General features: G+C 70.3%; 58 protein-coding genes (1 of these 58 only partly in view). 31 read left to right on the top strand and 27 right to left on the bottom strand.

The annotated features are described in order from the left end of the window. Both FFK22_RS11815 and FFK22_RS11810 read right to left on the bottom strand, forming a co-directional pair. Positions 1-251, bottom strand: the 5' portion of a protein-coding gene (locus tag FFK22_RS11815; RefSeq protein ID WP_138887067.1) for a YkgJ family cysteine cluster protein. 49 nt of this gene lie to the left of the window's left edge; 251 of the gene's 300 nt are visible here — the first part of the coding sequence; it begins with the start codon at positions 249-251; the stop codon falls past the left edge of the window. Positions 252-262: 11 nt separating this feature from the next. After that, complete coding sequence (locus FFK22_RS11810; RefSeq protein WP_138887068.1) at positions 263-508, bottom strand: hypothetical protein; 246 nt, start codon at positions 506-508, stop codon at positions 263-265. A gap of 372 nt (positions 509-880) precedes the next feature. Between FFK22_RS11810 and FFK22_RS11805 the strand changes: the two genes are divergently transcribed. Beyond that, a complete protein-coding gene (locus FFK22_RS11805) occupies positions 881-1,093 on the top strand; it encodes a hypothetical protein (RefSeq protein WP_138887069.1) in 213 nt (70 codons plus the stop codon). 35 nt (positions 1,094-1,128) lie between these two features. Beyond that, positions 1,129-1,386 (top strand): hypothetical protein, encoded by a 258-nt coding sequence (locus tag FFK22_RS11800; protein ID WP_138887070.1) that lies wholly within the window; start codon positions 1,129-1,131, stop codon positions 1,384-1,386. A gap of 16 nt (positions 1,387-1,402) precedes the next feature. Here FFK22_RS11800 and FFK22_RS11795 read toward each other — a convergent pair whose 3' ends face one another. Together FFK22_RS11795 and FFK22_RS11790 are read right to left on the bottom strand one after the other, a co-directional pair. Continuing rightward, positions 1,403-2,359: a threonine dehydratase gene (locus FFK22_RS11795; protein WP_138887071.1), complete on the bottom strand. Its 957-nt coding sequence runs from the start codon at positions 2,357-2,359 to the stop codon at positions 1,403-1,405. 97 nt (positions 2,360-2,456) lie between these two features. After that, complete coding sequence (locus FFK22_RS11790) at positions 2,457-2,942, bottom strand: LEA type 2 family protein (RefSeq protein WP_138887072.1); 486 nt, start codon at positions 2,940-2,942, stop codon at positions 2,457-2,459. Between the two features lie 96 nt (positions 2,943-3,038). Here FFK22_RS11790 and FFK22_RS11785 point away from each other — a divergent pair, with 96 nt between their 5' ends. The 3 genes from FFK22_RS11785 to FFK22_RS11775 all read left to right on the top strand — a co-directional run bounded on the left by FFK22_RS11785 (position 3,039) and on the right by FFK22_RS11775 (position 8,184). Next, positions 3,039-3,569, top strand: coding sequence for a cupin domain-containing protein (locus FFK22_RS11785; RefSeq protein ID WP_138887073.1), 531 nt, complete (start codon positions 3,039-3,041; stop codon positions 3,567-3,569). A 359-nt stretch (positions 3,570-3,928) separates the two neighbouring features. Beyond that, a complete protein-coding gene (locus tag FFK22_RS11780) occupies positions 3,929-5,752 on the top strand; it encodes a calcium-binding protein (RefSeq protein ID WP_138887074.1) in 1,824 nt (607 codons plus the stop codon). 608 nt (positions 5,753-6,360) lie between these two features. Next, positions 6,361-8,184, top strand: coding sequence for a calcium-binding protein (locus tag FFK22_RS11775; RefSeq protein ID WP_138887075.1), 1,824 nt, complete (start codon positions 6,361-6,363; stop codon positions 8,182-8,184). A 41-nt stretch (positions 8,185-8,225) separates the two neighbouring features. Here FFK22_RS11775 and FFK22_RS11770 read toward each other — a convergent pair whose 3' ends face one another. From FFK22_RS11770 to FFK22_RS11745, 6 genes are all read right to left on the bottom strand, one after another. After that, entirely contained in the window at positions 8,226-8,576 is a 351-nt protein-coding gene (locus FFK22_RS11770; protein ID WP_138887076.1) for a YciI family protein, read from the bottom strand. 61 nt (positions 8,577-8,637) lie between these two features. Continuing rightward, on the bottom strand, positions 8,638-9,012 hold the full coding sequence (locus FFK22_RS11765; protein WP_138887077.1) for a GFA family protein: 375 nt from the start codon (positions 9,010-9,012) through the stop codon (positions 8,638-8,640). 35 nt (positions 9,013-9,047) lie between these two features. Beyond that, a complete protein-coding gene (locus FFK22_RS11760; protein ID WP_138887078.1) occupies positions 9,048-10,805 on the bottom strand; it encodes an adenylate/guanylate cyclase domain-containing protein in 1,758 nt (585 codons plus the stop codon). Positions 10,806-10,854: 49 nt separating this feature from the next. After that, positions 10,855-11,310 (bottom strand): PaaI family thioesterase, encoded by a 456-nt coding sequence (locus FFK22_RS11755; RefSeq protein ID WP_306770099.1) that lies wholly within the window; start codon positions 11,308-11,310, stop codon positions 10,855-10,857. Positions 11,311-11,313: 3 nt separating this feature from the next. Continuing rightward, positions 11,314-12,348, bottom strand: a complete 1,035-nt coding sequence (cobT, locus tag FFK22_RS11750) for a nicotinate-nucleotide--dimethylbenzimidazole phosphoribosyltransferase (RefSeq protein ID WP_138887079.1) — start codon at positions 12,346-12,348, stop codon at positions 11,314-11,316. A 75-nt stretch (positions 12,349-12,423) separates the two neighbouring features. Beyond that, positions 12,424-12,876, bottom strand: a complete 453-nt coding sequence (locus FFK22_RS11745; RefSeq protein ID WP_221938541.1) for an NUDIX hydrolase — start codon at positions 12,874-12,876, stop codon at positions 12,424-12,426. Positions 12,877-13,033: 157 nt separating this feature from the next. Here FFK22_RS11745 and FFK22_RS11740 point away from each other — a divergent pair, with 157 nt between their 5' ends. Together FFK22_RS11740 and FFK22_RS11735 are read left to right on the top strand one after the other, a co-directional pair. Beyond that, on the top strand, positions 13,034-14,698 hold the full coding sequence (locus tag FFK22_RS11740; protein ID WP_138887081.1) for a Na/Pi cotransporter family protein: 1,665 nt from the start codon (positions 13,034-13,036) through the stop codon (positions 14,696-14,698). Beyond that, positions 14,698-15,537 carry a carbon-nitrogen hydrolase family protein gene (locus FFK22_RS11735; RefSeq protein WP_138887082.1) on the top strand — a complete coding sequence of 280 codons (840 nt, stop codon included), beginning with the start codon at positions 14,698-14,700 and terminating at the stop codon, positions 15,535-15,537. The genes FFK22_RS11740 and FFK22_RS11735 overlap by 1 nt, the downstream gene beginning before the upstream one ends. A gap of 113 nt (positions 15,538-15,650) precedes the next feature. Here the strand turns inward: FFK22_RS11735 and FFK22_RS11730 are convergent, their stop codons facing one another. Next, positions 15,651-16,229, bottom strand: a complete 579-nt coding sequence (locus FFK22_RS11730) for a helix-turn-helix domain-containing protein (RefSeq protein WP_138887083.1) — start codon at positions 16,227-16,229, stop codon at positions 15,651-15,653. Positions 16,230-16,502: 273 nt separating this feature from the next. Here FFK22_RS11730 and FFK22_RS11725 point away from each other — a divergent pair, with 273 nt between their 5' ends. From FFK22_RS11725 to FFK22_RS11705, 5 genes are read left to right on the top strand one after another with little or no spacing between them, the layout of a single operon-like run. After that, positions 16,503-17,078 (top strand): DUF2239 family protein, encoded by a 576-nt coding sequence (locus FFK22_RS11725; protein ID WP_138887084.1) that lies wholly within the window; start codon positions 16,503-16,505, stop codon positions 17,076-17,078. An 11-nt stretch (positions 17,079-17,089) separates the two neighbouring features. Next, the gene (locus FFK22_RS11720) at positions 17,090-18,475 is read left to right on the top strand and encodes an MATE family efflux transporter (protein ID WP_221938540.1); all 1,386 of its coding nucleotides are present in this window, start codon (positions 17,090-17,092) and stop codon (positions 18,473-18,475) included. 40 nt (positions 18,476-18,515) lie between these two features. Then, the gene (gene cobS / locus FFK22_RS11715) at positions 18,516-19,265 is read left to right on the top strand and encodes an adenosylcobinamide-GDP ribazoletransferase (RefSeq protein WP_138887085.1); all 750 of its coding nucleotides are present in this window, start codon (positions 18,516-18,518) and stop codon (positions 19,263-19,265) included. Then, entirely contained in the window at positions 19,262-19,891 is a 630-nt protein-coding gene (locus FFK22_RS11710) for a histidine phosphatase family protein (RefSeq protein WP_138887086.1), read from the top strand. Before cobS ends, FFK22_RS11710 begins: the two co-directional genes overlap by 4 nt. A gap of 53 nt (positions 19,892-19,944) precedes the next feature. Continuing rightward, entirely contained in the window at positions 19,945-20,640 is a 696-nt protein-coding gene (locus tag FFK22_RS11705; RefSeq protein WP_138887087.1) for a lipid-binding SYLF domain-containing protein, read from the top strand. Between the two features lie 3 nt (positions 20,641-20,643). Here the strand turns inward: FFK22_RS11705 and FFK22_RS11700 are convergent, their stop codons facing one another. Then, entirely contained in the window at positions 20,644-21,300 is a 657-nt protein-coding gene (locus FFK22_RS11700) for a sulfite oxidase-like oxidoreductase (protein WP_138887088.1), read from the bottom strand. A gap of 157 nt (positions 21,301-21,457) precedes the next feature. Here FFK22_RS11700 and FFK22_RS11690 point away from each other — a divergent pair, with 157 nt between their 5' ends. Next, positions 21,458-23,695: a mechanosensitive ion channel domain-containing protein gene (locus FFK22_RS11690; protein ID WP_138887090.1), complete on the top strand. Its 2,238-nt coding sequence runs from the start codon at positions 21,458-21,460 to the stop codon at positions 23,693-23,695. On the opposite strand, the gene FFK22_RS42865 is transcribed toward FFK22_RS11690, so the two are convergent. Next, entirely contained in the window at positions 23,668-23,820 is a 153-nt protein-coding gene (locus FFK22_RS42865; protein ID WP_186002425.1) for a hypothetical protein, read from the bottom strand. The two genes, FFK22_RS11690 and FFK22_RS42865, sit on opposite strands and share 28 nt — an antisense overlap. 110 nt (positions 23,821-23,930) lie before the next feature. On the opposite strand from FFK22_RS42865, the gene FFK22_RS11685 reads away from it, so the two are divergent. From FFK22_RS11685 to FFK22_RS11675, 3 genes are all read left to right on the top strand, one after another. Next, the gene (locus FFK22_RS11685) at positions 23,931-24,332 is read left to right on the top strand and encodes a Fur family transcriptional regulator (protein ID WP_138887091.1); all 402 of its coding nucleotides are present in this window, start codon (positions 23,931-23,933) and stop codon (positions 24,330-24,332) included. Continuing rightward, the gene (locus FFK22_RS11680) at positions 24,310-24,555 is read left to right on the top strand and encodes a hypothetical protein (RefSeq protein WP_138887092.1); all 246 of its coding nucleotides are present in this window, start codon (positions 24,310-24,312) and stop codon (positions 24,553-24,555) included. The genes FFK22_RS11685 and FFK22_RS11680 overlap by 23 nt, the downstream gene beginning before the upstream one ends. 143 nt (positions 24,556-24,698) lie before the next feature. Beyond that, on the top strand, positions 24,699-26,267 hold the full coding sequence (locus FFK22_RS11675; protein WP_138887093.1) for an adenylate/guanylate cyclase domain-containing protein: 1,569 nt from the start codon (positions 24,699-24,701) through the stop codon (positions 26,265-26,267). Here FFK22_RS11675 and FFK22_RS11670 read toward each other — a convergent pair. The 5 genes from FFK22_RS11670 to FFK22_RS42860 all read right to left on the bottom strand — a co-directional run bounded on the left by FFK22_RS11670 (position 26,257) and on the right by FFK22_RS42860 (position 30,303). Next, positions 26,257-26,937: an exopolysaccharide biosynthesis protein gene (locus FFK22_RS11670; protein WP_221938539.1), complete on the bottom strand. Its 681-nt coding sequence runs from the start codon at positions 26,935-26,937 to the stop codon at positions 26,257-26,259. The two genes, FFK22_RS11675 and FFK22_RS11670, sit on opposite strands and share 11 nt — an antisense overlap. Positions 26,938-27,149: 212 nt before the next feature. Next, positions 27,150-27,800, bottom strand: a complete 651-nt coding sequence (locus FFK22_RS11665) for a ThuA domain-containing protein (protein WP_138887095.1) — start codon at positions 27,798-27,800, stop codon at positions 27,150-27,152. A 22-nt stretch (positions 27,801-27,822) separates the two neighbouring features. Continuing rightward, entirely contained in the window at positions 27,823-28,926 is a 1,104-nt protein-coding gene (locus tag FFK22_RS11660) for a Gfo/Idh/MocA family protein (RefSeq protein WP_138887096.1), read from the bottom strand. A gap of 11 nt (positions 28,927-28,937) precedes the next feature. Next, the gene (locus FFK22_RS11655; protein ID WP_138887097.1) at positions 28,938-30,161 is read right to left on the bottom strand and encodes an ROK family protein; all 1,224 of its coding nucleotides are present in this window, start codon (positions 30,159-30,161) and stop codon (positions 28,938-28,940) included. A 4-nt stretch (positions 30,162-30,165) separates the two neighbouring features. Beyond that, on the bottom strand, positions 30,166-30,303 hold the full coding sequence (locus FFK22_RS42860; RefSeq protein ID WP_186002424.1) for a hypothetical protein: 138 nt from the start codon (positions 30,301-30,303) through the stop codon (positions 30,166-30,168). Positions 30,304-30,389: 86 nt separating this feature from the next. Between FFK22_RS42860 and FFK22_RS42855 the strand changes: the two genes are divergently transcribed. From FFK22_RS42855 to FFK22_RS11635, 5 genes are all read left to right on the top strand, one after another. Then, the gene (locus FFK22_RS42855; RefSeq protein WP_186002423.1) at positions 30,390-30,530 is read left to right on the top strand and encodes a hypothetical protein; all 141 of its coding nucleotides are present in this window, start codon (positions 30,390-30,392) and stop codon (positions 30,528-30,530) included. 29 nt (positions 30,531-30,559) lie between these two features. Then, a complete protein-coding gene (locus FFK22_RS11650) occupies positions 30,560-32,548 on the top strand; it encodes an aldo/keto reductase (protein WP_138887098.1) in 1,989 nt (662 codons plus the stop codon). Positions 32,549-32,607: 59 nt separating this feature from the next. Next, positions 32,608-33,867 (top strand): ABC transporter substrate-binding protein, encoded by a 1,260-nt coding sequence (locus FFK22_RS11645; RefSeq protein WP_138887099.1) that lies wholly within the window; start codon positions 32,608-32,610, stop codon positions 33,865-33,867. 163 nt (positions 33,868-34,030) lie between these two features. Further along, entirely contained in the window at positions 34,031-34,951 is a 921-nt protein-coding gene (locus FFK22_RS11640) for a carbohydrate ABC transporter permease (RefSeq protein ID WP_138887100.1), read from the top strand. Positions 34,952-34,958: 7 nt separating this feature from the next. Continuing rightward, positions 34,959-35,792: a carbohydrate ABC transporter permease gene (locus FFK22_RS11635; protein ID WP_138887101.1), complete on the top strand. Its 834-nt coding sequence runs from the start codon at positions 34,959-34,961 to the stop codon at positions 35,790-35,792. Positions 35,793-35,805: 13 nt separating this feature from the next. Here FFK22_RS11635 and tauD read toward each other — a convergent pair whose 3' ends face one another. From tauD to tauA, 4 genes are read right to left on the bottom strand one after another with little or no spacing between them, the layout of a single operon-like run. Continuing rightward, positions 35,806-36,654, bottom strand: a complete 849-nt coding sequence (tauD, locus tag FFK22_RS11630) for a taurine dioxygenase (protein ID WP_373683746.1) — start codon at positions 36,652-36,654, stop codon at positions 35,806-35,808. A gap of 46 nt (positions 36,655-36,700) precedes the next feature. Next, positions 36,701-37,540 carry a taurine ABC transporter permease TauC gene (gene tauC, locus FFK22_RS11625; protein WP_138887102.1) on the bottom strand — a complete coding sequence of 280 codons (840 nt, stop codon included), beginning with the start codon at positions 37,538-37,540 and terminating at the stop codon, positions 36,701-36,703. 1 nt (position 37,541) lies between these two features. After that, on the bottom strand, positions 37,542-38,321 hold the full coding sequence (gene tauB / locus FFK22_RS11620; protein WP_138887103.1) for a taurine ABC transporter ATP-binding subunit: 780 nt from the start codon (positions 38,319-38,321) through the stop codon (positions 37,542-37,544). Between the two features lie 20 nt (positions 38,322-38,341). Further along, complete coding sequence (tauA, locus tag FFK22_RS11615; RefSeq protein ID WP_138887104.1) at positions 38,342-39,346, bottom strand: taurine ABC transporter substrate-binding protein; 1,005 nt, start codon at positions 39,344-39,346, stop codon at positions 38,342-38,344. A 574-nt stretch (positions 39,347-39,920) separates the two neighbouring features. On the opposite strand from tauA, the gene FFK22_RS11610 reads away from it, so the two are divergent. From FFK22_RS11610 to FFK22_RS11590, 5 genes are all read left to right on the top strand, one after another. After that, on the top strand, positions 39,921-42,119 hold the full coding sequence (locus FFK22_RS11610) for a calcium-binding protein (protein ID WP_138887105.1): 2,199 nt from the start codon (positions 39,921-39,923) through the stop codon (positions 42,117-42,119). A gap of 106 nt (positions 42,120-42,225) precedes the next feature. Beyond that, entirely contained in the window at positions 42,226-42,918 is a 693-nt protein-coding gene (locus tag FFK22_RS11605; protein WP_221938538.1) for a M48 family metallopeptidase, read from the top strand. Then, positions 42,911-44,125 carry a multidrug effflux MFS transporter gene (locus FFK22_RS11600; RefSeq protein WP_221938537.1) on the top strand — a complete coding sequence of 405 codons (1,215 nt, stop codon included), beginning with the start codon at positions 42,911-42,913 and terminating at the stop codon, positions 44,123-44,125. Before FFK22_RS11605 ends, FFK22_RS11600 begins: the two co-directional genes overlap by 8 nt. A 40-nt stretch (positions 44,126-44,165) precedes the next feature. After that, positions 44,166-44,300: a type II toxin-antitoxin system RelE/ParE family toxin gene (locus FFK22_RS44765; protein WP_373683745.1), complete on the top strand. Its 135-nt coding sequence runs from the start codon at positions 44,166-44,168 to the stop codon at positions 44,298-44,300. Next, positions 44,297-44,572 (top strand): helix-turn-helix domain-containing protein, encoded by a 276-nt coding sequence (locus FFK22_RS11590; protein WP_138887107.1) that lies wholly within the window; start codon positions 44,297-44,299, stop codon positions 44,570-44,572. The genes FFK22_RS44765 and FFK22_RS11590 overlap by 4 nt, the downstream gene beginning before the upstream one ends. A gap of 30 nt (positions 44,573-44,602) precedes the next feature. Here FFK22_RS11590 and FFK22_RS11585 read toward each other — a convergent pair whose 3' ends face one another. Continuing rightward, a complete protein-coding gene (locus FFK22_RS11585) occupies positions 44,603-44,899 on the bottom strand; it encodes a YciI family protein (RefSeq protein WP_138887108.1) in 297 nt (98 codons plus the stop codon). A 105-nt stretch (positions 44,900-45,004) separates the two neighbouring features. On the opposite strand from FFK22_RS11585, the gene FFK22_RS11580 reads away from it, so the two are divergent. Together FFK22_RS11580 and FFK22_RS11575 are read left to right on the top strand one after the other, a co-directional pair. Next, positions 45,005-45,781, top strand: a complete 777-nt coding sequence (locus tag FFK22_RS11580; protein ID WP_138887109.1) for an SDR family NAD(P)-dependent oxidoreductase — start codon at positions 45,005-45,007, stop codon at positions 45,779-45,781. After that, the gene (locus FFK22_RS11575; protein WP_138887110.1) at positions 45,778-46,197 is read left to right on the top strand and encodes a metallopeptidase family protein; all 420 of its coding nucleotides are present in this window, start codon (positions 45,778-45,780) and stop codon (positions 46,195-46,197) included. Before FFK22_RS11580 ends, FFK22_RS11575 begins: the two co-directional genes overlap by 4 nt. 19 nt (positions 46,198-46,216) lie before the next feature. Here the strand turns inward: FFK22_RS11575 and FFK22_RS11570 are convergent, their stop codons facing one another. The 4 genes from FFK22_RS11570 to FFK22_RS11555 all read right to left on the bottom strand — a co-directional run bounded on the left by FFK22_RS11570 (position 46,217) and on the right by FFK22_RS11555 (position 50,839). Then, positions 46,217-47,302 (bottom strand): AI-2E family transporter, encoded by a 1,086-nt coding sequence (locus FFK22_RS11570; protein WP_186002422.1) that lies wholly within the window; start codon positions 47,300-47,302, stop codon positions 46,217-46,219. Between the two features lie 35 nt (positions 47,303-47,337). Beyond that, positions 47,338-47,940 (bottom strand): uracil-DNA glycosylase family protein, encoded by a 603-nt coding sequence (locus FFK22_RS11565; protein ID WP_138887112.1) that lies wholly within the window; start codon positions 47,938-47,940, stop codon positions 47,338-47,340. Positions 47,941-48,040: 100 nt separating this feature from the next. Continuing rightward, positions 48,041-50,008, bottom strand: a complete 1,968-nt coding sequence (locus tag FFK22_RS11560; RefSeq protein WP_138887113.1) for a PhoX family phosphatase — start codon at positions 50,006-50,008, stop codon at positions 48,041-48,043. Positions 50,009-50,104: 96 nt separating this feature from the next. After that, positions 50,105-50,839, bottom strand: coding sequence for an NAD-dependent deacylase (locus FFK22_RS11555; protein WP_138887114.1), 735 nt, complete (start codon positions 50,837-50,839; stop codon positions 50,105-50,107). 69 nt (positions 50,840-50,908) lie between these two features. On the opposite strand from FFK22_RS11555, the gene FFK22_RS11550 reads away from it, so the two are divergent. The 3 genes from FFK22_RS11550 to FFK22_RS11540 all read left to right on the top strand — a co-directional run bounded on the left by FFK22_RS11550 (position 50,909) and on the right by FFK22_RS11540 (position 53,825). After that, entirely contained in the window at positions 50,909-51,742 is an 834-nt protein-coding gene (locus FFK22_RS11550) for an EcsC family protein (protein WP_186002421.1), read from the top strand. Between the two features lie 204 nt (positions 51,743-51,946). Beyond that, positions 51,947-52,972, top strand: a complete 1,026-nt coding sequence (locus FFK22_RS11545) for an isopenicillin N synthase family oxygenase (protein WP_138887115.1) — start codon at positions 51,947-51,949, stop codon at positions 52,970-52,972. A gap of 34 nt (positions 52,973-53,006) precedes the next feature. Next, complete coding sequence (locus tag FFK22_RS11540; RefSeq protein ID WP_138887116.1) at positions 53,007-53,825, top strand: MetQ/NlpA family ABC transporter substrate-binding protein; 819 nt, start codon at positions 53,007-53,009, stop codon at positions 53,823-53,825. Positions 53,826-53,865 lie beyond the last annotated feature (40 nt).

Here is a 53,865-nt window from a genome sequence, read left to right as displayed (position 1 = left end):
CCGGGCATGCAATCGCGGCAGACCACTGGCCGGTCGGCATAGACCGCGCAGCGGGTGGATCGGCCGATCTCGCCCTCCAGGGCGGAGCAGCGGTCGCCGTCGCAGCGCATCGCCGCCGAGGCCTCGTCGCGGTAGCGGCGGGGCACGCGCTCGATCTCGGCCTCGCTCTCGGTCCAGAACCGCGGCCAGTCGCGGTTGAAGGCGCAGCAGGCGCCGCAGGCCTGGCAATCGAACGCCGCGGTGTCGGCCATCTCGGCCAGGGTCAGGCGCTGCGCCGCTTGCGCGGCGCGCGCTCCACGGTGTCGGAGCCGCGCGGCACGTCGGAGAGATCGGATTCCGGCACCATGCGCTCCTCCGTCGCGAGCACGCTGCGCACCCGGTAGAGCCGGCCGGAGGAATCGCTCGGGTAATGCGCCACCACCGTGTACGGGCCGGAGATCGCGTTGCTGAGGCTGGGCCGCCGCCAGATGTAGACCGTGCTGCCCACGGCATATCGGTGATCGCTCATTCCTGCATTTCTGCGCCCGGCGAAGAGCGCGGTGAGGGTCCCGGCCCGTCATCGCGTCGCGGCCATCGCCGGTGGGACACGTTTGATCGCAGGTGCACTCCGTCGCCACGGGCACTCTGCGCATCGGGCTCTCAATAAATCCTGAGAACAGATAGCTTAAGGCAAATCCAGGATCGTGTCTGCAAAAATCGCCTGCCGCGGCTTCTTCAGCTATATTCGAAGATGCCGGCGACCCTTGCGGCGGTTTGTTTTTTTGTGGGGCCCTGGAAATTTGTAGCTGGCGTGACCATGGCCCGTCATTTCGAAATATTATCTAGTCAAGATGAGGCGGTCGGCCCATTCTGGCCGGCGAACCGACAAGGACATCTCGACATGACGGCAGGTGAAATCCGCCTTTCGATGCAGGGCAAGGACCCGGGGACCTTGAAGGCCGCGGAGCGCCAGGCCCGCGAGGCGCGCCAGGATGCCGAACGCTATGCCCGGCGCGGCAACATGACCATGCATGCGATCTCGCTGCAGGCCGCCAAGGAGCTCGAGGCGGCGGCCGCCGCCCATCGCACCCCGGAGCCGAAGGAACGCCGTTGACGGACAGCAAGGGGTTGCCGGGCCGGAAGAGACCGATGGCGTTCTACAAGCTCTACCCACGCGACTGGAATGACGAGAGCTGGCGCGGCGAGACCCGGTCGGTGCTGATCGTCCGGGCCGGGAGCGAGATGGAGGCGCGGGCCACGGCCAGCGCCTGGGACATGCCCTCCGACCACGCCGAGCAGGCGCGGTGGTCGCAGCGCTGGACCTCGCCCGAGGTGACCCGCTGCAGGGAGCTGGCCGGGGACGGCGAGCCCGAGGTTCTCCTGGCTGGGCGGCGGCGCCGGCCGTGACCTCCCGGACGCGTCACTAGCCCTCCGCCAGCACCTTTCTGGCCACCGCCAGATCGATGTTGCCGCCGGTCAGAATCAGGCCGACGCGCTTGCCCTGCATCCGCCCGCGCTCCTGCAGCAGCGCCGCCAGGGCCGCCGCGCCGGCGCCTTCGGCCAGGTTGTGGGTGTCGGTCCAATAGGCGCGCAAAGCCGCGGCGACCTCGTCGTCGGAGACCTGGACGATCCGCTCGGCGCCGGCCCGCACGATGGCCAGGGCCTCCGGGTCCGGCACCCGGCAGGCCATGCCGTCGGCGAAGGTGCGGGCGGTCTCGGTCGTCACCACCCGCCCGGCCTCGACCGACAGCGCCATCGCCGGCGCCTCGGTCGAGACCACGCCGACGATCCGGGTCTTCAGGCCCAGGAGGTCGCGGGTGCGGATCAGGCCGGAGATGCCCGACCCCATGCCGATCGGCACATAGACGGTGTCGAGCCCGGCCACCGCCCGGAACAGCTCCAGCGCATAGGTGGCGGCGCCGCGCATCAGGTCGGGATGGAAGGCCGGCGCCATCTCCAGCCCGCGCTCCCCGGCCAGGTGCCGGGCATGGCCATAGGCCTCGTCGAAGTCGCGGCCGTGCTCCACCAGCTCGGCCCCGAAGGCGCGCATGGCGGCGTTCTTCTCGACCGAATTGCCCTGTGGCACCACCACGGTGACGGCCAGGCCGGTGCCGCGCGCGGCGAAGGGCAGGCTCTGGCCGTGATTGCCGCGCGTCGCGGTGACGATGCCGCGGACCTCCGGCCGGCGGCGGCGCAGCGCGTCGATGAAGACGATGCCGTTGCGCGCCTTGTAGGCGCCGATCGGGGTGTGGTTCTCATGCTTGACCCAGACCTCGCAGCCGGTGCGCGCGGCCAAGAGCGGCCAGGCGAATTGCGGTGTCGGCGGCATGGCCGCATGCACCAGCCGGGCGGCATCCTCGAGGGCGGTCAGGTCGAACATGGGTCGGCGCTCCGGATCGGGGCGGCCAGCATCGGCGGCGCCGATTGTCCCGGTCAACCGGGACATTGTCTGGAGACAAGCGACGCGCTCTGGGCGTTCAGAACGGCAGCAGCGAGTCCCGCAGCGTGTCGCGCAGCGAGAACACCGTGCCCTCGTCCTGATAGGGGATCTGCCGGCCGGCGCTGAGGAACACGCCCTCGACCCGCCATTTCAGCTCGCCGCGACGGCCGATCGTGGCCAGCTGGTCGACCAGGCCGAGGCCGGAGCCGTGCATCGGCACCGTCACCTCGCGCCCGCCATGGGCCGGCAGCAGGAAGGGCCGGTCGGTCCGGCCGCTGCCGAACTCCCGCCCGTTGATCTCGATCGCCGCGGTCATGGCGTCGACCTGCAACCCGGTGCCGGCCTGCTCCTCGACCCGCAGCAGCGCCTCCCAGCGCTGCTCGAACAGGGTAGCGTCCACCGGCCGCAGGTCGACGATGCCGACCCGGGGCGGCGGCGGTCCGGCGAAGGGCGCGGTGCAAGCGGCGAGGGCCCCAGCGGGCAAGAGGGCGAGGAGGCGGCGGCGGTCGATCGGTCGGCTCATGGTCCCCGAGGCTCGGTGGCGAATACGTCAGCGACATGGCGTCGGGGAGGAGGCTCGTCTAGCCTCGGCCCCATCTCACGCCCAGGGGAGCCCATCATGGCACCGACCGACCGTCCGCCCTGCATCGCCCATTGGACCGAGATCGAGGGGCCGGACGACAGCCACTACAAGGGCGATGACGAGCTGATGAGCATCGGCGCGCCCCTGGCTCGGCATTTCAGCCTGACCCGGATCGGCATCCATCACGAGCGGCTGCCGCCCGGCCGCCGCACCTCCTACCCGCATGCCGAAAGCCATGAGGAGGAGTTCGTTTATGTGATCGAGGGCGCGCCCGACGCCTGGCTCGACGGCGTGCTGCACCGGTTGAAACCCGGCGATTCGGTCGGCTTCCCGGCCGGCACCGGCCAGTGCCACAGCTTCATCAACAACACCGACTCCGAGGTCCGCCTGCTGGTCGTCGGCGAGCGGCCGAAGCCGGAGAACCGCATCTTCTATCCGCGCAACCCGGAGCGGAAGCCGATGCGGACCGACTGGTGGGACGATGTCCCGGCGCGGCCGATGGGCGATCATGACGGGCTGCCCGACAAGGTCCGGACGGCGCGCCACAAAACTGAAGAGTCGAAATAATATTAGCATCTTGTCTCTGAAGCATTCGCATGGTATTATAATTCTGCAATAATGCTATATGCACAGATCTGGATTCCGCAGCGCCGTTTGAAAGCTGCGTGATGCCGAAGCAGATCTGATGCGGCCGCGAAGCGCGATGCTTCAGACTTGCGGGTCTGGTGCCGATACAGCGACTTCGCGGAACCGCGGCGGGCTTACCGCCGCTGTGGAGCAATCACGATCGCTGGAGGGCGGCTTCGCCCTTTGTCGCGTCTGCGCGGCTGAATCCGCGTGGGACCGTTTCGCCCGGACGGCGAAGCGTGCGGTCGCGTCTGTCCGGGCCTTCGACGTTGGTCGGACATTTCATCAAGGAGGAAACCATGGTCGCGATTTTCGGGACGCTCTTGAACGACGTCCTGTTCGGGTCGGCGGTCGCCGACATCATCTGGGGGCGCGGCGGCAACGACTCGCTCTTCGGCCTCGCCGGCAACGATGTGCTGATCGGCGGCGCCGGCAACGACGTGCTGAACGGAGGGCTCGGCGTCGACACGATGATCGGCGGCGACGGCAACGACACCTATGTCGTCGACAATGGCGCCGACGACGTCGTCGAAGGCGGGACCGGGATCGACACGGTCAACGCCTCGGTCTCGTTCAGCATCGCCGCCGACGCCCTGGTCGAGAACCTGACCCTGGTCGGCGCCGCAGTGGTCGGCGTCGGCAACGCCCTCGGCAACACGATCCAGGGCAATGCCGTGAACAACGTGCTGAGCGGCCTCGGCGGCAACGACACCATCCTCGGCCTCGCCGGCAATGACAACCTGGATGGTGGCGAAGGCAACGACCGGCTCGACGGCGGCGTCGGCGCCGACCTGATGAGCGGCGGCAACGGCAACGACACCTATGTCGTCGACAATGTCGGCGACAACGTGAACGAGGCCGGCGCCGGGATCGACCTGGTCGAGAGTTCGATCAATTTCAGCCTGGCCGGGGACGTTCTGGTCGAGAACCTGACCCTGACCGGCGCCGCGATCGTCGGCATCGGCAACGCCCTCGGCAATGTGATCACGGGCAACGCCGCGCACAACTCGCTGAGCGGGGTGGACGGCAGCGATACACTCCTCGGCCTTGGCGGCAATGACAACCTGAGTGGTGGCGAAGGCAACGACCGGCTGGATGGCGGCGCCGGCGCCGATCTGATGAGTGGCGGCAACGGCAACGACACCTATGTCGTCGACAATGCCGGCGACAATGTGAACGAGGCCGGCACCGGCATCGACCTGGTCGTGAGCTCGCTCAACTGGAGCCTCGTCCCGGACCCACTGGTCGAGAACCTGACCCTGACCGGCGCCGCGGTCTTCGGCATCGGCAACGCCCTCGGCAACCTGATCCAGGGCAATGCCGTGGCCAATGGGCTGAGCGGCCTGGACGGCAACGACACGCTCCTCGGCTTCGGCGGCAATGATAACCTGAGTGGTGGCGAAGGCGCCGACCGGCTCGACGGCGGCACCGGCGCCGACCTGATGAGCGGCGGGAACGGCAACGACACCTATGTCGTCGACAACGCCGGCGACAACGTCAACGAGGCCGGCAGCGGCATCGACCTGGTCGTGAGCTCGGTGACCTGGAGCCTGCTTCCCGACCCGCTGGTCGAGAACCTGACCCTGACCGGCGCCGGCGCGATCAGCGGCTTCGGCAACAATCTGAACAACACCATCATCGGCAACCTCGCCGACAACGTGCTCGCCGGCGGCCTCGGCAACGACGTCCTGTCCGGAAGCTCGGGTGACGACGACCTGCTGGGCGGCGCCGGGGCCGACAGCCTGTTCGGCGGCACCGGGGTCGACGTGCTCACCGGCGGCCTCGGGGTCGATCTCCTGATCGGCGGAGGGGGCCCCGACAACTTCGTGTTCACGGCCGTGGCGGATTCGCCGGTCGGCGCGCCCGACGTGATCGGCGATTTCGTCGAGGCCGGCGACACCGACTTCATCGACCTGTCGGCGATCGACGCCGACCTCACGGTCGCTGGCAACCAGGCCTTCACCTTCGTCGGCCTGGCCTTCCCGAACGATCCGGGCGAGCTCGGCTTCATCCAGGTCGCCGGCAACACCTTCGTGCGCGGCAATGTCGACGGCGGCGTGGCCGACATCCTGATCCAGCTGAATGGCCTGCACGCCCTGACCGCGGCGGATTTCATCCTGTAGCGGTTGCGCTTCGGGGAGGCCGGCCGGCCTCCCCGAAGTCGTCCCGTGGACTGATCCGATCGGCGGCCGCTTGCGTGCCCGACGGCGACCGCCAAAGCCTGCCGGGGAAGGCCCGGCGGCGCGAGGCGGGTAAGGGGTAACGCCTTCCCTCCATCGACGGTGCTCCGGGCTCCATATCATTTTATGGTGTTCTGCGTTATTCGGGTAGATTCAAATGGAATTGTCATTATAATCTTATTGCTTTTCAAGAATTAGCGAAGTATTATGTCGGTTCCAATATTATTATATGCACAGATTTGCCGTCCTGCCACGCGGAGCGATTTCTGTGTGCTGCTCGGCAAATCTGGTGCGGCCGCGAAGCGCGACGCCCTAGACTTGGAGCCTGATCTCTACGCTTCAGCTTGTGCCTTGCGGGGCTGACGCGGGCTGATGGCCCGTGTGGGGCAATCACGACGTCCTGGGGACATCTTCGCCCCTGCCGTGTCTGCGCGAATTTGCTCGCGCGGCAGTCGAGACCGTTTCGCCCGGATCCGTCCGGACGGCGAAGCGCAGGGTCGCGCCTGCCCGACATCCGCCTTCGATGTCCCGTCACAGAATGGGAGGCAGCTATGGTCGCGATTTTCGGAACACTCGGAAACGACGTTCTCTTCGGATCGGCATTCGCCGACATCATCTGGGGCCGCGGCGGCAACGACACGATCTTTGGCCTTGCCGGCAGTGATGTCCTGATAGGCGGTGCCGGCAACGATATCCTGAACGGAGGTCTCGGCGCCGACACGCTGATCGGCGGCGACGGCAACGATACCTATGTCGTCGACAACGCCGCTGACAACGTCATCGAGGGCGGAACCGGGATCGATACGGTCAACGCCTCGGTCTCGTTCAGCATCGCGGCCGATGCGCTGGTCGAGAATCTCAACCTGTCCGGGGCCGCGCTAGTCGGTATCGGCAACGCCCTCGGCAACACGATCCAGGGCAATGCCGCGAACAACACGCTGAGCGGCCTCGGCGGCAACGATATCCTCCGTGGTTTTGGCGGAAATGACAGCCTGATCGGCGGCGAGGGCAACGATCGGCTCGATGGTGGTGCCGGCGCCGATCTGATGACCGGGGGCAACGGCAGCGACACCTATGTCGTCGACGCTGTCGGTGACAATGTGAACGAGACCGGCACCGGCATCGATCTGGTCGAGAGCACGATCAGCTTCAGCCTGGCCGGTGACGCGCTGGTCGAGAACCTGACCCTGCTCGGCGGCGCGCTTGTCGGCATCGGCAACGCCCTGGGCAACGTCATCCGCGGCAATGCCGCGAACAACACGCTGAGCGGGCTCGGCGGCAACGATACCCTCCTTGGCCTCGGCGGCAATGACAGCCTGATCGGGGGCGAGGGCAGCGACCGGCTCGACGGCGGCGCCGGCGCCGACCTGATGACCGGGGGCAACGGCAGCGACACCTATGTGGTCGACGCCGCCGGCGACAATGTGAACGAGACCGGCAGCGGGATCGACACGGTCGAGAGCTCGATCAATTTCAGCCTCGTCGGGGATGCGCTGGTCGAGAACCTGACCCTCACCGGCGGCGCGCTCGTCGGCACCGGCAACGCCCTGGGCAACGTTATCCGAGGGAATGCCGCAGCCAACACGCTGATCGGCCTGGGCGGCAACGATGCGCTCCTCGGTTTCGGCGGCAATGATTCCCTGGTCGGTGGCGAAGGCAACGACCGGCTCGACGGCGGCGCCGGCGCCGATCTGATGACGGGCGGCAACGGCAGCGACACCTATGTCGTCGACAATGCCGGAGACAATGTGAACGAGACCGGCAGCGGGATCGACACCGTCCAGAGCTCGATCACCTTCAACCTCGCCGGGGACGCGCTGGTCGAGAACCTGATCCTGACCGGCGCCGGCGCGATCAGCGGCTTCGGCAACGCCCTGAACAACACCATCATCGGCAACCTCGCCGACAATGTGCTCTCCGGCGGCCTCGGCAACGACCTCCTGTCCGGAAGCTCCGGCGACGACGATCTTCTGGGCGGGGCCGGAAACGATACCCTTTCGGGTGGCGCGGGTGTCGACGTGCTCACGGGCGGCCTCGGCTCCGATGTCATGACCGGAGGGGCGGGGCCCGACAGCTTCGTGTTCAACAGCGTGGCGGATTCTCCGGTCGTCGGCTTCGACGTGATCCGCGATTTCACCGAGGCCGGCGACGTCGACTTCATCGACTTGTCGGCGATCGACGCCAACACCACGGTCGCGGGCAACCAGGCCTTCACCTTCGTGGGCCTGGCCTTCCCGAACGACCCGGGCGAGGTCGGCTTCATCCAGTCCGGCGGCAACACCTTTGTGCGCGGCAACGTCAACGGAGGGGCTGCGGACTTCCTGATCCGGCTGGACGGCCTGCACGTCCTGACCGCGGCGGACTTCATCCTGTAGCGGTTGCGCTTCGGGGAGGCCGGCCGGCCTCCCCGAAGTCGTCACCCCATCGGCGGCTGCTCGCGCACCTCGATGCTGCCCATCGCCGCCATCGGCGACTTTTCCGCGATCGCCACCGCCTCGTCCATGTCGCGGGCCTCGATCAGGATGAAGCCGCCGACATGCTCCTTGGTCTCGGCATAGGGCCCGTCGGTGACCGCGGCCTGGCCGCCGCGGCGCCGCACGATCCGGGCGGTCTCCGGCTCGGCCAGCGGGCCGCAGTCGATGAGATGGCCGCTGCGGCGGAGCTCGTCGTCCTCAGCCATGCAGCGCCGCGTCAGATCGCGGCCCTCCTCGGGCGACAGCCGGCCGATCAGGGCGCGGTCGACATGGACGATCAGCAGATAGCGCATCCCGGGCCTCCGTTGGTTCCGCCCCTGGTCGTCCGGCCGGCGCCGGAATCGACACTATGCCTCAGCCGAGATCCCCGACCCAGGGATGACGGTGCTGGGCATGGATGGCCTGGGTCGGCGCCGGGAAGTCTGGATCGGCGAAGGCGCCGACGGCGACGGCCACGACGTCCGGCCGGCGGCGGGGCTCCCAGAACACGCTCGAACCGCAGCGCGGGCAGAAGTGGAAGAGCACAGATGAGCCGCTGTCGGATGGTCGCTCGTGGCTTCGGCCCGGCCCCTCCGCCAGCACATCCCCGCGCCGGAACAGGGCGGCGACGCCGTAGGGGCTGCCGGTACGCCTCTGGCAGGCCAGGCAGTGGCACTGCACCACCAGGATCGGCTCGGCCGCGCAGGTCACGCGCAGGCCGCCGCAGGCACAGCTCGCCGTTCTCGCCATGCTCGGATCCTCCTCCGGTTCCTGGCGTCTCGATCCTAGTCCGGCAGCCCGGCCCGGCGCAGCGCGTCGAGGTAGCGGTCCATCACCTCGGCCTGCTTCCACGGCACGCCGGCGCGGGTGTTGGCGATGGTGGCGCCCGGCGCCACGGCCAGCAGGCCGGTCAGCGCGGCCTTCGCCTTGTCCGGCCGGCCCAGCGCCGACAGGGCGGCCGCCAGCAGCCGGTGGGCGACCGGGAAGGCCGGGTACAGATGGATCGCCTGGCGCGCCGCCTCGGCCGCGGCCGCGTCGTCGCCCTCGGCGAAGGCGGCGAGGCCGAGGAAGGCGTGGCACCAATGGTTGGCCGGATCTCGCGGGCTCAGCCGCAGCGCCGTGTTAAGCGACTGCCGCGCCAGCTCCGCCTGGCCCGACAGGGCGTAATGGCCGCCGCCCAGCATATGGGCGAAGGCCAGGTTCGGGTTGATCGCCAGGGCCGTCTCCAGCCGGCGCTGGGCCTCGTCGAAGCGGCGCAGGAACAGGGCGACCATGCCCAGCACGGTCTGCGCCTCGGCGTCGCGTGGGTCCAGGTCGACCGCCTGGCGCGCCATCGCATCGGCCGCGGCCAGCGACCGGCCGGGGTCGGCGCTGCGCCCGAACAGCACATCCCAGACGTCGCACATGGCATGCACCACGCGGGCGCGGGCCAGGCCGGGATCCAGCGCCATCGCCTGGGCGGCGAAGGTGCGGGCCTGGGCGCCGTCCTCCGGCGTCAGGCGCCAGGCGTGCCAGCCGGCGCGCATGACGCAGTCCCAGGCGTCCATGCCGGCCGGGTCCAGCCGCCGGGCGCGCCGCATCTCGGCGCCCAGCAGCTCCGGCGCCACCACGCCGACGATGCTGTCGGTGATTTCGTCCTGCACCGCGAAGATGTCGTCCATCTCGCGGTCGTAGCGCTCGGCCCAGACATGGGCGCCGGTGGCGGCGTCGATCAGCTGGCCGGTGATGCGCATGCGGCTGCCGCCCTTGCGCACGCTGCCCTCCAGCACATAGCGGACGCCCAGCTCGCCCGCCACCTGCTTCACGTCGACCGGCCCGCCCTTATAGGTGAAGGAGGAGTTGCGGGCGATCACCAGGAAGCCGTGGTGGCGCGACAGGCCGGTGATGATGTCCTCGGCGATGCCGTCGGCGAAGTATTCCTGGTCGCGGCCGGCGCTCATGTCCTGGAACGCCAGCACCGCGATCGACGGCTTGGCCGGGACGCCGGCCGAGCCCGGCGCGACCTCGCCGCCGCCGGCCGGCTCCAGCCGCACCCGGTACACCCGCACCGGCTTCTGGATGTTCTTGAGCTGCTGCTGGCCGAGATCGTCGAAGGCCAGGTCCAGCTTGCCGATCACCTGGTCGAACACGCTGGCGGTGACGGAGATGCCGCCGGGCTCGGCCATGCCCTCGAGGCGGGCGGCGATGTTGACGCCGTCGCCCAGGATGTCGTCGCCGTCGATGACGATGTCGCCCAGGTTGATGCCGGCGCGATACTGGATCCGCCGCGGCTGCCCGGCCTCGGCCTCGGCCACCGCGCGCTGGATCCGCACCGCGGCGTCCAGCGCATCGACGACGCTGCCGAACTCGACCAGCATGCCGTCGCCGGTGGTCTTGACGATGCGGCCGCCATGGCCGTGCAGCGCCGGCTCGATCAGGTCGCGGCGATGGACCCTGTGCCGGGCGATGGTGCCGGCCTCGTCGGCCTCGACATGCCGGGAGTATCCGACCATGTCGATCGCCAGGATCGCGGCAAGCCTGCGGGTCACGCGGTCGGTGTTCAAGACGGGTCCCAGCCTGGTGCGCGCCGCCGGCACCTTACCGCCGGGTTATCTAATCCGCCACCCCGTCGCGGCCTTCGATCGCCATCAGCGTGGCGGTCAGCAGCGCCACCAGCCGCTCCCTGCCGTCGGCCTCGGCGAAGACCTCGGTCTGCGCCAGGGTCAGGGTGCGCCCGGCCTTGACGACGCGTCCCCGGGCCAGGATGCGCTCGCCGATGGCGGGGGCTAGCAAGTTGATCTTGAACTCGGTGGTCAGCACCCCGGCCCCGGGCGGCATCAGGCTGAGCGCGGCATAGCCGGCGGCGGTGTCCGCGATCGCCGACACCGCGCCGGCATGGACGAAGCCGTGCTGCTGCGACACCGCCGGGCTCGGCGCCAGCGCGATCTCGACCGCCCCCGGCGCGATGCTCAGGATCGATGCGCCGAGCGTGCGCATCAGCCCCTGCTTGTCGAAGCTGGCCTGGACGCGGGCTTGGAAGGCCGGGTCCTTGGGGGTCGGAGGGCTCACGGCTCAGTCCTTATCGCTGACTCCGGCCTGGGCGAAGGTCGCCATGCCCTCGTGGCAGGCCAGGGCGCCACGCACCAGGCCGATCGCCAGGGCGGCGCCGGAGCCCTCGCCGAGCCGCATGCCGAGGTCCAGCAGCGCCGTGCGGCCGAGCTTGTCGAGCAGCCGGCGATGCCCCGGCTCGGCCGAGACATGGGCGACCTGGCAGTGATCGAGGGCGTGCCGGTCCATCGCCCACAGCACCGCGGCGGCGGCGGTGCAGGTGTAGCCGTCCAGCAGCACCGGGATCCGCGCCATCCGTGCCGCCAGCACTGCGCCGGCGATCGCCGCCAGCTCCAGCCCGCCGAGATGGCGCAGCACCTCGAGCGGATCGGTCAGCGCGGCCCGGTGGGTGGCGACGCCCTTGGCCACCACCTCGGCCTTGTGCCGGACCCCGGCGGCGTCGACGCCGGTGCCGGGGCCGACCCAGTCGGCCGCCTCGCCGCCGAACAGCGCCGTCGCCAGCGCCGCGCCCGATGTGGTGTTGCCGATCCCCATCTCACCCAGGCACAGCAGGTCGAGGCCCGGCTCCACCGCCATCATGCCGTAGGCCATGGCGCGGACGCATTCGGCCTCGGTCATCGCCGGGGCGATGGTGAAGTCGGCGGTCGGGTGGTCCAGGTCCAGCTCATAGACGCGCAGGTCGCTGTCGGCCGCCTGGCACAGTTGGTTCACCGCGGCGCCGCCGGCGACGAAGTTCTTGACCATCTGCGCCGTCACCGCGACCGGAAAGGCCGAGACGCCCTGGGCCACGGCGACGCCATGGTTGCCGGCGAACACCGCGACCCGCGGCCGGCGCAGCTGCGGCGGGTGCTTGCCCTGCCACACCGCCATCCACTCCGTCAGATCCTCCAGCCGGCCCAGCGACCCGGGCGGCTTGGTCAGCTGGCGGTCGCGCTCTCGCACCGCGGTCCCGGCCTCGAGGTCCGGGCCTGGCATGTGGCGCAGCAAAGCGCGGATCTCGTCGAGGGTGTCGGGCAGGGGCGTCTGGGTCTGGGCCATGGCAGGGGTCCGGTTGCGGAAGCGCGGACCCTGCCACCAAAGCGGTGCGGCGTCAAAACCCGGGCCGGGCGCCCGTCACTCGGCCGCGTTGCGCGCCTGCAGCCGCGTCACGAACCCGGCGACCACGTCGCGCAGCCCGGCATCGTCCAGCAGGTCCAGCGCCTCCTCCGGACCGCACCACCGGGTCTCGCGCTCGTGCCGCTCGGGCCAGCTCCGGTATTGCCGCTCGACCTTCAGCGGGAAGACGCCGACCTCGCAAGGCACGGTCACCCCGTCCTCCAGCCCCTTGTCGTAGATGAAGCTGCCGATCGCCTTCGACCCGATGGCGCCGCGCACCCCGGCCTCCTCATAGGCCTCGCGCGCCGCCGATTTCGCCGGCTTCAGCCCCTTGATCGGCCAGCCCTTGGGGATGATCCAGCGCCGCGTCCCGCGCGAGGTGACCAGCAGGATCTCGAGCGCGCCATCCGGCCCGAACCGGTAGGGCAGGGCGCCGTGTTGCACCCGGACGGCCTTGGTCTTGTCCGGCATCCCCATCCTCCGCCACGGCCCGGCCTTGATCGGCCCGGGCAATTCGGGAACGATCGCGGCATTCCCGTCGTTCCGACCACCCGCCGGCCGGATTCCAAGCCTAGGGGAAGACAAGAGCGGAGGCGACCGCCTTTCACGGTTGGAGCAAGGCCCGAGCATGAGCTTTCCCGTCACCCTGATCGACCTGGCCGGCTACATCGCCCTGCTGCTGTGGGGCACGCATATGGTGCAGACCGGGATCCAGCGCACCTTCGGCCCGAAGCTGCGCTCGATCCTCGGCAGCGCGCTGAAGAACCGGTTCCGTGCCTTCCTCGCCGGCATCGGCGTCACCGCGGTGCTGCAGAGCAGCACGGCCACCGGGTTGATGGTGGCGGGCTTCGCCGCCGGCGGGCTGGTCGAGTTGGTGCCGGCCCTGGCGGTGATGCTGGGCGCCAATGTCGGCACCACGCTGATCGTGCAGGTGCTGTCCTTCGACGTGGCGGCCGCGGCCCCTGTACTGATCCTGATCGGCTTCCTGCTGTTCCGGCGTGACTCCGCCACCCAGACGCACGATCTCGGCCGCGTCTTCATCGGGCTCGGCCTGATGCTGATGGCGCTGCATCAGCTGCTGACGCTGCTGACCCCCTATGAGGACGCGCCCAGCCTGCGGCTGCTGCTCGGCGCGATCTCGACCGAGCCGGTGGTCGACGTGCTGCTGGCCGCCATCTTCACCTGGGCGGTGCATTCCAGCGTCGCCGTGGTGCTCCTGGTGATGTCGCTGGCCGCCAATGGCGTGGTGCCGCCGGAGGCCGCCTTCGCCCTGGTGCTGGGGGCCAATCTCGGCACCGCGATCAACCCGGTGATCGAAGGCGTGTCCAGCGACGATCCGGCCGCCAAGCGGCTGCCGATCGGCAACCTGGCCAACCGGGTGCTCGGGGTGATCGTGGCGCTGGCCCTGCTGCGCTGGATCGGGCCGCTGATGGTGACGGTCGAGCCCGACAACGCCCGCGCCGTGGCCGATTTCCACAGCCTGTTCAACCTGGCGCTCGCGATCATCTTCCTGCCGCTGCTGACGCCCTATTCGAAGCTGCTGCAGCGCCTGCTGCCGCGCCGGGTCGACCCGGCCGACCCGTCGCGGCCGTTGTATCTCGACGCCGCGGCGCGGGAGACGCCGATCGTCGCCCTGGGCGGCGCCGCGCGCGAGGCGATGCGCCTGGCCGATGTGCTGGAGACGATGCTGCACGGCGCCCGCGATGCGCTGCGCAAGGGCGACCGCAAGCTGATCGCCGAGACGCGGCGGATGGACGACGTGCTCGACCACCTCAACACCGCGATCAAGACCTATCTGACCTCGCTCGACCCCGAATCGCTCAGCGACGCCGACCACCGCCGGCTGGGCGAGATCCTGAACTTCGCCATGAACATGGAGCAGGCGGGCGACGTGGTCGACGGCAACCTGCTGCCGCACTGCGCCAAGCGGCTCAAGCGCGGCCTCGAATTCTCGAAGGAGGGCGAGGCCGAGCTGCTGGCGATGATGGACCGCCTCGTCACCAACCTGCGCACCGCCGCCTCGCTGTTCATGACCGACGACCGCCGCGCCGCCCGCCTGCTGGTCGACGAGAAGGTGACCTTCCGCGACCTCGAGGCGGCCGCCACCCAGTCGCATTTCGACCGGCTGCGCGCCGGCCGCCGCGACACGGCGGAGACCAGCGCCCTGCATCTCGACCTGCTGCGCGACATGAAGCGGGTCAACGGCCACATCGTGGCGGCCGCGGCCTATCCGGTGCTGGAGCGCTCAGGCGAGCTCTTGCCCAGCCGGGTCACCGACGGCGAGGACGGCTGATGGCCGGCGCGCTGCGCATCGCCATCGCCCAGAGCCGGATCGACCGCGACGTCCGCGCCAATGGCCGGGAGATCCGCGGGTTGGTGCGCCGCGCCGCGGCGGGCGGGGCCCGGTTGGTCCAGTTCCCGGAAGGCGCCGCCTCCGGCTATTGCAAATCCGAGATCGCCTCCTGGGACGAGGTCGACTGGCCGGCGCTGCGCGAGGAGCTGGAGGAAACGGCGGCCCTGGCCGGCAGCCTGGGCCTGTGGGTGGTGCTCGGCAGCGCCCATCCGCTGACCGCGCCGCACCGGCCGCACAACAGCCTCTACGTCATCGCCGACACCGGCGCGCTGGTCGGGCGCTACGACAAGCGGCGCTGCTCGCACTCCGAGGTCAGCGACTGGTTCGCGCCCGGCGAAGCGCCGCTGACCTTTGCGGTGGACGGGTTCACCTTCGGCTGCGCCCTGTGCATAGAGACTGTGTTTCCCGAGGTCTTCTCGGAGTACGAGACGCTGGGCGCGGATGCCGTGCTGGTGTCGTCCTACTCCCGCGATCCGATCTACGGCGTTCTCGCCAGGGCGCATGCCGCCTCCACCTGCCTGTGGATCGGGCTGGCGATTCCGGCACAGTGCAGCCAGCCGCTGCCGAGCAGCTTGATCGCGCCGAATGGCGTGGTGCTGGGCGAAGCCGGCCGGGACGGCGAATCCGGTCTCGTCTTCGGCACGCTCGACCGCGGCGAGCCGGCCTTCGCCGTCGCGCTGGAGAAGGCGCGGCCCTGGCGCCGGACAGCCCGGCTGGGCGACATCTACGAGTCGCGCAGGGTCGACGATCCGCGCAGCCACGATCGGTTCGGGTTCTGACGGGCGCTGGAGTAAAGCCGGGCTGCTCAACTGCACCGACCGAATCCCCCTCACCCTCCCGCCGCCTTCGGCGTCGGGCCCCTCCCTCTCCCCGAGGAGAGGGGAATCTGAGCCTATCCTGCCTGCCCGGAGCCTGTCGGAGCTCCGATTGCCCGGCACCACGCCTCCAGCTCCGCCGCCACCGCCTCCGGCAGCGACCGGCCGCGCTCGAAGCCCCACCACAGCACGGCGCCCTGCCATTGCGCCGCCATCAGCCGGCCGAGATCGGGGCGCGGGCCGGCGGAATCGGCCAGGCGCCGGCCCAGCGCCGTGGCCAGCACCCGGCCCCAGGCGGCGCCGCGGCGGCGCAGCACCGGGTCGCGCAGATCCTCGCGCAGCACCAGCAGCCCCTCGGCATAGTCGTCCCCATAGTCGCCGGAGAGGGCGACCAGCAGATCGACGGCCCCGGCCGGGGTTGGCGGGGCCGCGGCATCGGCTGCGGCGGTGCGGGCATCGAGAAGATCCCAGGCGCGCAGCAGCGCCGCCTGGACCAGAGCCGCCTTGCCGCCGAAACGCTGCACCAGGGTCGCCGCCGACAGCCCGGTCTCGGCCGCCACCGCGGCGAAGGTCAGGCCCTCTGGCCCGGCCCGGCGCATCACCGCCAGGGCGCCGTCGAGCAGGGCTTCGTCCGGGACGGTGCGGGGGCGGGGCATCGGCAGGCCAGGTAAATGAACGTCTATTTATATACGTCCTGCCGCCTCGCTCAACTGGCGAAAGACCGCTTCAGCACCCTCCCCAACTGTCCTGCCCGGGCTTGACCCGGGCATCCAGAGATGTCGAAGCCGCTCAGGGCGGCCCTGGATGCCGGGTCAAGCCCGGCAATGACAGGTTGAGTATTGGATCGGATATTTTTGCCCGGGTGAAATTGACAGCGGATTTTCACCCGGGTATAAAGCGTCAAATCCGTCGCGCCGGGGAGGGCGCCCATGACCACCGACTCCACCTGCACCGCCTTCCAGGGTGCCCGCCGCATCGCCTCCGGCCCGCTGGCCGAGGTGGCGCTGGCGGCCAAGCGCGCCGCCGATCGCGGCGACGCGATCCTGGTGTTCGACGACGCGACCAGCCGGCCGGTCGAGCTCGACCTGCGCGGCAGCGAGGCCGAGGTGCTGGCCCGGTTGCCGGCATCGGCCGAGCCCGACGCGCCGCGCGGCCCGGGCCGGCCGAAGCTCGGCGTCGTCGCCCGCGAGGTGACGCTGCTGCCGCGGCACTGGGATTGGCTGGCCGGCCAGCCCGGCGGCGCCTCGGTGACCTTGCGCCGCCTGGTCGAGGAGGCGCGGCGCGCCGGCGAGGGGCGCGACCGGCTGCGCCAGGCGCAGGAGGCGGCCTATCGCTTCATGGCGGCGATGGCCGGCGACCGGCCCGGCTTCGAGGAGGCGGCGCGCGCCCTGTTCGCGCCGGACCGCGACCGCTTCGCCGCCCTGACCGAGGCCTGGCCGGACGACATCCGCGACCACGCCCGCCGCCTGGCCGCCGCCGCCTTCGACGCGCCGCATTCGGCCTGAGGGGGACCGTCATGTCGAACGCGATCGAGCGCGGCGCCGCCTCGGCCTTCGCGGCGCCCCCGGTGCTGTGGAAGGCGTTCCTGCTGTTCCTCGGGCCGATGATGCTCAGCAACGTGCTGCAGGGGCTGTCCGGCACGCTCAACAACATCTATCTCGGCCAGATGATCGGGGTCGGCGCGCTGGCGGCCGTCTCGGCCTTCTTTCCGATCCTGTTCTTCTTCATCTCGTTCATCATCGGCCTCGGCGCCGGCGCCGCGGTGCTGATCGGCCAGGCCTGGGGGGCGCGCGACCCGGACAAGGTCAAGGCGGTGGCCGGCACGGCGCTGACGGTCACCATCCTGGCCGGGCTGGTGGTCGCGCTGTTCGGCGGCGCCTTCACCCGGTCGCTGCTGGCCGCGGTCGGCACGCCCGCCGACATCCTGGCCGATTCCACCGCCTATGCCCGGATCATGCTGATCGCCATGCCCGGCCTGTTCGTCTTCCTGCTGATGAGCTCGATGATGCGCGGCACCGGCGACACCGTGACGCCGCTCTTGGCCCTGGCGCTGCAGACCGTGATCGGCCTGGTGCTGACCCCGGCGCTGATCCGCGGCTGGGCCGGGCTGCCGCAGCTCGGCGTGCTCAGCGGCGCCTATGCCGCGATCGTCTCCTTCCTCGCCGCCCTGGCCTGGCTGGCCATCCATCTGCGCCGCCGGGGCCATGCCCTGGCGCCGGACGCTGCGCTGCTGCGCCATCTCTGGATCGATCCGAAGATCCTGCGGGCGGTGCTGCGCATCGGCCTGCCCTCGGGCGTGCAGCTGGTGATGGTGTCGCTGGCCGAGGTCGCCGTGCTGTCCTTCGTCAACGGCTTCGGCTCCGACGCTACCGCCGCCTATGGCGCGGTCAACCAGGTGGTCAGCTACGTCCAGTTCCCGGCGATCTCGATCGCCATCACCGCCTCGATCTTCGGCGCCCAGGCGATCGGCGCCGGGCATGCCGACCGGCTCGGCGCCATCACCCGCACCGGCATCCTGCTCAACCTCGCCGTCACCGGCGGGCTGGTGGCGATCGCCTATCTGTTCTCGCGCACGCTGATGGGCCTGTTCCTGACCAGCCCGCCGGTGATCGAGCTGGCGCAGGACCTGCTGCACATCACGCTGTGGAGCTACATCGTCTTCGGCCTCGCCGGCGTGGTCTCGGCGGTGATGCGGGCCAGCGGCACGGTGCTGGCGCCGATGGCGATCTCGCTCTTCGCCATCCTCGGCGTCGAGGTGCCGGTGGCCTGGCTGCTCAGCCGCCAGATCGGCATCGACGGCATCTGGATCGCCTATCCGGTCGCCTTCGCGGTGATGGCGCTGGGCCAGATCGCCTATTACCGGCTGGTCTGGCGCAAGCGGGCGATCCAGCGGCTGATCTGATCGGCTTGCCGCGACGGGCCGGACCGGCTAACCGGGTGCCATGGACGACCTGCTGCGCGATCTGCGCGTTGCCGCCTGCTTTTTGACCCGGCTGCCCGTCCGCTGGCCTGCGGATGCGCCGGCCGATGCGCTGGCCCGGTCGATGCGGATCTTCCCGCTGGCCGGGGCCGGCATCGGCGCGACCGCCGGGCTGGTCTGGGCGCTGGCGCTGTGGCTCGGCGCCCCGCCCCTGGTGGCGGCGCTGCTGGCCCTGGCGGGGCAGGCGCTGCTGACCGGGGCGCTGCACGAGGACGGGCTGGCCGACGTCGCCGACGGCTTCGGCGCCGGCCGCGACCGCGAGCGCGCGCTGGAGATCATGCGCGACAGCCGCATCGGCAGCTACGGCACCCTGGCCCTGGTGCTGTCGGTCGGGCTGCGCGCCGCGGCCCTGGCGGCGATCCTCTCGCCCTGGGCCGGAATCGCGGCGCTGGCCGCGGCGGGAGCGGTGTCGCGAGCCACCGCCCCGGCGCTGCTGGCCTGGCTGCCCCCGGCCCGGCCCGACGGGCTCGGCGCCGGCGCCGGCCGACCAACGCCGGAGGCCGTGTTCACCGCCTCCGGCCTCGCCCTGTGCTTCGCCCTGCTGCTGCTCGGGCTGCGTCACGGCCTGGCGGCGCTGGCGCTGGCGGCGCTCGCGGCCTGGGCGCTGGCCGGGCTGGCGCGGCGGCGCATCGGCGGCCAGACCGGCGACGTGCTCGGCGCCGCCCAGCAGCTGGCGGAGGTCGCGGTGCTGTGCGCCGCGGCGACGGCATGAGCACGACCCGCTGGTGGTGGATCCGCCACGCCCCGGTGCTCAATCCGGACAAGCTGCTCTACGGCCGGCTCGACCTCGCGGCCGACACCGGCGATGCGGCGGCGATCGCTTCCCTCGCCGCCCGGCTGCCACGCGGCGCGGTGTGGCTGCAGACGCCGCTGCGGCGCACCGCCGAGACCGCGGCGGTGCTCCTGGAAGCGATGGACGAGACGGCCGCGCCGGCGATCGAGCCGGCGCTGGTCGAGCAGGATTTCGGCGCCTGGCAGGGCCGGCCGAGCCGCGAGGTCTATGGCGCGCTGCCGCAGCACGACCCGTTCTGGTCGCACCCCTCCGCCCATGCCGCGCCCGGCGGCGAGAGCTTCGACGCCGTGCTGCGCCGGGTGCGGCCGGCGATCCTGGCCCTGTCCGAGGCCCATGCCGGCCGCGACATCGTCGCCGTCGCCCATGCCGGCACCATCCGGGCCGCGGCGGCGTTGGCGCTGGACCTGGACGGCGAGCGCGCGCTCAGGCTCGCGGTCGACACGCTGTCGCTGACCCGGATCGACCGCATCCGGTCGTCCTCCGGCGCCGAAAGCTGGCGGGTCACCGCCCTGAATCTGACATTTGGAACTGAAAAGATGTATTGATTGTTCTGCGGTATGCCACGATTCTTCATGTGGAATCTCAGGAGAGCCCGATCATGATCGACCGCCGTGAGTTCCTGCGCCTGACGGGCGTGTCGGCTGCCGGGCTGGCCCTGTCGGGCACGCTCGCCGGCTGCGGCTCGGCCACCTCGACGCCGAGCGACGCGCAGCTGCTGGTCGACGAAAGCCGGGCCGCGCTGCAGGCGCTCTTGTCCGCGCAGGAGCTGACGGCGCTGCCGCGCTACATCCGCGGCGCCAAGGCCGTGCTGATCGCGCCGGAGCTGCTGCGCGGCGGCTTCATCCTCGGCGGCCGCGGCGGCAATGCGGTGATGATGGTGCGGCTGCCGGACGGCAATTGGAGCTACCCGGCCTTCTACGGCGTCGGCGGCGGCACCGTCGGGCTGCAGATCGGCGGCCAGGTCTCGCAGCTGGTGCTGACGATCATGACCGACAAGGGCCTCCGGGCGGTGGAGCAGAGCAGCTTCACCGTCGGAGCCGACCTGTCGGGGTCGCTGTTCACCCTCGGCGCCGGCGTCGGCGCCTCGACCGGGCTGAACACCAATTCCGACATGTACGCCTTCTCGCAGAACAAGGGGCTGTTCGCCGGCGGCACGCTGGACGGCACGGTGATCAGCGAGGACCAGGGCAAGAACGACGCCTATTACGGCTTCGGCACCCCGGCCCGGGTGATCTTCCAGGGCGGGAAGAGCAACCCGGGCGCGGACTCGCTGCGCAGCCTGCTGCCGCGATAGGGCTCAGCTGTATCGCTGCTCCTGCCAGGGGTCGCCCTCATTGTGGTAGCCGCGCTCCTCCCAGAAGCCCGGGCGGTCGGCGGCGACGAACTCGATCCGCTTCACCCATTTGGCGCTCTTCCAGAAGTACCAGCGCGGCATGATCACGCGCAGCGGCCCGCCATGCTCGACCGGGATCGGCTCGCCGTCGTGATGGGTCGCCAGCAGCACGTCCGCCTCGGCGAAGGCGTCGAGGGCGACGTTGGTGGTGTAGGTGTCGTAGCTGTGGAAGACGACGTGGCTGGCCTCCGGCTTCGGCCGCACCAGCGACAGCAGGTGCCGGGCCGAGACGCCGCGCCAGCGGTTGTCGAAGCGCGACCAGGATGTGACGCAATGGATGTCGGACACGTCCTCGAATTCCGGCTGGGCCAGGATGTCGGCCCAGCGCCACACCGTCGGCGCCTCGACCAGCCCGTCGATGGTCAGCCGCCATTTGTCGAGCGGGATCTCCGGCTGCACGCCGAGATCGAGCACCGGCCAGTTTTCCACCAGGCGCTGGCCCGGCGGCAGCCGGTCGCGCTCGGGATCCGCGGTGGCGCCGGTCAGCAGCCGGCCTTCGCGCGCCCAGCGCTTCTTGCTCTCGACCAGCTTCGGCCGGACCGAGCCGAGATCATCCGCCATCGTCGCCTTCCCTTGCCGCTTACCGTGAGGACGTCCCAAAGATGGCCCCGACGGACGGGTTGATCCAGAGGGCCGGGCGGGGAAGGATAGGACCGGCCTCGACACGCCGCCGGGACGCCGATCCGGAACTCCGCCCGTCCACAGCCCGACCGAGCCGATGATCCGCCTGCTCCGCCCGCTGCTCCTCCTTCTCGTCCTGCTCGCCCCCGGCCTCGCCGCCGGCCAGGTGCCGGGGACATCGACCCCGCCCGCCGCGGCCGACCAGCCGGCCGACCCCGAGCGGGTCAAGGCGCTGATCGCCACGCTACAGGACGACAAGGCGCGGGCCGAGCTGGTGGCCCGGCTGCAGCTGCTGCTGCAGACCCGGGCGCAGCAGCAGGAGGAGCGCAGCGCGCTGGAGACGGCCGGCAGCCAGGCCCTGGTCGTGGTTTCGGACAAGGTGCGCGACGTCACCGGCGCGGTTGCCGAGATCGGCGCCACCCTGGCGCGGCTGCCGGAGCTGGCGACCTGGAGCCGGGACCAGCTGTCCGACCCGGCGGCGCGGGAGCGCTGGGGGGTGGTGTTCCTCAACGTCGTCGGCGTCGTCCTCGCCGGCATCGCCGCCGGCTGGCTGGTCCGGCGGATGCTGCGCCGGCCCTTCACGGCGCTGGACCGGCGGGCGCCGGCCACGCTCTGGGGCAAGATCCCGCTGCTGCTGGCACAGGCGGTGCTCGACTTCCTGCCGCTGATCGCCTTCGTGCTCGGCGCCTACGCCATGGCGGTGGTGCTGGACCCGCCCTGGTTCGTCCGCACCATCGTGGTGGCGCTGGTCAACGCCGCGATCATCAGCGGCGTGGCCCTGATGCTGATCCGGCTGGTGCTGACGCCGGAGCATCCGCATCTGCGGCTGCTGCGCGTCGGCGACGAGACCGCCGGCTATCTCTATGTCTGGGCCAAGCGGCTGATCTACCTGCTGGTGTTCGGCTATCTCGCAGTCTCCACCGCCGTGGTGCTGGGCCTGCCCGCCGGCAGCCTGACCGCGCTGAAATACCTGATCGGCCTCGCCGTCGCGGCGATGCTGGTGGTTCTGGTCCTGCAGAACCGGCAGCCGGTGGCCGACTGGCTGCGCGGCCGCAATCGACGGGCGGCGGAGGGCGAGGAGGCCGGCGTGACCCGCGCGGTCGGCTCCGCCCGGCGGCGCCTGGCCGATGTCTGGCACCTCGTGGCCATCGCCTATATCGTCGTCACCTTCGCGATCTGGGCGCTCGGCATCAATGGCGGCTTCGTCTTCGTCCTGCGGGCCACGCTGCAGACCGTGCTGGTCCTGGTGCTGGCGCGGCTGGTCTCCGCCTACGGGCCGCGGCTGATCCACCGCGCCTTCTCGATCGGGCCGGAGCTGAAGTCCCGCTTCCCCGGGCTGGAGCACCGCGCCAACCGCTATCTGCCGGTGCTCGACACCGGGCTGAAGGTGGTCGTCCTCCTGGTCAGCGTGCTGGTGCTGCTCGAGGTCTGGCAGCTCGGCGGCATCGCTTGGATGGAGACCGAGACCGGCCGCGCCGTGCTGGCCAGCGGCGGCGCCATTCTGCTGGTGGTGGTGACGGCGCTGGTGGCGTGGGAGGTGGTCAGCCAGCTGATCGAGTACCACCTGAACCGGCACGACGCCTCGGGCAACCTGGTGCAGCGCAGCGCCCGCGCCCGCACGCTGCTGCCGCTCTTGCGCAACGCCTTCCTGGTGCTGCTGATCACCGTGGTGACGCTGATGGTGCTGTCGGAGGTCGGGCTGAACATCGCGCCGCTCCTGGCCGGCGCCGGGGTGGTCGGCCTGGCCATCGGCTTCGGCGCCCAGACCCTGGTCAAGGACGTGATCACCGGCGTCTTCATCCTGTTCGAGGACACGCTGTCGGTGGGCGACGTGGTCCAGCTCGGCTCGGACAGCGGCGTGGTCGAAAGCATCACCATCCGCACTATCCGGCTGCGCGACGAGACCGGGGCGGTGCACACGCTGCCGTTCAGCTCGGTCACCTCGATCGTCAACATGACCAAGGACTTCTCCTTCGCCGTGTTCAATGTCGGCATCGGCTACGACCAGGATGTCGACCGCGTGATCGAGGTGCTGCGCGACCTCGGCCGCGAGCTGCAGCTGGATCCCGCCTGGGCGCCGGCCATCCTGGCGCCGATCGAGATCATCGGCCTCGACAAGTTCGGCGACAGCGCCGTGTCCATCAAGGCGCGGATCAAGACGCCGCCGGCCAAGCAGTGGGGCGTGATGCGGGAGTTCAACCGCCGGATGAAGCGGCGCTTCGACGAGCTGGGCATCGACATCCCGTTCCCGCACCGGATGGTGCTGACCCGCAGCCTCGACCGGCCGGAGGATGCCGCGGCCGCCGCTCAGGGGGCGTCATCGTCGGGGTCGTAGTGGGAATCGTGCTTCTTGCGGGCCAGGTGCATCAGCCCGAGGTTCAGGGCGATGATGCCGATCACGGCGATACCCAGCGCGATCCAGCCATGGATGCTCATCTCGACTGCGAAGAGATCGGCCATGGCCGTTGCTCCTGCTGCACTGCGGCGTCTTTTCGGGTGCCAAGCGCCGCTTCGATCTGTAATCTCTCTAACTCCGCCAATGGTTCCGCGGCTTAAAGAGGGTTTGAGCCATGACGCTCGAGGAGAGATGTGTCTCCGCCGGCCTGAAGATGACCGATCAGCGTCGTGTCATTCTGCAGGTGCTGACCGAGTCTCTCGACCATCCGTCGGTCGAGACCGTCTATCACCGGGCCCGCGAGATCGATCCGTCGATCAGCATCGCGACCGTATACCGCACCCTGCATCTGCTCGACGAGCTGAACCTGGTCCAGCGGCACGACTTCAACGAGAACTATTCCCGCTTCGAGGTCAATCTCGAGCATCACCACCACCTGATCGATCTTGAAACCGGTGAGGTCATCGAGTTCAAGGACCAGGAGCTGGAGGTGCTGAAGGAGAAGATCGCCAAGCGGCTCGGCTTCGAACTTGTCGATCACAGGCTGGAACTCTATGGCCGGAAAAAGAAGTCCTGAGGGCTGCGGCTTCGGCGACCAGCCCTTTTCGGACAGCTCGTCGGACTGCCGCTGCCAGCAGGCGGTGACCCGCGCCTACACCGAGCTGGTGGCCCGCGGCGCGCCGCGGTCGGTGGCGCTCGAGGCGGCGATCCGCGTCTTCGTCTACCACCATCCCGAGATCCCGGCGTTCCGCGCCCATGATACGGTGGAAACCTGGGTCTATACCGGTCCGCTGAACTGAGCGGCCTTGGCGCCGCCGGACTCCCGGGGAACCGGACCGGGACATGGCTGCAAAAGCTGCGGCTGCCGAGCGGACTGGTTCTCCTCACATTTCTGGCGACCCATCTGGTCAACCATGCGGCCGGGCTCATTTCGCTCGATGCGATGGAGCGCGGGCTCGGGCTGTTCATCCTGGTGTGGGAGAAGCAGCCCGGCCTGACCGTGCTCGCGGCCGCCTTCGCGATCCATCTCGCCAATGCGCTGGTGTCGATCTGGCGGCGCCACAGCTTCCGGCTGAAGCCCTGGCAGGCGGTACAGCTCGGCCTCGGCCTCGCCGTGCCCCTGCTGCTGGCGGCGCACGTCTTCGGCACCGTCGTCGCTTTCGAGCGGTTCGGTGTCGGCACGCCCTATCGCCTCATCCTGTCGGTGATGTGGAGCGGCAACGGCCTGGTCGCGCTGCAGCAGGCGGTGGTGGTGCTGGTCGCCTGGGGCCATGGCTGCATCGGCGTGCATTACTGGCTGCGGCTCAGGCCCTGGTATCCGAAGGCGCTGCCCTATCTCTACGCCGCCGCCCTGCTGATCCCGGCGCTCGGCCTGGCCGGCTTTGTCTCGACCGGGCTGCAGGTCCGGGCGCTCGCGGCCCAGCCGGGCTGGCTCGAGGATCTGTTCCGTTCGGTCAAGCTGACGCCGGAGGCGCAGGCTTTCGCCGCCCAAGGGGCACTGTGGACCCGGATCACGATCCTGGCGCTGATCCTGGCCGCCTTCGCCGGTCCGGCCCTGCGCGCCGTGCGGGCCCGTCGCAGCGGCCCCAAGCTGTTCTACCGCGACACCAAGGTGCTCGACATCATCCCCGGCGCCACCGCGCTGGAGATCATCCGTGCCGCCGGCATTCCGCAGGCCATGGTCTGCGGCGGCCGCGGCCGCTGCTCGACCTGCCGGGTGCGGGTCGGGCTGGGGGCCGAGCACCTGCCGCCGCCGGCCGCCGACGAGGCGCGGGTGCTGCAGCGGATCGGCGCGCCCGAGGGGGTGCGGCTGGCCTGCCAGATCCGCCCGGTCATGGACCTCGAGGTGACGCCGCTCTTGCCGCCGACGGCGACCGCGCGCGACGGCTTCCAGGGTCCCGGCCACCGCCACGGCCAGGAGCGCGAGGTCGCGGTCATGTTCGCCGATCTGCGCGGCTTCACGCGGCTGTCGGAGCACCGCCTGCCCTATGACGTGGTGTTCCTGCTGAACCGCTATTTCGCCGCCATGGGCCAGGCGATCGAGGCGGCGGGCGGCCAGGTCGACAAGTTCATCGGCGACGGGGTGATGGCGCTGTTCGGGGTCGAGGCCGGGCGCGCCGCCGCAAGCCGCCAGGCGCTCGACGCCGCCCGGCGGATGGCGGCGCGGCTGGCCGAGCTGAACGAGGCCCTGGCCTCGGACCTCAAGGAGCCGCTGCGCATGGGCATCGGCCTGCATGCCGGCCCGGCGATCGTCGGCGAGATGGGCTATGGCGGGGTCAAGGGCCTGACCGCGGTCGGCGACACGGTCAACACCGCCAGCCGGCTGGAAGGGCTGTGCAAGGAATATGCGGCGGAGCTGGTGGTCTCGCAGGACCTGCTCGACCAGGCCGGCGCCGACCTGTCGGCCTTCCGTGCCGAGCAGGTGGCGATCCGCGGCCGGCGCGACGAGCTGCGCGTCCGCGTCGTCACCCGGATCGCCGACCTGGCGGAGGCGACGACCGTCAGATCGTGACGCCGAACAGCGTCTCCAGGAAGGCGCGCAGGGCGGCCCAGAGGGCGGCGGAGACGGCGGCGAGGATCGCCAGCGCGCCGGCGCTGACCGCCCAGCCGGCCGAGACGGCGATGCCGTCGCGCTCGACCAGGCCGATGGCGAAGGCCGAGATCGCCAGCGCCGGCACGATGTTGCCGAGCGGGATCGGCATGAACAGGATGACGGCCAGCAGCAGGCAGGCGGCGCCGATGAAGCGGTCCTGCACCGGGCCGATCAGGATCGTCAGCCGCGGCCGCAGCAGCCGCTCGGCCTTGGCCAGCCAGGGCACCATGCGCCCGACCAGCCGGGCGAAGTCCGCCCGCGCCACCGACCGCTGGGTGATCAGTCGCGGCAGCCACAGCACCTTGCGCCCGATCATCAGCTGGAAGGTGATGAACAGCAGCGGCGCGCCGAGGACGGAGGAGGTGCCGGGCGGCGTCGGCAGGATGTTGGGTGCGGCGAAGACCAGCATCAGCGCGCCGAAGGCCCGGTCGCCGAAGGCGGTCAGGATATCGGCAATGGCGATGCGCTCGCCGCCCTCCGCGGCCAGGTCCTGCAGCACCTCCGAGAAGCGCCGGCGGCGCTTCGCCCCGGCGGGCGGGGCCGCGCCGGGGTCGTGCTGCTGGATCTCGGTCTGGTGGGCGTCGGGCAAGCGGGCTGGTCCGGCGTCATAATGGGTCCAGCCCCTGGTGTTACCGACTCCGCCGTGACGGACGCAAGCGCGGGGTTGTCTCAGGGCGATCCCACGCATCCTGGAAGGCCGGGTTCCTTTCGCGTTGCCTCTCCCGCCTGGCGGGCCTTTTCAAAGTAACTGAGACCCAACCTTTTATAGTCCCCCCTCGCCTTGCGGGAGGGGGGACTCATTCAGCCCTCCCGCGCCGCCCACAGCAGGCCGCGATGCAGGATGGTCTTCATCGCCTGGTTCTCGAACTCCTCCACCCGGTGGCCGAGCGAGCTGTAGAACACTCGGCCGGCGCCGTGCTTGCGCTTCCACACCACCGGCATGGTGTGGCCGGCGATCCAGGACGCGTGCTCGCCGGTGAAGGTGGTCTCGGCCAGCACTTCGTTGTTCGGGTCGACATGCATGTAGTACTGCTCGGACCGGTAGGCGAAGTCCCCGATCCCCTGCATCACCGGGTCGTCCGGCCGGGTCACCCGCACCCGGTAGTCGATGATGTTGCCGGGATGGGCCACCCACTGGCCGCCGGTCATGAACTGATAGGCGACCTCGTTGCGGAAGGCGTCGCACATGCCGCCATGGAAGCCGGCGAGGCCGACCCCGCTCTCGACCGCGGCGGTCAGGTTGGTGACCTCCTCCTTCTCCATCGTCGACATGGTGTAGATCGGCACGATCAGGTGCATGTCCTTCAGGGCCGGGTCGGCGAAGGCCTCGGTGGTGTCCTCGATGAACACCTCGAAGCCGTCGCCGCGCAGCATCCCGGCGACCTCATCCGCGCATTCCTTGGGGGTGTGGCCGTTCCAGCCGCCCCAGACGATCAGCGCCTGCCTCGTCATCTTTCCATCTCCCTTTCGCGTCTCAGGCGGCCCGGCCGAAGGCGGGCTCCACCGGCATCGGTTCCGGCCGCTCGCAGCGGCTCTCGATCTCGACCGTGCGGCCCTCGCGGCCGGACCGTTCCACCGCCTCCATCACCTCCAGCACGTGGAAGGCCAGCTCCGCATTGGCGCGGTGCGGCCGGCCGGTGCGGATGGCATGGGCCAGGTCGGCCACGCCGATGATCCGGTAGTTGCCGTCGCCATAGGCATGGCCGGTGGCCTCGGCCTTCCACTCGGTGCGGTCGACCGAGACCAGCACCTCGCCGCCGAAGGTGTTCGGGTCGGGCACGCTCAGCGACGCCGTCTCGCCATAGATCTCGATCGGCGCGTGGCGGTGGGCCGGGATGTCGAAGCTCATCACCATGGTCACCACCGCGCCGGAGGCGAAGGCCAGCGTGCCGGTGATGTGGGTCGGGGTGCCGACCGGCACGGCCTGGCCGGCGCGCGGGCCGCTGGCGATGCGGCGCTCGGTGTAGGCGGCGGACACCGTCCCGGTCACCCGCGCCACCGGCCCCAGCATGTTGACCAGCGTGGTCAGGTAGTAGGGGCCCATGTCGAACAGCGGGCCGCCGCCCTTGGCATAGTAGAAATCCGGGTTCGGGTGCCAGCGCTCATGCCCCGGCACCATCATGAAGGCGGTGCCGGCGACCGGCCGGCCGATCCGCCCGGCATCGATCAGGGCGCGCGCCGTCTGCTGCCCGGCGCCGAGGAAGGTGTCGGGGGCGCTGCCGACGCGCACGCCCCTGGCCTTGGCCGCCTCCAGCAGGGTGCGGCCCTCGGCGACGCTGACCGCCAGCGGCTTCTCCGCATGCACATGCTTGCCGGCGGCGATCGCCTGCAGCCCGACCGGCACATGCGCCTGCGGCGTGGTCAGGTTCAGCACGATCTCGATCTCGGGGTCGGCCAGCAGCTGCTCGATGCTCTGCGCCGCGATGCCGAACTCGGCCGCCTTGGCCTGCGCCGCCTCCAGGCTCAGATCGGCGCAGGCCTTGACCCGCAGGATCGGGAAGTTCGGCGCCGCCTTCAGATAGGCGCCGCTGATAAAGCCGCAGCCGATGATGCCGATTCCGACCGGTCTGTCGCTCATGGTCCTCTCCGCTACCGGGGCATGCCCTGGCCGTTCCAGGGCGCTTCGTAGAGCTGCCGCAGCACCAGGCTGGCCGCACCGCGGGCCCAGGCGTCGTCGCTCCATTCATGCAGGATGATCTCGGTGCCGCGCCGGATCGGCACCGGCACGACGCGGTCGATGGCGGCCAGCAGGGCCGGCTCCATCAGGTCGCGGGCCTGGATGGCGCTGCCGGCCACGATCACCTTGGGCGGGCTGTTCAGCGTGATCAGGTTGCCGACGGCGAAGCCCAGGATGGCGCCGGCCTCCGCGAACAGGGCGCGGATCTCGCCCCGCCCCGCCCGCGCCATATCGCGCAGCCGGCCGATGGCGCGCGGGTCGTCCGGCGTGATCGGCCCAGCCTCGGCGCCCAGGAGGGCGCGGGCGCGGGTGACGATGCCGTGGTCGGAGACATAGGCATCGATGCAGCCGCGCTGGCCGCAGCGGCAAAGCAGCCCGTCGTCGAGGGTGCATTTGGTGTGGCCGAACTCCGTCCCCATCCCGGCGGCGCCGCGATGCACGTCGCCGTTCAGGAACAGGCCGAGGCCGACCGAATCCTCGACCGCCACCACGGCGAAGCTGTCGCTGTCCCGGCCATGGCCGAACCAGTGCTCGGCCAAAGTGACCAGATGGACGTCGTTCTCGACCGTGGTCGGCACGCCCAGCCGGTCGCGCACCATCTGCGCCAGCGGCACGTCCGGCGCGCCCAGGATCGGGGTCCAGACGCACAGGCCGTTGCGGCCGTCGATGAAGCCGGGCAGGCCGATGCCGATGCCGCCCAGCCGGTCGAGGCCGAGGTCGGCGTCGCCGACGCAGCGGCGGATGCCGTCCTCCAGGATGTCGGCCACCACCTCCGGCGCCTGGCGGGCGACGCGGATCGGCAGCGACAGGGTCTTCACGACGTCCGCCTTGTAGTCGGTGACGGCGATGCTGATCTGGTGCGGCGCCAGCTTGACGCCGCAGACATAGGCAGCCTCGCGGTTCAGCTCCAGCATCACCCGCGGCCGGCCGCGCGCCGCGGTGCCGACGCCCTCGACCGCCCGGGCCAGGATCAGGTTCTCCTCGATCAGCCCGCCGGTGATGGCCGAGATGGTGGCCGGCGCCAGCTCGGTGCGCTGCACGATCTCGACCCGCGAGATCGGGCCGTAGCGCCGCACCACATCCAGCACGTGGAAGCGGTTGATCGCCCGCATCAGCTCCGGATCGGCGGTTTTCATTCCGTCATGATCCGAATTTTATGGTGCGGCGCACCATGCCGGGAATGCCGGTGCGGCCGGGGGCGAAGGGCTTCGCCTGGTCTCGATTCAGCGCTTCCATCCCACCCGCCGGGCCATATTGTTTCGAGTTCTCGGCATTCATCCGATTTTTCGAACTTGACAGGACCCACCCTAGCCGGTCTGATAAATTCGTAAAACGAAAAAATTCGACGGCGAGGGAGAAGACGCATGGATCTGCCGCGCTCCATCATCCACAGCGATCTGATCTCCGCCGCGACGGTGGCCGTGGACACCCCGCCGGTGGCAATGTCCGTCCTGACGCAACGCCACGTCATCGCCGGCCTGACCATGCGGGCGGTGAAGGGCTGATGACACTCTCGACAGACGGAAAGATGGGCATGGGTACGGAAGCGAAGCTGCGTTGGGGCATTCTCGGGCCGGGCCGGATCGCCCGGGACTTCGCCGGCGGCGTGGCCCGGTCGCGCACCGGGCGGCTGGTGGCGATCGGCACGCGCGACGCGGCGAAGCCGGGGCTGGCCGAGGCCTTCCCCGGCGCCCGGATCCATGCCGGATACGAGGCGCTGCTGGCCGACCCCGAGGTCGATGCCGTCTACATCGCCACGCCGCATCCGGGCCATGTGCATTGGGGCATCCGCGCCGCCGAGGCCGGCAAGCATGTGCTGTGCGAGAAGCCGGTCGCGGTCAACGCCTATGACGCCATGGCGCTGGTCGACGCGGCCCGGCGCGCCGGCGTGTTCCTGGCCGAGGCCTATATGTACCGCGCCCATCCGCAGACCCGGAAGCTGGCGGAGCTGGTGGCGGGCGGCGCCATCGGCGAGGTCCGCATGATCCAGGCCAGCTTCGGCTTCGCGGCGAAATTCAACCCCGACCACCGGCTGTTCGCCAACGACCTGGCCGGCGGCGGCATCCTCGATGTCGGCGGCTATCCGGTGTCGATCGCGCGGCTGGTCGCCGGCGCCGCCTCGGGCAAGCCGTTCCTCGACCCGGTCAAGGTCACCGGCGCCGGCCATCTCGGCCGCAGCGGCGTCGACGAATGGACCGCGGCGGTGCTGGAGTTCCCGGGCGGCATCGTCGCCCAGGTGGCGACTGGCGTGACATTGTCCCTCGACAACACGGTGCGGATCTTCGGCACCGAGGGCCGGATCGAGGTCGCCTCGCCCTGGTTCTGCAGCGGCAAGGAAGGCGGCAGCAGCGCCATCGTCATCACCCGCCCGGACGGCAAGACCGAGACCGTGGCGATCGATGAGGCCGGCTGGCTCTACAGCTTCGAGGCCGACGCTGTCGGCGACGCGGTGGCGGCGGGGCAGCGCGAGGCGGCCTTCATGACCCCGGCCGACAGCCTCGGCAACCTGAAGACCATGGATGCCTGGCGCGCCGCCATCGGCCTGGAATACGCGCTGGAGACGCCGGCGCGGCGCACCAGTCCGGTCGATGGCCGGCCGCTCAAGGCCGGCGCCATGCGCCGGATCGACCTGCCCGGTGCCGCCCGGCCGGCTTCGGCCCTCGCCCTCGGCGCGGTCGGGGTGGAGAATATCAGCCAGGCCGGGATGCTGTTCGACCGCTTCTTCGAGCGCGGCGGCAACACCTTCGACACCGCCTGGATCTACCGCGCCGGCGGCTCCGACCGGGTGCTTGGCCAATGGCTGGCCAGCCGCGGCGTGCGCGACGAGGTGGTGCTGATCGGCAAGGGCGCGCATGCGCCGCTGTGCTACCCCGACGTGATCCCGCGCCAGCTGACGGAATCGCTCGACCGGCTGCACACCGGCCGGCTCGACCTCTACCTGATGCACCGCGACAACCCGGACATCCCGGTCGGCGAGTTCGTCGACGTGCTGGATGCCGAGATCCGCGCCGGCCGCATCGGCTCCTGGGGCGGGTCGAACTGGACGCGCGAGCGGCTGGATGAGGCGATCGCCTATGCCCAGGCCAACGGCAAGGCGGCACCGGCCACGGTCAGCAACAATTTCAGCCTGGCGGAGATGATCCAGCCGGTCTGGCCCGGCTGCATCGCCGCGGCCGATGCCGAGTGGAAAGCCTGGCTGCGGCAGCGGCGCATGCCGCTGCTGGCTTGGTCCAGCCAGGCCCGCGGCTTCTTCACCGACCGCGCCGCCCGCGACAAGCACCAGGATCCGGAGCTGGAGCGCTGCTGGTACGGCGAGGGCAATTTCCGCCGCCGCGACCGCGCCGCCGAACTCGGCGCCAGGCGGGGCAAGTCCGCCAACCAGGTGGCCCTGGCCTGGTGCCTGCACCAGGACTTCCCGGTGCTGCCGCTGATCGGCCCGCTGACGCTGGAGGAGCTGGAGGATTCGCTGCAGGCGCTCGACATCGCGCTGACGCCCGAGGAGGTGCGCTGGCTCGAAGGATAAGCCGTCGTTCCAGTCAATCCGCCGCCGGCGACGGCGGCGGAAACAGGGAGGAGACAATCATGAACAGGATGCTGTCGGGCCTCGCGGCTTTCGCCGCCGCGGGCCTTCTGTCCGGCGTCGCCATGGCCGCCACCACGGTCAAATGGCTGCACATCGAGAACACGCCGGACACCGTGGCCTGGATGGAAAGCGTCGCCCGCGCCTATGAGGCGGCGCATCCCGGCGTCGCCATCCAGATGCAGTATCTGGAGAACGAGGCCTACAAGGCCAAGCTGCCGACCACGCTGCAATCGCCGGACCGCCCGAACATCATCTACAGCTGGGGCGGCGGCGTGCTGCGCGACCAGATCAAGGCCGGGGTGATCGAGGATCTGAGCGATGCGGTGAAGGGCGAATGGGCCGACCGGATCAGCCCGGCCGCGCTCGACGCCTTCACCGTCGACGGCCATGTCTGGGGCGTGCCGGTGCTGGCCTCGCAGGTCGGCTTCTGGTTCAACAAGCCGCTTCTGGCCAAGGCCGGGGTCAAGGCCGAGGACATCAAGAGCTGGGACGACCTGCTGTCGGCGGTGAAGACGATCAAGGCCGCCGGCATCGTGCCGCTGGCGACCGGCGGCGCCGACAAATGGCCGATCCATTTCTACTGGACGCTGCTGGCCATGCGGATCGGCGGGAAGGACGCGTTCCAGGCCGCCTATGACCAGTCCGGCGACGGCTTCGACGGGCCGGTCTTCGTCAAGGCCGGCGAGGATCTGAAGGCCCTGGCGGCGCTGGACCCGTTCGAGCCCGGCTATCTCGGCCTGACCAACCCGCAGGCCGCCGGCTATTTCGGCGACGGCAAGGCGGCGATGCATCTGATGGGCAACTGGGACTATCTGAACAGCAAGAAGAACAGCGCCTCCGGCAAGGGCATCCCGGACGCCGATCTCGGCTGGTTCCCGTTCCCGACGGTGGCGGGCGGCGCCGGCCAGCCCACCGACGTGCTCGGCGGCGTCAATGGCTGGCTGGTGACCAAGGGGTCGCCGCCCGAGGCGGTCGATTTCCTGAAGTTCCTGACCAACAAGGAGAACCAGGAGAAGGCGGCGGAGCTCGGCGTCTACATCCCGGTGAACAAGGGCACGGCCGAGAAGCTGAAGAACCCGTATTTCCGGCAGATGGCCGAGAACATCGCCAAGTCCGGCTATTTCCAGGTGTTCTACGACCAGATGCTGGGCGCCAATGTCGGCCGGGTGGTGAACGACGTCGCCACCGACATCGCCTCCGGCGCCACCGACCCGAAGGACGCCGCCGGCCAGGTCCAGGAAGCCTGGGAGATGCGGTGAGCGGGATGGAGAGGCCTGTGCCATCCCCCTCACCCGAAATCGCGATGCGATTTCGACCTCTCCCCGGGGGAGAGGTGACCCTCTCCTCGGGGAGAGGGAGGGGCCCGTTGCGTTGGCAACGGGAGGGTGAGGGGGCGGCTCTGGCCCATGGGGTGATCTCACGATGACGGCCGCGACCCTCACTCATGATCACGTCGCCATCCGCCGGCGCCGCCGCGTGGCGCTGCGGACGCAGGTCGCGCCCGTGGTGCTGATGCTGGTGCCGGCCCTCGCCCTGTTCACCATCTTCGTGATCCTGCCGATGGGCGAGGCCGGCTTCTACAGCCTGTTCAAATGGAACGGCTATGGCAGCCCGGAGGATTTCGTCGGGTTCCGCAACTTCGAGCTGCTGCTGCGCAACCGCACCTTCTGGTCGGCGCTGACCAACACCGGGCTGATCATCGCGGTGTCGCTGGCGATCCAGCTGCCGCTGGCCCTGGCCATGGCGCTGCTCCTGGCCGAGAAGCTGCGCGGCCGGGTGGCGTTCCGCATGGTGTTCTTCCTGCCCTACATCCTGGCCGAGGTGGCGACCGGGCTGATCTGGCAGTTCCTCTATGACGGCCAGTACGGCGCCGTGGCGCTGATCTGGGGCTGGTTCGGGGCCCAGGCGCCCTTCGTCCTGGCCGACCGCACCCTGGCGATGGGGGCGGTGCTGGTGCTGGTGGTGTGGAAATATTTCGGCTTCCACATGATGATCTACATCGCCGGGCTGCAGAGCATCCCGTCCGAGATCATCGACGCGGCCCGGATCGACGGCGCCACGCCCTGGCAGATCGTCCGCCGGATCAAGATCCCGATGCTGCTGCCGACGATCCGGCTGTCGGTGTTCTTCTCGGTGGTCGGGGCGCTGCAGCTGTTCGACATGGTGATGGCGCTGACCCGGGGCGGCCCGTCCAACGCCACCCATTCGCTGGTGACCTATCTCTACACCTTCGGCCAGATGCGGATGGAGATCGGCTTCGGCAGCGCCGTCGGCGTGGTGCTGTTCCTGATCTGCGTCACCTTTTCGATCGTCTATCGCCGCACCCTGATGCGCGGGGATTAGGAAGGCCATGGCTGCGCCCACGCTCCGCCCCTCGCTCCTGCCGCAATACCTGGTGCTGCTCGCAGTCGCCGGCATCGTGCTGGTGCCGCTGATCGCCGCTGGGCTGGGCGGCTTCAAGACTCTGGGCGAGCTGCGGGTCAACCCGCTCGGCCTGCCGGCCAGCTGGGCCGGCCCGGTCTATTGGGAGATCCTGGGCTCGGCGCGGCTGTGGCGGATGCTGTTCAACTCCGCCGTCATCGCCGGCCTGACCGTCGGGCTGGTGCTGATCGTCGGGTCGATGGCGGCCTTCATCTTCGCCCATGTGGTGTTCTTCGGCAGCCGCATGCTGCTGAACTACCTGCTGCTGGGGCTGATGTTCCCGGCGGCGACGGCGATGCTGCCGCTGTTCATCCGGGTCCGCGACCTCGGCCTGCTCGACACCTATTGGGGCGTGGTGCTGCCGCAGGTCGCCTTCGGCCTGGGCATGGCGATCCTGATGCTGCGCGGCTTCTTCCGCCAGCTGCCGCACGAGCTGTGGGAGGCGGCGCGGGTCGACGGCTGCGGCTATTTCCAGTTCTACCTGCGGATCACTCTGCCGCTGTCGCGGCCGATCCTGGCGACGGTGGCGGTGTTCTCCCTGGTCGCCAGCTGGAACAGCTACCTGCTGCCGCTGATCATGTTCAACACGCCCGAGATGTATCCCTGGCCGCTCGGGATCATGAACTACCAGGGCGAGTATTCCACCGAATGGAACAAGATCCTGGCCTTCGTCACCCTGACGCTGGCGCCGGCGATCGTGTTCTTCCTGCTGGCCCAGCGCCACATCGTCGCCGGCCTGGCGAAGGGCGCGGTGAAGGGATAGTCCTCCGGCCGGGTCAGACTGGTCTATCGCCCAGGATGGTCGCCCGGTGCATCACCCGCCGGTTCGGCAGGTAGTCGGCCAGGGCGTAGTGCTGGGTGCAGCGGTTGTCCCAGAAGGCGACGTCGCCCGCTTTCCAGCGCCAGCGCACGGTGAATTCCGGCTTCGCCACATGGTCGAACAGGAAGCGCAGCACCGCGTCGCTCTCCTTGGCCGAGAAGCCGAGGATGCGGGTGGTGAAGCCCTCGTTGACGAACAGCCCCTTGCGGCCGGTCACCGGATGGGTGCGCACCACCGGGTGGATCACCGGCGGGTTCTTGTCGCGCGCGATCTGCCAGCGCTCGCGCTCCTCCGGCGCGGTGAAGCGCTCCGGCGGGAAGGATCTGGCGAAGTCGTGCAGCGCCGTCAGCCCGGTCAGGAAGGCCTGCCAGGGCGCCGACAGCGCCTCGAAGGCGGCGGTGCTGCTGGACCAGCTGGTGTCGCCGCCGAAGGGCGGCAGCTGCTTCGCCGCCAGCACCGCGCCCAGCGGCGGGGTCTCGATGAAGGTGACGTCGGTGTGCCAGTTGTCGTTGTCCGGCTGGTTGTCCGGATGGGTGTCGAGGATGATGATCTCCGGCACCTCCTTGACGTGCGGATAGACCGGATGGACGTGCAGCGTGCCGAAGCGGGCGGCGAAGTCGCGCTGCGCCGCCGGATTCAGCTCCTGGCCCTCGAAGAACAGCACATGGTGCTGCAGCAAAGCGCGGTTGATCGCGGCGATGGTGGCGTCGCCCAGCGGCTGCGCCAGATCGATGCCGCGCAGCACCGCGCCGATGGCAGGGTTCAGCGGCTGGACGGAGAGGAGGGTCGACAGGCTGTCGGGCATGGCGGGACCTCTCTGTTTTCGGTTGGTTTCAGGGGGGAAAGGGATGTCAGCCGCGCCCGTGCCAGGGCGTCAGCCGGCGCTGCAGCAGGCGCAGCAGAACTTCCAGCAGGAAGGCGATGGCGGCGATCACCAGGATGCCCAGCACCACCACGTCGGTGACCAGGAACTGCGCCGCGCTCTGGATCATGAAGCCGAGGCCGCTGGTGGCGGCGACCAGCTCGGCCGCCACCAGGGTGGACCAGCCGACGCCGAGGCCGATGCGCACCCCGGTCAGGATCTCCGGCAGCGCGTTCGGCAGGATGACATGGCGCAGCAGCTGGGCCCGGGTGGCGCCCAGCGAGCGGGCGGCGCGCAGCCGGTCGGACGGCACGCCGCGCACCCCGGCCGCGGTCGAGATCGCGATCGGGGCGAAGATGGCCAGGAAGATCACCAGGACCTTCGAGGTTTCGCCGATGCCGAACCAGATCACGATCAGCGGCAGATAGGCCAAGGGCGGGATCGGCCGGTAGAACTCGATCAGCGGGTCCAGGATGCCGCGCGCCACCCGGCTGGTGCCGATGGCGATGCCGACCGGAATCGCGACCACCAGCGCCAGCGCCAGGGCGGCGAAGACGCGGCCGAGGCTGGCGGCGAGATGTTGCAGCAGCGTCACGTCGGCGAAGCCGACGGAGGCCGTGGTGACCAGCTTGCCGAGCACCGCCTGCGGCGTCGGCAGGAACAGGGGCGGGACGAGGCCGAGATTGGAGACGAGCCCCCACATCAGGAGGAGGCCCGCCACCGTGGCGAGGCTGATCAGCCGCGTCCCGCGGCCCTTGCCGCGGCGCCGCGCGATCGGCGCCGTGCGGGCATCGGCAGGCGCCGGTTTCTGGAGCGCGACATCGGCCATGTCAGGCCGCCTCGCGCTCGAAGATCAGGTCCATCACCTGCTCGCGCAGGGCGATGAAGCCGGGGTCGGACTTGATCCGGCGCGCCGGCTCGCCGCTACAGTAGCGGCGGCCGAAATCCAGCCGCAGCTCCTCCACGATGCGGCCGGGCCGCGGTGACATCACCACCAGCCGGGTCGCCAGGAACAGGGCTTCCTCGATGCTGTGGGTGATCAGGAACAGGCTCTTGCCGGTGCGGTGCCACAGGTCCAGCAGCAGCTCCTGCATCCGCTCCCGCGTCAGCGCGTCGAGCGCGCCCAGCGGCTCGTCCAGCAGCAGCACCTCGGGGTCGGCGGCCAGCGCCCGGGCGAGGCCGACCCGCTGCCTCATGCCGCCCGACAGCTCCCACAGCCGCTGCCCTTCGAAGCCCTCCAGCCCGACCAGCCGCAGGATGCGCCGGGCCCGGTCGTCGCGCTCGGCCGGCGGAATGCCGCGCAGCCGCAGCGCGAAGCCGACATTGCCCAGCACGTCAAGCCAGGGGAACAGGGCGTCGTCCTGGAAGACGACGCCCCGCTCCACCCCAGGTCCGGTTACACGAACGCCGCCGAGTGTGACCGTCCCTGCCTCGGGGGCCAGGAAGCCCGCCATCAGGTTCAACAGCGTGGTCTTGCCGCATCCCGACCGGCCGAGGGCGACGACGAATTCGCCCGGCTCGATCGCGAGGGTGATCCGGTCCAGCGCGCGGATGTCGCCATCCGCCGCAGGGTAGGTCACCGAAACGGCCTCCACCGCCAGAACCGACATGGGCCTCTCCTGCGCCCGGTTCAGTTCGTCGCTGTGGTCGCGGCGACGAAACGGGCGTCGACGTAAGCGCCATAATCCTCCAGCGCCTGGTCGATCTTGCCCTGCTCCTTCAGAAATGTCGCGGTGTCCGCGATCGCCTTGGCCGTGCCGCCGCCCAAGAGGGCCGGCCCGGCCTGCTCCGCCTTCACCGGGAAGACGCTGCCCTGCAGCAACGCCGGGATCTCCTCCGGCTTCGCCCCGGTCAGCTTGGCGATCTTGGCGACCTGCTCCGACTCCGCGCTCCACGCCTTCGGATCGGCGCGATAGGCGGCGTATTCCTTCAGGGTCACATCGGCGAAGGCCTGCACCGCCGCGGGATCCGCCGCGATCAGGTCGGCCCGGGCGATCCAGGCGTCGAAGGTCGGCGCGCCCCAGCCGGCGACCTCGGTCGAGGTGACCAGGACCGTGCCGGTCTCCTTGATCTTGCCCAGCGCCGGGTCCCAGACATAGGCGGCGTCGATGTCGCCGCGCTGCCAGGCCGCCGCGATCTCCGGCGGCCGGAGGTTCAGGATGCGGAGCGAGGCCGGGTCGATGCCCCAATGCTTCAGCGCCGCCAGCAGGCTGTAATGGGTGGTCGAGACGAAGGGCACGGCCACGGCCTTGCCGGCCAGGTCGGCCGGCTTGGCGATGCCGGCGCCGTTGCGCACCACCAGCGCCTCGGCGTCGCCGATGCCGATGGCGACCAGGATGGTGCGGACCGGCAGCTCGCGGCTGGCCGCGGCGGCCAGCGGGCTGGACCCGACATAGCCGATCTGCACCCCGCCCGAGGCGATGGCGGCGATGACGTCGGCGCCGCTGTCGAATTTGCGCCATTCGATCGGGCGGCCGATCGCCTTCTCGTACAGGCCGTCGGCCTGCGCCACCTTGGCCGGCTCAACCGTGCTCTGGTAGCCGATGGTCAGCGGCTCCGCGGCCCGGGCGTAGTTGCCGATGACCACGGCGGCCGCACCGGCCAGCAGGGACCATCGCAGGATCTGGACGAACATTCGGGATAGTCCTCGAACGAACAGGCGCACACGCAGGGCCGGTCGCGCATCGAACCCGGTCAGGGAGCGCGGATCAGTCGGCCGGGGCGCCGTTATGGAATGGGGGAAGCGGCGGGGCTCAGGCTTGGCCGCAACAGCCGGGATCGCAGAAGGCAGACATGGGCTTCGACTCCTCGAGACCACGAACCCGGTCGTGGTGCTTAGCGTTTGGTGACGCGGCGCAAGCTTCACAGAAAATTGCCGCGGCGCGATCCCGGACAGGATCGACAGGACACAGGTTTTCACAGCCGCCCGGATTAAGTCAACAGGATTCAACAACAACGCTTCACGGTTGTTGAATAAATCACACGTTCCGCAGGTTATATACTTCAAGGACTGCCCTCCTGGCCTTATGACCGGATGGGCCGCAACCGGTCATTTCCGGATGCAAAAAATTTTAGGCAAATCTACGCATACCATGATGTTCGGGCGTATGATGTCACCATGGCACAGGTGAGCCCATCCCTTTCAGACCGGGGGCCGCGAGCAGTTTCGACGGCACTGGCGGGCCGCTGGCCTTGGGGAGAGTCATTTCATGGCAGTCATCAATGGCACCAACGGCGCCGACAATTTGGTCGGGACCAGCGCCGCTGACACGATCAACGGACTGGGCGGCAACGACACCATCAATGCCGGCACCCGGCCGACCGCCCCCGGCTCCGGCGTCGACGTGGTCGACGGCGGCACGGGCTTCGACACGCTGGTGGTCAATTGCTCCGGCGAGACCCAGTCGGTGCAGCTGTTCACCGGCGGGTCGCCGACCTTCCAGGTCCGCTCGACCACCGGCAATTTCTACGTCGACGCCTACAACATGGAGGCGGTGAACTTCACCGGCGGCTCCGGCAACGATTCGATCGATACCGGCGAGCGCTCCGGCGCGGTGAATGGCGGCGCCGGCATCGACCACTGGCTCGCCAATCTGGGCGGGCTGTTCACCGGCGTGACCTTCACCCTGGGGACCACGACGTCGATCGCGGCGGCCGGGCTGAGCTCGATCCTCAGCGTCGAGCGCATCAGCCTGACCACCGGCGCCGGCAACGACACGATCACCGGCGGTGCCCAGGCCGACAGCATCAACACCGGCGACGGCAACGATGTCATCGACGCCAGGACGCGGCCGACGGTGGCCGGGTCCGGGGTCGATGTGGTCGATGGCGGGCTGGACAGCGACACCCTGATCGTCAACGCCGCGGCCGAGACCCAGGCGGTGCAGCTGTTCACCGGCGGGTCGCCGACCTTCCAGGTGCGGTCGAGCTCCGGCAATTTCTACGTCGATGCTTACAATATGGAGGTGATCAAGTTCACCGGCGGCTCCGGCGCGGACTTCATCCAGACCGGCACCCGCGGCGGCACGGTGGACGGCAGCGCCGGCATCGACCACTGGGAGGCCGACCTCAGCGCGTTGATCTCGGGCGTGGCGTTCCAGCTGGGGACCACGACCTCGATCGCTGCGGCGGGGCTGACCTCGATCCTCAACCTCGAACGCCTGACGCTGACCACAGGCAGCGGCAACGACAACATCATCGGCGGTACCCAGGCCGACACCATCAACACCGGCAACGGCAACGACGTGATCAACGCCAGGTTGCGGCCGACGGCGCCGGGATCCGGGGTCGATGTGGTCGACGGCGGCGCCGGCAGCGACACCCTGGTCGTCTACTGCGCCACCGAAACCCAGGCAGTGCAGCTGTTCACCGGCGGGTCGCCGACCTTCCAGCTGCGGTCGAACTCCGGCAATTTCTACGTCGACGCCTACAACATGGAGACGGTGGCCTTCACCGGCGGCGCGGGGGCCGACTTCATCCAGACCGGCACCCGCGGCGGAACGGTGAATGGCGGCGCGGGCATCGATCATTGGGACGCCGATCTCAGCGGGCTGGTCTCAAGCGTGGCCTTCACGCTGGGGACCACGACGTCGATCGCGGCGGCGGGGCTGACCTCGATCCTCGGGCTCGAGCGCATCAAACTGATCACCGGCGCCGGCAACGACGCCATCGTCGGCGGGTCCCAGGCCGACAGCATCACCACCGGGGCCGGCAACGACAGCATCAACGCCAGGATCCGGCCGACCGCGGCGGGGTCCGGGGTCGACGTGGTCGATGGCCAGGCGGGCACCGATGCGCTGGTGGTCGACGCCTCGGCCGAGACCCTGGCGGTGCAGTTGTTCGCCGGCGGCTCGCCGAGCTTCCAGGTCCGGTCGAACAGCGGCAATTTCTATGTCGACGCCTACAACATGGAGACGGTGACCTTCAGCGGCAGCAGCGCCGGCGACACCATCGGCGGCAACATCGGCGCCGACACGCTGAACGGCCGGGCCGGCGCCGATTCGATCGATGGCGGGCTGGGCGACGACAAGATCGACGCCGGCACCGAGGCCGATTCGATCCGCGGCGGCCGCGGGGCCGATACCATCACCGCCGGCGCCGGCAACGACACGATGCGCTACGGCTCGGTGCTCGATTCCTGGGTGGCCGGCGCCAAGATCGACAGCGTCGCCGACTTCGTCAGCGGCTTCGACAAGTTCGACCTGTCGGAAATCGACGCCAACAACATCGGGGCGGATGGCAACCAGGCCTTCACCTTCATCGGCGGGGCCGGCTTCTCTGCCGTCCGCGGCCAGCTGCGCTCGGCGGCCGGGGTGGTCGAGGCCGATGTGAACGGCGACGGCGTCGCCGATTTCCGCATCGTGCTGGCCAACGGCGCTGCGGCCGCCGCGGCCGATTTCGTGCTGTAGCGGCGGCTCCGCCCCCGGACGGGGGATCCGGGCATCGCACACCCGGATTCCCCTCCGGCTCCGGCCCGTCTATGGTCCGGCCATGCCAAGCCGGACCGATCCCAAGGTGTCGCCCGCCCTTCTCGCCGTCGCCGGCCTCGACCGCCCGGTGGCGCTGCGCCGCAATGCCCGGGCGCGGCGCCTGTCGCTGCGGCTCGACCCGGCGCTCGGCGAGGTGGTGGTGGTGGCGCCGCCGCGGGTGCCGCCGCAGGTGATCGCCGATTTCGTCAACCGCCACGCCGAATGGGTGCGCCGCCGCCGCGCCGCCATGCCGGTCCGGACGCCGTTCCTGCCCGGCGCCGAGATCCCGATCCTCGGCGTGCCGCACCGGATCATCCATGACCCCGCGGCCGGCCGGGGCGTCCGCAGCGCCGATGGCGAGCTCAAGGTCGGCGGCCCCGCCGAGCATCTCGGCACCCGCCTCGCCGCCTGGCTGCAGGCGGAGGCGCGGCGCCAGCTCCTGGCCCGCAGCCGGGCGGCGGCGCTGAAGCTCGGCGTCACCGTCGCCGCGGTGTCGGTGCGCGACACCCGCAGCCGCTGGGGCAGCTGCGCCTCCAGCGGCCGGCTCAGCTATTCCTGGCGCCTGCTGCTGGCGCCCGAAGCCGTGCTCGACTACGTGGTGGCGCACGAGGTGGCGCATCTGGTCGAGATGAACCATTCGGCGCGCTTCTGGGCGGTGGTCGACCGGCTGCACCCGGATGCCGACCGCTGCCGCGCCTGGCTGAAGGCCAAGGGACAGGACCTGCATCTCTATGGCTGATCGGGTTGCCGGGGCCGGGGGCATGCAGCCCTCGGCCATCATCGCCGTCGTCCTGACATTGCTGACCGGCTTCGGGCCGATGTCGACGGATGTCTATCTGCCGTCGCTGCCGTCGCTGGTCACCGCCTTCGACACCGACGTCGCCACGGTGCAGCTGACGCTCAGCGTCTTCCTGGTCGGCTTCGCCGTGGCCCAGCTGGTCTATGGCCCCGTCTCCGACCGCTTCGGTCGGCGTCCGGCGATCCTGGCCGGGGTGACCATCTTCACCGCCGCCAGCATTGCCTGCGCGCTCGCCACCTCGATCGAGATGCTGATCCTGTGCCGGTTCCTGCAGGCGCTCGGCGCCTGCTGCGGCCCGGTGCTGGGCCGGGCCGTGGTGCGCGACCTGTACGGGCCCGAACGCTCGGCCCGCATCCTCGCCTACATGTCGATGGCGATGGCGCTGGCGCCGGCGATCGGCCCGATCATCGGCGGCGTCCTGCAGCAGGAATTCGGCTGGCAGGCCACCTTCTGGCTGCTGGTCGGCTTCGGCGTGCTGATGCTGGCCTCGGTCCTCGGCCTGCTCGGCGAAAGCAACCGGCACCGCGACCCGCTGGCCACCAGCCCGGCCCGGCTGGTGCGCAACTATGCCAGCCTGCTGCGCCACCGCCGCTACATCGGCTATGTCGCGATCGTCGCCTGCAGCTACAGCGCGATCTTCACCTTCATCTCCGGCTCGTCCTTCGTGCTGTCCGGCATGCTCGGCCTGTCGCCGCCGGTCTACGGCGCCTGCTTCGGCATCGTCTGCATCGGCTACATCTGCGGCACCTTCACCTCCGGCCGCCTGACGCTGCGGCTCGGCATCGACCGGATGATCGCGATGGGGACGCTGGTGATGCTGGCCGGGGCCGTGGCGATGGCGGCGCTGGCCGCCGGCGGCGTGTTCACCGTCTGGGCCGTGGTCGGCCCGTTCTTCGTGGTGATGATCGGCGTCGGCCTAACCCTGCCCAACGCCATCGCCGGGGCGATCGCGCCGTTCCCGGCCATGGCCGGCACCGCCTCGGCGCTGATGGGCTTCCTGCAGATGACGCTGGCCGCCCTGGTCGGCATCGCCATCGGCCACGCCACCGGCACCGACGGCCTGCCGATGGCGCTGGCCGTGCTGCTGACGACGCTCGGGGCGCTGGCGGCGTTCCGGTTCCTGGTCAAATCCACGGCGGCGCGTTGATGGGTCTGCTTCGAAAGGCGAGATTGAGCATTATATCCGTTTGGATATAATTCGATGGGATGAAATTGCCGTCAATGTGCTGCACTGCCTTCAAAAGAAAACGCAGGCGACCAGCAGGCGCGACATCGAACTCGCCCGATCGCGGTTTCTCGAGCTTGTCCGGGGTGCAGAATGACCCAGACCTTCGACAGCGTGTGGGATGCCATCGCCGATACGCCCGAACAGGCCGCCAATCTGCGCATGCGGGCAGAACTGATGACGCAGATTGCCGAGATCATCAACGAGAACGGCTGGAAACAGGCCGAAGCCGCCGCGCATTGCGGCGTGACCCAGCCCCGCATCAACGACCTGCTTCGTGGCCGCGTGTCCCGCTTTTCCCTCGACGCCCTAGTGAACATCGCGACGGCGCTCGGCCGCCGCGTGCATGTCGCGCTGGACGCCGCGTGATGGAGACGACGCTGCAGCGGAGATGAGGTGTCAGCCCTTCGACCGCACGGCCACCCGGAACGGCCGGATTTCGATGTCGTGCCACACCCCGCCGGTGACGTAAGGGTCAGCGTCGATGATGGCGTCCAGCGTCGCCCGGTCCGGGACCTCGTAGACCAGCGTGGAGCCGATCATCCGGCCGTCGTCGTCCAGGATCGCGCCGCCGATGATGATCACGCCCGCCTCCACATGGGGCCGGGCGCCGGCCAGATGCTGCTCGCGCACCGCCTGGCGCCGGGCCGGCGCCTCGGCATCGGTGCCGTCCTTCGCGATCACCAGGAACTGCATGGCTTTCCTCCCTTATCGATCCGCCAAGCATAGCGGCGTTCGGCCCGGTCGCAACCGGACCGGCGATCTGCTACCCAGGGGCACGAGTTTCGGGTGGAGGATGAAATGAAGGTCGAGGGTCTGGCGGCGGTGGTCACCGGGGCGGGGTCGGGCATGGGGGCGGCGACCGCCCGGGCCCTGGCTGCGGCGGGCGCCAAGGTGGCGCTGCTCGACCTCAACCGCGACGCGGCCGAAGCGGTGGCGGGCGAGATCGGCGGCCTGGCCGTGGCCTGCGATGTCGGCGACGGCGAATCCGTGACGGCGGCGCTGGCGCAGGCGCGGGCGGCGCATGGCACGGCGCGGATCGCCGTGGCCTGTGCCGGCATCGCCCCGGGCGCCCGGCTGGTCGGCCGCGACGGCCCGCACGACCCGGCGCTGTTCGAGCGCGTGATCCGGGTCAACCTGCTCGGCACCTTCCACCTGCTGCGCCTGACCGCCGCCGCCATGGCGGCGGAGGATCCGCTGCCGGAGGCGGCCAGCGCCTCCGGCGAGCGCGGCCTGTTCGTCGCCACCGCCTCGGTCGCCGCCTATGAAGGCCAGGTCGGTCAGGTCGCCTATTCCGCCTCCAAGGGCGGGGTGGTCGGGCTGACCCTGCCGGCGGCGCGCGACCTGGCCAAGAGCGGCATCCGGGTGATGACGGTGGCGCCGGGGCTGATCGGCACGCCGATGATCGAGGCCATGCCGCAGCAGGTCCAGGACAGCCTGATCGCCACCACCCTGTTCCCGCAACGCCTGGGCCGGCCGGAGGAGTTCGCGCAGCTGGTCCTGCACATCGCCGCCAACGAGATGCTGAACGGTTCGGTGATCCGCCTCGACGGCGCAGTGCGGCTGGCGCCGCGATGAGCACAATCCCGAAGCCGGGCTTGGCCGAGCCGCCGTCGATCGACGACCTGATCGAGCTGGCGGAAGAGGGGTTCGAGCGGGTTCCGGCGCGGCTGCGGGCCATGGTCCGCGGCGTTGCCATCCAGGTCGTCGACTTCCCGGATGACGAGGTGCTGGACGAGATGGGGCTGGAGAGCCCGTTCGACCTGCTCGGCCTCTACACCGGTACGCCGTTCGGGCAGAAGACCTTCGCGATCGCGACCCGGCCGGACATGATCTTCCTCTACCGCCGGCCGATCCTGGATTACTGGTGCGAGACCGGCGAGGATCTCGGCCATGTCGTCCGCCACGTGCTGATCCACGAGATCGGCCACCATTTCGGCTTCTCCGACGACGACATGGAGGCGCTGGAGCGCGAGGCGGACGGGGAGGGCTGAGGCGTCCGAGCCCGGGCTCTCACCCCTCCAGCAGGTGGCCGAGGGCGCGCAGCGGGCGCAGGCGGTCGCAGACGATCTTGGTGATGGCCAGCATCGGCACCGCCAGGATGGCGCCGGGCACGCCCCACATCCAGTACCAGAAGATCAGGGCCAGGATCACCGCCACCGGGTTGATGGTGAAGCGCCGCGCCAGTACCATCGGTGTGATCCATTCGCCCTCGGCGACATGGATGCCGAGATACAGCGCCGCCGGCAGGAGCGCGATCCAGGTCGGGCCGTCGGCCACCAGCCCGACCGCCAGGAACAGCGCCACGCCGAAGAACGGGCCCAGGATCGGCACGAAGTTCAGGCAGAAGGCGACGGCACCCCACAGCACCGGCGCCGGGATGCCGCAGGCCCACATCACCAGCGCCGTGGCGACGCCGACCACGGCGTTGATCACGGTGACGGTCAGCAGATAGGCGGACAAATCGTGCTCGATCCGCAGCGAGATCGCCACCGCCTCCCGCTTCTCCTCGAAATTGGGCAGGATCTCGACGAAGCGGCGCAGGAAGATGTCGCCGAACACCAGCAGGTAGAACAGGATCAGCAGCGTCTCGAACAGGTGCGAGGCGACGGTGCTGGTGCCGGCGAAGACGGCGGTGACGATGTCGGTCGGATGCTCCAGCAGCGTGCCGGCGCCGCCGAAATGCACGCCCATCTGCGCCAGCCGTTCCTGCAGCTGGTGCAGCGGGTCGGCGATGAAGGCGAACTTGGCCTGCAGCGCCGCCCATTCGTTCGACAGGTTGCCGGCCCATTCGGCGGCCGGGCTGGTCAGCAGCGCGCCGATGCCGGCGAAGATCGCCAGCAGCAGCAGGATGGCGGCGATGGCCCCGGCTGCGCGCGGGATCCGCCCCTTCTCCAGCAGCCGGACCAGCGGCTGCAGCAGCAGCTTCAGCACCACGGCCAGCACGACCGGCAGGACCAGGTCGCGCGCGACATACAGCGCGGCCGTCAGCGCCAGCAGGCACAGGATGCCGAGGAACACCGTCTTCGGGTCCTGCGGCAGCGGCATCTCCGGGACATGGTCGTCGCCGTTGCGCCCATGGGCGGGATCGATAGTCATGGGCTGGTCCTGGAGTGACGGGGGCGCGGCGGCCATCAGGCGTCGCCCGCCAGCGCGGCCGCGGTCCTGGCCCGCAGCACCGGCAGAAGCTCCGCCTCGAACCACGGGTTGCGCTTCAGCCAGCCGGTGTTGCGCCAGCTCGGATGCGGCAGCGGCAGGAAATCGGGCAGGCAATCGCGCCAGGCGGCCACCGTCTGCGCCACGCTCGGCTGCCGCCGCTGGCCGAGGTAATAGGCCTGGGCCAGGCCGCCCACCAGCAGGGTCAGCCGGATCCCGGGCAAGAGCGGCCGCAGCCGCGGGTGCCAAGTATCGGCGCAGATCCGCGGCGGCGGATAGTCGCCGCCCTTCGGATCGGTGCCGGGGAAGCAGAAGCCCATCGACACCAGCGCCACCCGGTCCTCGTCGTAGAAGGCGTCGCGGTCGAGGCCGAGCCATTGCCGCAGCCGGTCGCCGCTGGCGTCGGTCCAGGACAGGCCGGAGGCCTGCACCCGCGCACCGGGCGCCTGGCCGACGATCAGCAGGCGCGCGGTCGTGGTCGCGCGCAGCACCGGGCGCGGCGCATGCGGCCACCGCCCGGCGCAGATCCGGCAGGCCCGCGCCGCCGCCACCACCGCCGCCAGATCATCCGTCGCCGCCATTGCCATGCGACCGGTCTAGGCCGTTCGCAGGCCGCGGCCAAGCATCGGCGATGTCCGGTCACCGATGCGCCGGCCGCGGGGCGGGCGGAGGGAACTCCTGTCAGGTCCCTATGTGGCCGCCATCGGTCCGCCGGATCACGATCACCGAGGGCCGGGGCGGCACGCCCTCGCGGAAATCCGGCCAGCGCGTGGTCACGGCGTCCAGCGTCTCGGAATCCTCGCCCGGATGCTGCACCGACAGGAACAGCGTGCGGCCGTCCGGGGTGAAGCAGGGGCTGCTGCATTCCGACCCGCGCGGCGGCGAATAGAACAGCTTCGGCAGCGCCCGGCCCGGCCCCTCGGTGTCGAGGACGTAGAGCGCGTCGTTGAAGCCGGCATCCGGCGGGCCGTCGGTGCAGACATACATCCGCCCGGCCGGGTCGAAGGCGATGTTGTCGGGGTCGGTGAACCAGCCATTGGCCGAGGTGTCGGGGTGATAGCGCGCCTGGGCCTCGGGCTTCGCCGGGTCGCCGCACAGGATGAAGATGTCCCAGCCGTAGTGGGCGGCGGCGTGGTCGATGCGGCCTTCGGCGCCGGGCGGCACCAGTTCCAGCACATGGCCCTCGGGGTTCGGCGCCCGCGGATTGGCGGCGTTGATCTGCCCCGCCTCGATGTCCTCGTTCTCGGTCAGGGCGACATAGATCTTGCCCGTGACCGGGTTGACCGTGAAGCCTTCGGGATTGTCCATCGGCGTGGCCCCGGCCAGGTCGGCGGCCAGGCGGGTCTTGATCGCCACGTCGCCCTGGCTGGCGAAGCCGTTCTCGGCGGTCAGCCTGCCCTCGCCCTGGACCAGCGGCAGCCAGTCCAGCGTGTGGTCGGGGTTGAACCGGGCGACATGCAGCGTGCCCTCGTCCAGCAGGTCGCGGTTGGCGGCGCGGTCCTGCGGGTTCCACGGTTTCGCCGTGACGAATTTGTACAGGTAGTCGAAATCATGGTCGTCGGCCATGTAGACCACCACGCGGCCGTCCGGCGCGACGACGCAGCCGGCATTCTCATGCGCCATGCGGCCCAGCGCGGTGCGCTTCACCGGCTGCGCCCCGGGGTCGTAGGGGTCGATCTCCACCACCCAGTCGAAGCGGTGCGCCTCGTTCGGCTCGCGCTCGTAGTGGAAGCGGTCGTGGAACCGGCCCCAGCCATAGCTGTCCTCGGCCTCGTCGGCGCCGTAGCGGGCAAGCAGCTTCGCGTGCTCGGACTTGGTCGGGTCGCCGCCGAACCAGCCGTCGAAGCCCTCCTCGCAGGACAGCACCGTGCCCCAGGGCGTCATGCCGCCATTGCAGTTGTCGAAGGTGCCGAGGACCGTGCGGCCCTCGGGATCCGCGGTCGTGCGCATCAGCGGGTGGCCGGCGGCGGGGCCGGCGATCCGGATCGGCGTCGCCGGCGTGATCCGGCGGGCGTAGCGGCTGCCGGGCACCACCTGCCAGCCCGTGCCGTCGTCCCGCACCTCGATCACCGAGCAGCCGATCGCGGCCATGGTGACCGCGACCTGCGCCTCGGTCAGCTTTTCGCCGGCGTCGTCCTCGGTCAGGCCCGGCCACATCAGCTGCGGGTTCGGGTATTCGTGGTTGACGAACAGCAGCCCGTGGTCGGAGCGGTCGGACCCGATCGGCAGCGGCAGATAGACCAGCAGGTCGTTGTTCATGCCGAACTGCCGTTCGGCCGCCGCCGCACTCATGGCGGCGGGGTCGAACTCTGGCGCCTCGGGCAGCAGCTTGTCGCCCCAGCGGATCAGCACCTTGCGGTCATAGCCGGCGGCGATGTGGTCGCGGTCGTCCATCACCCGCGCCAGCTCGGCGAAGCTCGCGCTGCTTTCGGCGGCCTCGGCGCGCCCGCCGGGCAGGGCCAGGGCTGCGACGGTGGCGGCGGAGCCCAGCAGCAGGCCGCGGCGCGACAGGCTGGCCTGTACCAGGGCCGACAGCGGCGGGGCCTCGACCGCGGCGCTGCGCCGGACGACCCGGCCCTTGTCGGTGGTGGCGTAGCGGCCGGCGGGCAGGCCGGCGAGGCGGCGCCGGGCGCGGAGGCGCTTGGTCATGGCGGAGATCCTGCTGGGATGGACGCGGGATCCTCCGCCGGCTCGGCGATGGCCGGGTGACGGGCCGATGAAGTTTTGGTGACGGCGCGGTCGCCGTCAGCGCTTCGGGAATTCGCCCGCCAGCAGCGCCTCGACCAGCGCCGGCACCAGCCGGGTCGCCGGGCCGTGGCGGCGGATGTGGAACAGGCCGGAGCCCTCGCCGGGCTCCAGGTTCAGCTCGACCGTCAGGGCGCCGGCGTCCAGCGCCTGGTGAACAAAGGCGGCGGCCGGGTAGACGGTGCCGGAGGTGCCGATCGACACGAACAGGCGGCAGCCGGCCAGCGCCGCCTCGATCTCGTCCATCGCCAGCGGCATCTCGCCGAACCAGACCACGTCCGGCCGCATCCCGCCGGCCTCGCCGCAGCCGGGGCAGGGGGTGTCGACCGACAGGTCTTCCGTCCAGGGATGGCCGGCGCCGCAGGACAGGCAGCGGGCGCGGTTCAGCTGCCCGTGCATATGGACCGGCCGGCGGCTGCCGCCGCGCTCGTGCAGGTCGTCGACATTCTGGGTGACCAGCAGCACCGGGCCCGGCCAGTCGCGCTCCAGCCGCGCCAGCGCCGCATGCGCTGCGTTCGGCTGCACCGCCGGGTCGGCGAGGGTGCGGCGGCGGGCGTTGTAGAAGCCGTGCACGCGATCCGGATCGCGCTCGAACGCCTCGGGCGTGGCCACATCCTCCAGCCGGACGCGGGTCCACACCCCGCCGGCGTCGCGGAAGGTGTCGAGGCCGCTCTCCTTCGAGATGCCGGCCCCGGTCAGGATCACGATCGGATCGCCGGGCTCGATTCGTCTCATGCGTCGATGATGAAGGCGGCAGGGCCGGGGCTCAACGGCCCTTGTCGACGCGCCGCGGGTCCCAATCTGATGCGTATGACGACCGCCGCAGCGCTGCCCGTCCCCTTGCCCCTGCCGCCCGACGCCATGGCCGAGCTGGCCGCGGCGAAGGCGGTGCTCGACCACGACACGCTGGTGGCCAGGCTGTCGGCCCTGGCGGGGACGCCGGTCGAGGCGCTGAAGCGCAACCTGCCGGCCGGGGTGCAATCCGTGCTGGACGATGCCGTCCGCCGCGCGTTGACGACGGCGCTGAAGGCGGCGCTGCGCAGCCGCCCCGGCCACCGGGTGCCGCGTGGGCCCGAGGCCTGGCTGCATCGCGGCCTGGCGGCGGCCAGCGGCGCCGCCGGCGGCGGCTTCGGCCTGCCCGGCACGCTGCTGGAGCTGCCGGTCTCCACCGCCCTGCTGCTGCGCCAGATCGCGGCCGAGGCCGCGGCGGCGGGGGAGGATCCGTCCAGCCCCGAGACCGCGATCGAATGCCTGAAGGTCTTCGCCCTGGGCCGGCCGGACCCATCCGACGACGCGGTCGAGACCGGCTATCTGGCGACGCGGATCGCGCTCGCCCGGGTGGTGCCGAACGCGACCGCCATGGTGATGCCGCGGCTGGTCTCGATGGTCGCCGCCCGGTTCAGCGGCCCGGTGCTGCTGAAGCTGTCGGCCCAGGCCGCGCCGGTGCTGGGCGCCGCCGCCGGCGCCACGGTCAACCTGGCTTTCCTGGAGCATTTCCGGCGCCTGGCCCGCGCCCATTTCACCGTGCGGCGGTTGGAGCGCCTCCACGGCGCCGCGGCGGTGCGGCTGGCCTATGAGAGCCTGCGGCCGACCCCGCCGCCGCCGGACCTGACGGTGCTGCCGAAGAGGCGCGGCTAGACCCAATCCCTTTGGTCATGGCGAGCCCCGCAGGGGCGCGGCCATCCAGCGTCACCGTCCTCTGGATGGCCACGTCGCTTCGCTCCTCGCCATGACGGATTCATTATTGCATACATATTTTGTTGTATAAATCACGATGCAGAAAAGATATGTGAATTATCAAGCGGTGCATTGCTGCGCCGTTCTGTCTGCCCGAGGCCTGCCATGACCACCCTCGCTTTGCCGCTGCTCGACCTGTCCCGGCTCGATGCCGGCCCGGCGGCGCGCCGGGCCTTCCTGGACCAGCTGCGTGCGGCGGCCCGGGATGTCGGCTTCTTCTATCTCAGCGGACATGGCGTGCCGGAGGCGCTGGTGGCGCAGGTGAAGGCCGAGGCGCGCCGCTTCTTCGCCCTGCCCGAGGCCGACAAGCTGGCGATCGAGATGGTGCATTCGCCGCATTTCCGCGGCTACACCCGCGCGGCGTGGGAGCGGACGCGCGGCGAGCCGGACTGGCGCGAGCAGTTCGACATCAGGGCGGAGCGGGCGGTGATCCCGCAGGGGCCGGGCGTGCCGCCCTGGCTGCGGCTGCAGGGCCCGAACCAGTGGCCGGCGGCGCAGCCGGAGCTGAAGGCCGCGCTGCTGCGCTGGCAGGCGGAGCTGACCCGGGTGGCGATCCGCCTGCTCGAGGCCTTCGCCGCGGCGCTGGGCCAGGCCGGGGACGCGCTGGAGCCGATCTATGGCGACACGCCGAACCAGCACATCAAGATCATCCGCTACCCCGGCCGCGAGGCCACCGGCAGCAGCCAGGGCGTCGGCGCGCACAAGGATTCCGGGTTCCTGACCCTGCTGCTGCAGGACACCCAGCGCGGCCTGCAGGTCGAGGGCGAGGACGGCCGCTGGATCGACGCCGAGCCGGTGCCCGGCACCTTCGTGGTCAATATCGGCGAGCTGCTGGAGCTGGCCACCAACGGCTATCTCCGCGCCACGGTGCACCGGATGATCACGCCGCCGGCCGGCACCGACCGGCTGTCGGTCGCCTTCTTCCTCGGCGCCCGGCTCGATGCCACCGTGCCGCTGCTCGACCTGCCGCCGGCCCTGGCGGCGGAGGCGCGCGGCCCGGCCAGCGACCCGCAGAACCCGCTGTTCCACGATGTCGGCCCGAACTACCTGAAGGGCCGGCTGCGCTCGCACCCCGACGTGGCCCAGCGCCACTATGCCGACGTCCTGGCCGCCCAAGCCGCCACCGCCTGAACACGCCGCGCCACCCGAAACTCACAGGTCCCTCATGATCCATACCCTGACCGCCCGCCTGGCGCGGGCGGCGATCGCTGCCGCCTTGCCCTTTGCCTTCGCCGGCGCCGCCCTGGCGCAGGACGCGCCGCTGAAGGTCGCCGCCGACGCCGTGCCGCATGCCGAGATCCTGGCCTTCGTGCAGAGCCGGGCGCCCGACCTGAAGCTCGACATCGTCGAGCTGTCGACCGCGGTGAACCCGAACGAGCTGCTGGCGCATGGCGACGTTGACGCCAACTACTTCCAGCACCTGCCCTATCTGCGCTCGCAGGAGCAGGCGCTGGGCGAGACCTTCGCCGTCGCCGCCACGGTGCATATCGAGCCGCTGGGGGTCTATTCCCGCAAGGCCAAGAGCTTCGCCGAGGTGAAGGACGGCGGCACCGTGGCGGTGCCGAACAACGTCACCAATCTCAGCCGGGCCCTCTACCTGCTGCAGGACCAGAAGCTGATCCGGCTGAAGGACGGCTTCGCCGAGCCGGACAAGCAGCTGGCGACGCCGAACGACATCGCCGACAACCCGAAGCACCTGACGGTGCTGGAGGTCGAATCGGCGCTGCTGCCGCGGGCGCTGGACGACGTCGACCTGGCGGTGATCAACGGCAACTACGCGCTCGAGGCCGGCCTCAGCCCGGCCAAGGATGCGCTGGGGCTGGAGAAGGCCGAGAACAACCCCTACGCCAACATCCTGGTGACCACGCCGAAGCTGGCGGATGACCCGCGGATCAAGCGGCTGGCGGAGCTCCTGACCTCGCCGGCGGTCGCGAAGTTCATCCGCGAGCGCTACCAGGGATCGGTCATTCCCGTGAACGGCTGACCGGATGGTGGCGGTTACTCTGTAGCCTCCCCTACACCAT

Origin of the sequence: Mycobacterium sp. KBS0706, from assembly GCF_005938675.2 — a bacterium.
Classification (GTDB): domain Bacteria; phylum Pseudomonadota; class Alphaproteobacteria; order DSM-16000; family Inquilinaceae; genus Inquilinus.
This window is presented reverse-complemented; position numbering and strand designations above follow the sequence as displayed.

Coding starts and splice junctions, on each gene's coding strand:
- FFK22_RS11590 (WP_138887107.1), top strand. CDS start 44,297: ATGACCCAGACCTTCGACAGCGTGTGGGATGCCATCGCCGATACGCCC.
- FFK22_RS11745 (WP_221938541.1), bottom strand. CDS start 12,876: ATGCCGGACAAGACCAAGGCCGTCCGGGTGCAACACGGCGCCCTGCCC.
- FFK22_RS11765 (WP_138887077.1), bottom strand. CDS start 9,012: ATGGCGAGAACGGCGAGCTGTGCCTGCGGCGGCCTGCGCGTGACCTGC.
- FFK22_RS11690 (WP_138887090.1), top strand. CDS start 21,458: ATGATCCGCCTGCTCCGCCCGCTGCTCCTCCTTCTCGTCCTGCTCGCC.
- FFK22_RS11580 (WP_138887109.1), top strand. CDS start 45,005: ATGAAGGTCGAGGGTCTGGCGGCGGTGGTCACCGGGGCGGGGTCGGGC.
- tauB (WP_138887103.1), bottom strand. CDS start 38,321: ATGTCGGTTCTGGCGGTGGAGGCCGTTTCGGTGACCTACCCTGCGGCG.
- FFK22_RS11635 (WP_138887101.1), top strand. CDS start 34,959: ATGGCTGCGCCCACGCTCCGCCCCTCGCTCCTGCCGCAATACCTGGTG.
- FFK22_RS11550 (WP_186002421.1), top strand. CDS start 50,909: ATGCGTATGACGACCGCCGCAGCGCTGCCCGTCCCCTTGCCCCTGCCG.
- FFK22_RS11720 (WP_221938540.1), top strand. CDS start 17,090: ATGTCGAACGCGATCGAGCGCGGCGCCGCCTCGGCCTTCGCGGCGCCC.
- FFK22_RS11790 (WP_138887072.1), bottom strand. CDS start 2,942: ATGAGCCGACCGATCGACCGCCGCCGCCTCCTCGCCCTCTTGCCCGCT.
- FFK22_RS11650 (WP_138887098.1), top strand. CDS start 30,560: ATGGGTACGGAAGCGAAGCTGCGTTGGGGCATTCTCGGGCCGGGCCGG.
- FFK22_RS11660 (WP_138887096.1), bottom strand. CDS start 28,926: ATGAGCGACAGACCGGTCGGAATCGGCATCATCGGCTGCGGCTTTATC.
- FFK22_RS11565 (WP_138887112.1), bottom strand. CDS start 47,940: ATGGCGGCGACGGATGATCTGGCGGCGGTGGTGGCGGCGGCGCGGGCC.
- FFK22_RS42855 (WP_186002423.1), top strand. CDS start 30,390: ATGGATCTGCCGCGCTCCATCATCCACAGCGATCTGATCTCCGCCGCG.
- FFK22_RS11570 (WP_186002422.1), bottom strand. CDS start 47,302: ATGACTATCGATCCCGCCCATGGGCGCAACGGCGACGACCATGTCCCG.
- FFK22_RS11780 (WP_138887074.1), top strand. CDS start 3,929: ATGGTCGCGATTTTCGGGACGCTCTTGAACGACGTCCTGTTCGGGTCG.
- FFK22_RS11645 (WP_138887099.1), top strand. CDS start 32,608: ATGAACAGGATGCTGTCGGGCCTCGCGGCTTTCGCCGCCGCGGGCCTT.
- FFK22_RS11585 (WP_138887108.1), bottom strand. CDS start 44,899: ATGCAGTTCCTGGTGATCGCGAAGGACGGCACCGATGCCGAGGCGCCG.
- FFK22_RS11700 (WP_138887088.1), bottom strand. CDS start 21,300: ATGGCGGATGATCTCGGCTCGGTCCGGCCGAAGCTGGTCGAGAGCAAG.
- FFK22_RS11800 (WP_138887070.1), top strand. CDS start 1,129: ATGGCGTTCTACAAGCTCTACCCACGCGACTGGAATGACGAGAGCTGG.
- tauD (WP_373683746.1), bottom strand. CDS start 36,654: ATGCCCGACAGCCTGTCGACCCTCCTCTCCGTCCAGCCGCTGAACCCT.
- FFK22_RS11545 (WP_138887115.1), top strand. CDS start 51,947: ATGACCACCCTCGCTTTGCCGCTGCTCGACCTGTCCCGGCTCGATGCC.
- FFK22_RS11665 (WP_138887095.1), bottom strand. CDS start 27,800: ATGACGAGGCAGGCGCTGATCGTCTGGGGCGGCTGGAACGGCCACACC.
- FFK22_RS11775 (WP_138887075.1), top strand. CDS start 6,361: ATGGTCGCGATTTTCGGAACACTCGGAAACGACGTTCTCTTCGGATCG.
- cobT (WP_138887079.1), bottom strand. CDS start 12,348: ATGGCCCAGACCCAGACGCCCCTGCCCGACACCCTCGACGAGATCCGC.
- FFK22_RS11555 (WP_138887114.1), bottom strand. CDS start 50,839: ATGAGACGAATCGAGCCCGGCGATCCGATCGTGATCCTGACCGGGGCC.
- FFK22_RS11600 (WP_221938537.1), top strand. CDS start 42,911: ATGGCTGATCGGGTTGCCGGGGCCGGGGGCATGCAGCCCTCGGCCATC.
- FFK22_RS11560 (WP_138887113.1), bottom strand. CDS start 50,008: ATGACCAAGCGCCTCCGCGCCCGGCGCCGCCTCGCCGGCCTGCCCGCC.
- FFK22_RS11640 (WP_138887100.1), top strand. CDS start 34,031: ATGACGGCCGCGACCCTCACTCATGATCACGTCGCCATCCGCCGGCGC.
- FFK22_RS11770 (WP_138887076.1), bottom strand. CDS start 8,576: ATGCGCTATCTGCTGATCGTCCATGTCGACCGCGCCCTGATCGGCCGG.
- FFK22_RS11725 (WP_138887084.1), top strand. CDS start 16,503: ATGACCACCGACTCCACCTGCACCGCCTTCCAGGGTGCCCGCCGCATC.
- FFK22_RS11805 (WP_138887069.1), top strand. CDS start 881: ATGACGGCAGGTGAAATCCGCCTTTCGATGCAGGGCAAGGACCCGGGG.
- FFK22_RS42860 (WP_186002424.1), bottom strand. CDS start 30,303: ATGAATGCCGAGAACTCGAAACAATATGGCCCGGCGGGTGGGATGGAA.
- FFK22_RS11795 (WP_138887071.1), bottom strand. CDS start 2,359: ATGTTCGACCTGACCGCCCTCGAGGATGCCGCCCGGCTGGTGCATGCG.
- FFK22_RS11680 (WP_138887092.1), top strand. CDS start 24,310: ATGGCCGGAAAAAGAAGTCCTGAGGGCTGCGGCTTCGGCGACCAGCCC.
- tauC (WP_138887102.1), bottom strand. CDS start 37,540: ATGGCCGATGTCGCGCTCCAGAAACCGGCGCCTGCCGATGCCCGCACG.
- FFK22_RS11735 (WP_138887082.1), top strand. CDS start 14,698: ATGGCCGGCGCGCTGCGCATCGCCATCGCCCAGAGCCGGATCGACCGC.
- FFK22_RS11675 (WP_138887093.1), top strand. CDS start 24,699: ATGGAGCGCGGGCTCGGGCTGTTCATCCTGGTGTGGGAGAAGCAGCCC.
- FFK22_RS11710 (WP_138887086.1), top strand. CDS start 19,262: ATGAGCACGACCCGCTGGTGGTGGATCCGCCACGCCCCGGTGCTCAAT.
- FFK22_RS11540 (WP_138887116.1), top strand. CDS start 53,007: ATGATCCATACCCTGACCGCCCGCCTGGCGCGGGCGGCGATCGCTGCC.
- FFK22_RS42865 (WP_186002425.1), bottom strand. CDS start 23,820: ATGGCCGATCTCTTCGCAGTCGAGATGAGCATCCATGGCTGGATCGCG.
- FFK22_RS11685 (WP_138887091.1), top strand. CDS start 23,931: ATGACGCTCGAGGAGAGATGTGTCTCCGCCGGCCTGAAGATGACCGAT.
- FFK22_RS11575 (WP_138887110.1), top strand. CDS start 45,778: ATGAGCACAATCCCGAAGCCGGGCTTGGCCGAGCCGCCGTCGATCGAC.
- tauA (WP_138887104.1), bottom strand. CDS start 39,346: ATGTTCGTCCAGATCCTGCGATGGTCCCTGCTGGCCGGTGCGGCCGCC.
- FFK22_RS11655 (WP_138887097.1), bottom strand. CDS start 30,161: ATGAAAACCGCCGATCCGGAGCTGATGCGGGCGATCAACCGCTTCCAC.
- cobS (WP_138887085.1), top strand. CDS start 18,516: ATGGACGACCTGCTGCGCGATCTGCGCGTTGCCGCCTGCTTTTTGACC.
- FFK22_RS11810 (WP_138887068.1), bottom strand. CDS start 508: ATGAGCGATCACCGATATGCCGTGGGCAGCACGGTCTACATCTGGCGG.
- FFK22_RS11730 (WP_138887083.1), bottom strand. CDS start 16,229: ATGCCCCGCCCCCGCACCGTCCCGGACGAAGCCCTGCTCGACGGCGCC.
- FFK22_RS11785 (WP_138887073.1), top strand. CDS start 3,039: ATGGCACCGACCGACCGTCCGCCCTGCATCGCCCATTGGACCGAGATC.
- FFK22_RS11740 (WP_138887081.1), top strand. CDS start 13,034: ATGAGCTTTCCCGTCACCCTGATCGACCTGGCCGGCTACATCGCCCTG.
- FFK22_RS11705 (WP_138887087.1), top strand. CDS start 19,945: ATGATCGACCGCCGTGAGTTCCTGCGCCTGACGGGCGTGTCGGCTGCC.
- FFK22_RS11610 (WP_138887105.1), top strand. CDS start 39,921: ATGGCAGTCATCAATGGCACCAACGGCGCCGACAATTTGGTCGGGACC.